Source organism: Nonomuraea sp. NPDC046570 (assembly GCF_040645915.1).
GTDB lineage: Bacteria > Actinomycetota > Actinomycetes > Streptosporangiales > Streptosporangiaceae > Nonomuraea.
The window spans coordinates 1-41,124 of record NZ_JBEYZF010000046.1 but is presented as its reverse complement, the minus strand read 5'-3'; the positions used below and the strand labels follow the sequence as shown (position 1 = coordinate 41,124).

The 41,124-nt window shown below is 67.9% G+C and carries 42 protein-coding genes and 2 pseudogenes; 21 read left to right on the top strand and 23 right to left on the bottom strand.

Annotation, left to right across the window (positions count from 1 at the left end; genetic code table 11):
• From ABZ911_RS38730 to ABZ911_RS38720, 3 genes are all read left to right on the top strand, one after another.
• Positions 1-681, top strand: a 681-nt coding sequence (locus tag ABZ911_RS38730; RefSeq protein WP_358068119.1) for a pyridoxal-dependent decarboxylase, incomplete at its 5' end; no start/stop codon positions are given.
• A 128-nt stretch (positions 682-809) separates the two neighbouring features.
• Positions 810-1,394, top strand: a complete 585-nt coding sequence (locus ABZ911_RS38725) for an RNA polymerase sigma factor (protein WP_358068116.1) — start codon at positions 810-812, stop codon at positions 1,392-1,394.
• Between the two features lie 3 nt (positions 1,395-1,397).
• The gene (locus ABZ911_RS38720; RefSeq protein ID WP_358068113.1) at positions 1,398-2,327 is read left to right on the top strand and encodes a CU044_5270 family protein; all 930 of its coding nucleotides are present in this window, start codon (positions 1,398-1,400) and stop codon (positions 2,325-2,327) included.
• 353 nt (positions 2,328-2,680) lie between these two features.
• Here the strand turns inward: ABZ911_RS38720 and ABZ911_RS38715 are convergent, their stop codons facing one another.
• From ABZ911_RS38715 to ABZ911_RS38695, 5 genes are all read right to left on the bottom strand, one after another.
• Positions 2,681-2,944 carry a hypothetical protein gene (locus ABZ911_RS38715; RefSeq protein ID WP_358068110.1) on the bottom strand — a complete coding sequence of 88 codons (264 nt, stop codon included), beginning with the start codon at positions 2,942-2,944 and terminating at the stop codon, positions 2,681-2,683.
• 228 nt (positions 2,945-3,172) lie between these two features.
• Complete coding sequence (locus ABZ911_RS38710; RefSeq protein WP_358068107.1) at positions 3,173-5,875, bottom strand: HEXXH motif-containing putative peptide modification protein; 2,703 nt, start codon at positions 5,873-5,875, stop codon at positions 3,173-3,175.
• A complete protein-coding gene (locus tag ABZ911_RS38705) occupies positions 5,872-7,023 on the bottom strand; it encodes an FxsB family cyclophane-forming radical SAM/SPASM peptide maturase (RefSeq protein WP_358068104.1) in 1,152 nt (383 codons plus the stop codon). Before ABZ911_RS38705 ends, ABZ911_RS38710 begins: the two co-directional genes overlap by 4 nt.
• A gap of 29 nt (positions 7,024-7,052) precedes the next feature.
• A complete protein-coding gene (locus ABZ911_RS38700) occupies positions 7,053-7,337 on the bottom strand; it encodes a hypothetical protein (RefSeq protein WP_358068102.1) in 285 nt (94 codons plus the stop codon).
• A 228-nt stretch (positions 7,338-7,565) separates the two neighbouring features.
• Positions 7,566-8,198 (bottom strand): transposase, encoded by a 633-nt coding sequence (locus ABZ911_RS38695; RefSeq protein WP_358068125.1) that lies wholly within the window; start codon positions 8,196-8,198, stop codon positions 7,566-7,568.
• 53 nt (positions 8,199-8,251) lie between these two features.
• Between ABZ911_RS38695 and ABZ911_RS38690 the strand changes: the two genes are divergently transcribed.
• The gene (locus tag ABZ911_RS38690; protein WP_358068099.1) at positions 8,252-8,779 is read left to right on the top strand and encodes a GNAT family N-acetyltransferase; all 528 of its coding nucleotides are present in this window, start codon (positions 8,252-8,254) and stop codon (positions 8,777-8,779) included.
• A gap of 453 nt (positions 8,780-9,232) precedes the next feature.
• Here the strand turns inward: ABZ911_RS38690 and ABZ911_RS38685 are convergent, their stop codons facing one another.
• Both ABZ911_RS38685 and ABZ911_RS38680 read right to left on the bottom strand, forming a co-directional pair.
• Positions 9,233-10,024: an alpha/beta hydrolase gene (locus ABZ911_RS38685; protein WP_358068096.1), complete on the bottom strand. Its 792-nt coding sequence runs from the start codon at positions 10,022-10,024 to the stop codon at positions 9,233-9,235.
• A 527-nt stretch (positions 10,025-10,551) separates the two neighbouring features.
• Positions 10,552-11,487, bottom strand: a complete 936-nt coding sequence (locus ABZ911_RS38680) for a LysR family transcriptional regulator (protein ID WP_358068093.1) — start codon at positions 11,485-11,487, stop codon at positions 10,552-10,554.
• Between the two features lie 132 nt (positions 11,488-11,619).
• Between ABZ911_RS38680 and ABZ911_RS38675 the strand changes: the two genes are divergently transcribed.
• The 3 genes from ABZ911_RS38675 (at position 11,620) to ABZ911_RS38665 (ending at position 14,789) form a co-directional block, all read left to right on the top strand.
• On the top strand, positions 11,620-12,876 hold the full coding sequence (locus ABZ911_RS38675; RefSeq protein WP_358068090.1) for an MFS transporter: 1,257 nt from the start codon (positions 11,620-11,622) through the stop codon (positions 12,874-12,876).
• Entirely contained in the window at positions 12,873-13,469 is a 597-nt protein-coding gene (locus tag ABZ911_RS38670; protein WP_358068087.1) for a cysteine hydrolase, read from the top strand. Before ABZ911_RS38675 ends, ABZ911_RS38670 begins: the two co-directional genes overlap by 4 nt.
• Before the next feature lie 498 nt (positions 13,470-13,967).
• A complete protein-coding gene (locus ABZ911_RS38665) occupies positions 13,968-14,789 on the top strand; it encodes a nitroreductase/quinone reductase family protein (protein ID WP_358068084.1) in 822 nt (273 codons plus the stop codon).
• Between the two features lie 40 nt (positions 14,790-14,829).
• On the opposite strand, the pseudogene ABZ911_RS38660 reads toward ABZ911_RS38665, so the two are convergent.
• Positions 14,830-15,048, bottom strand: a pseudogene (locus tag ABZ911_RS38660) (VOC family protein); the annotation flags it as partial.
• Between the two features lie 135 nt (positions 15,049-15,183).
• Between ABZ911_RS38660 and ABZ911_RS38655 the strand changes: the two are divergent.
• Genes ABZ911_RS38655 through ABZ911_RS38645 form a run of 3 tightly spaced genes read left to right on the top strand, consistent with a single transcriptional unit; the run spans position 15,184 to position 17,220 of the window.
• Positions 15,184-15,492: a Tn3 family transposase gene (locus ABZ911_RS38655; protein WP_358068081.1), complete on the top strand. Its 309-nt coding sequence runs from the start codon at positions 15,184-15,186 to the stop codon at positions 15,490-15,492.
• Between the two features lie 54 nt (positions 15,493-15,546).
• On the top strand, positions 15,547-16,209 hold the full coding sequence (locus ABZ911_RS38650) for a HEAT repeat domain-containing protein (protein WP_358068122.1): 663 nt from the start codon (positions 15,547-15,549) through the stop codon (positions 16,207-16,209).
• A 6-nt stretch (positions 16,210-16,215) separates the two neighbouring features.
• A complete protein-coding gene (locus ABZ911_RS38645; RefSeq protein WP_358068078.1) occupies positions 16,216-17,220 on the top strand; it encodes a MerR family transcriptional regulator in 1,005 nt (334 codons plus the stop codon).
• 68 nt (positions 17,221-17,288) lie between these two features.
• Here the strand turns inward: ABZ911_RS38645 and ABZ911_RS38640 are convergent, their stop codons facing one another.
• On the bottom strand, positions 17,289-18,299 hold the full coding sequence (locus tag ABZ911_RS38640; protein WP_358068075.1) for a helix-turn-helix domain-containing protein: 1,011 nt from the start codon (positions 18,297-18,299) through the stop codon (positions 17,289-17,291).
• A 190-nt stretch (positions 18,300-18,489) separates the two neighbouring features.
• Between ABZ911_RS38640 and ABZ911_RS38635 the strand changes: the two genes are divergently transcribed.
• A complete protein-coding gene (locus ABZ911_RS38635) occupies positions 18,490-20,145 on the top strand; it encodes a serine hydrolase (protein ID WP_358068072.1) in 1,656 nt (551 codons plus the stop codon).
• A gap of 88 nt (positions 20,146-20,233) precedes the next feature.
• Here the strand turns inward: ABZ911_RS38635 and ABZ911_RS38630 are convergent, their stop codons facing one another.
• Both ABZ911_RS38630 and ABZ911_RS38625 read right to left on the bottom strand, forming a co-directional pair.
• The gene (locus ABZ911_RS38630) at positions 20,234-20,806 is read right to left on the bottom strand and encodes a vitamin K epoxide reductase family protein (RefSeq protein WP_358068069.1); all 573 of its coding nucleotides are present in this window, start codon (positions 20,804-20,806) and stop codon (positions 20,234-20,236) included.
• Positions 20,807-20,876: 70 nt separating this feature from the next.
• The gene (locus ABZ911_RS38625; protein WP_358068066.1) at positions 20,877-21,611 is read right to left on the bottom strand and encodes a thioredoxin domain-containing protein; all 735 of its coding nucleotides are present in this window, start codon (positions 21,609-21,611) and stop codon (positions 20,877-20,879) included.
• Positions 21,612-21,954: 343 nt separating this feature from the next.
• Here ABZ911_RS38625 and ABZ911_RS38620 point away from each other — a divergent pair, with 343 nt between their 5' ends.
• Entirely contained in the window at positions 21,955-22,086 is a 132-nt protein-coding gene (locus ABZ911_RS38620; protein WP_358068063.1) for a hypothetical protein, read from the top strand.
• Positions 22,087-22,211: 125 nt separating this feature from the next.
• Here ABZ911_RS38620 and ABZ911_RS38615 read toward each other — a convergent pair whose 3' ends face one another.
• The 3 genes from ABZ911_RS38615 to ABZ911_RS38605 all read right to left on the bottom strand — a co-directional run bounded on the left by ABZ911_RS38615 (position 22,212) and on the right by ABZ911_RS38605 (position 24,548).
• Positions 22,212-23,156 carry a M56 family metallopeptidase gene (locus tag ABZ911_RS38615; protein WP_358068060.1) on the bottom strand — a complete coding sequence of 315 codons (945 nt, stop codon included), beginning with the start codon at positions 23,154-23,156 and terminating at the stop codon, positions 22,212-22,214.
• Positions 23,153-23,512 (bottom strand): BlaI/MecI/CopY family transcriptional regulator, encoded by a 360-nt coding sequence (locus tag ABZ911_RS38610; RefSeq protein WP_358068057.1) that lies wholly within the window; start codon positions 23,510-23,512, stop codon positions 23,153-23,155. The genes ABZ911_RS38615 and ABZ911_RS38610 overlap by 4 nt, the downstream gene beginning before the upstream one ends.
• A 385-nt stretch (positions 23,513-23,897) precedes the next feature.
• The gene (locus tag ABZ911_RS38605) at positions 23,898-24,548 is read right to left on the bottom strand and encodes a TetR/AcrR family transcriptional regulator (RefSeq protein WP_358068054.1); all 651 of its coding nucleotides are present in this window, start codon (positions 24,546-24,548) and stop codon (positions 23,898-23,900) included.
• A 172-nt stretch (positions 24,549-24,720) separates the two neighbouring features.
• On the opposite strand from ABZ911_RS38605, the gene ABZ911_RS38600 reads away from it, so the two are divergent.
• Both ABZ911_RS38600 and ABZ911_RS38595 read left to right on the top strand, forming a co-directional pair.
• On the top strand, positions 24,721-25,068 hold the full coding sequence (locus ABZ911_RS38600) for a hypothetical protein (RefSeq protein WP_358068051.1): 348 nt from the start codon (positions 24,721-24,723) through the stop codon (positions 25,066-25,068).
• Between the two features lie 258 nt (positions 25,069-25,326).
• Positions 25,327-25,968 carry an SRPBCC family protein gene (locus tag ABZ911_RS38595; RefSeq protein ID WP_358068048.1) on the top strand — a complete coding sequence of 214 codons (642 nt, stop codon included), beginning with the start codon at positions 25,327-25,329 and terminating at the stop codon, positions 25,966-25,968.
• 659 nt (positions 25,969-26,627) lie between these two features.
• Here ABZ911_RS38595 and ABZ911_RS38590 read toward each other — a convergent pair.
• The 6 genes from ABZ911_RS38590 to uppS form a co-directional block, all read right to left on the bottom strand.
• Positions 26,628-26,825, bottom strand: coding sequence for a hypothetical protein (locus ABZ911_RS38590; protein WP_358068045.1), 198 nt, complete (start codon positions 26,823-26,825; stop codon positions 26,628-26,630).
• 7 nt (positions 26,826-26,832) lie between these two features.
• Entirely contained in the window at positions 26,833-28,050 is a 1,218-nt protein-coding gene (locus ABZ911_RS38585; protein ID WP_358068042.1) for an MFS transporter, read from the bottom strand.
• Entirely contained in the window at positions 28,031-28,582 is a 552-nt protein-coding gene (locus ABZ911_RS38580; protein ID WP_358068039.1) for a helix-turn-helix domain-containing protein, read from the bottom strand. Before ABZ911_RS38580 ends, ABZ911_RS38585 begins: the two co-directional genes overlap by 20 nt.
• Before the next feature lie 256 nt (positions 28,583-28,838).
• On the bottom strand, positions 28,839-29,618 hold the full coding sequence (locus ABZ911_RS38575; RefSeq protein ID WP_358068036.1) for a phosphotransferase: 780 nt from the start codon (positions 29,616-29,618) through the stop codon (positions 28,839-28,841).
• Positions 29,619-29,843: 225 nt separating this feature from the next.
• A complete protein-coding gene (locus ABZ911_RS38570) occupies positions 29,844-31,259 on the bottom strand; it encodes an oxygenase MpaB family protein (protein WP_358068033.1) in 1,416 nt (471 codons plus the stop codon).
• Positions 31,256-31,993 (bottom strand): polyprenyl diphosphate synthase, encoded by a 738-nt coding sequence (uppS, locus tag ABZ911_RS38565; RefSeq protein ID WP_358068031.1) that lies wholly within the window; start codon positions 31,991-31,993, stop codon positions 31,256-31,258. The genes ABZ911_RS38570 and uppS overlap by 4 nt, the downstream gene beginning before the upstream one ends.
• Positions 31,994-32,084: 91 nt before the next feature.
• Between uppS and ABZ911_RS38560 the strand changes: the two genes are divergently transcribed.
• Positions 32,085-32,471, top strand: a complete 387-nt coding sequence (locus tag ABZ911_RS38560) for a hypothetical protein (RefSeq protein ID WP_358068028.1) — start codon at positions 32,085-32,087, stop codon at positions 32,469-32,471.
• A gap of 12 nt (positions 32,472-32,483) precedes the next feature.
• Here the strand turns inward: ABZ911_RS38560 and ABZ911_RS38555 are convergent.
• From ABZ911_RS38555 to ABZ911_RS38545, 3 genes and pseudogenes are all read right to left on the bottom strand, one after another.
• Positions 32,484-32,729, bottom strand: a pseudogene (locus tag ABZ911_RS38555) (class I SAM-dependent methyltransferase); the annotation flags it as partial.
• 58 nt (positions 32,730-32,787) lie between these two features.
• A complete protein-coding gene (locus ABZ911_RS38550; RefSeq protein WP_358068025.1) occupies positions 32,788-33,834 on the bottom strand; it encodes a serine hydrolase domain-containing protein in 1,047 nt (348 codons plus the stop codon).
• Positions 33,835-34,452: 618 nt separating this feature from the next.
• Positions 34,453-35,289 (bottom strand): class I SAM-dependent methyltransferase, encoded by an 837-nt coding sequence (locus ABZ911_RS38545; protein ID WP_358068022.1) that lies wholly within the window; start codon positions 35,287-35,289, stop codon positions 34,453-34,455.
• 461 nt (positions 35,290-35,750) lie between these two features.
• Between ABZ911_RS38545 and ABZ911_RS38540 the strand changes: the two genes are divergently transcribed.
• The 6 genes from ABZ911_RS38540 to ABZ911_RS38515 are packed head-to-tail and all read left to right on the top strand — an operon-like array spanning position 35,751 to position 41,032.
• Positions 35,751-36,248: a hypothetical protein gene (locus tag ABZ911_RS38540; protein ID WP_358068019.1), complete on the top strand. Its 498-nt coding sequence runs from the start codon at positions 35,751-35,753 to the stop codon at positions 36,246-36,248.
• Positions 36,248-37,108: an SAM-dependent methyltransferase gene (locus ABZ911_RS38535; protein ID WP_358068016.1), complete on the top strand. Its 861-nt coding sequence runs from the start codon at positions 36,248-36,250 to the stop codon at positions 37,106-37,108. The genes ABZ911_RS38540 and ABZ911_RS38535 overlap by 1 nt, the downstream gene beginning before the upstream one ends.
• Positions 37,109-37,112: 4 nt before the next feature.
• Complete coding sequence (locus ABZ911_RS38530) at positions 37,113-38,576, top strand: Stf0 family sulfotransferase (RefSeq protein WP_358068013.1); 1,464 nt, start codon at positions 37,113-37,115, stop codon at positions 38,574-38,576.
• 1 nt (position 38,577) lies between these two features.
• Positions 38,578-39,357 carry a 2OG-Fe(II) oxygenase gene (locus ABZ911_RS38525; protein WP_358068010.1) on the top strand — a complete coding sequence of 260 codons (780 nt, stop codon included), beginning with the start codon at positions 38,578-38,580 and terminating at the stop codon, positions 39,355-39,357.
• Positions 39,345-40,067: an SDR family oxidoreductase gene (locus ABZ911_RS38520; RefSeq protein ID WP_358068007.1), complete on the top strand. Its 723-nt coding sequence runs from the start codon at positions 39,345-39,347 to the stop codon at positions 40,065-40,067. The genes ABZ911_RS38525 and ABZ911_RS38520 overlap by 13 nt, the downstream gene beginning before the upstream one ends.
• The gene (locus tag ABZ911_RS38515) at positions 40,064-41,032 is read left to right on the top strand and encodes a RiPP maturation radical SAM C-methyltransferase (protein WP_358068004.1); all 969 of its coding nucleotides are present in this window, start codon (positions 40,064-40,066) and stop codon (positions 41,030-41,032) included. Before ABZ911_RS38520 ends, ABZ911_RS38515 begins: the two co-directional genes overlap by 4 nt.
• Positions 41,033-41,124: the final 92 nt, after the last annotated feature.

The window sequence follows — 41,124 nt, the reverse complement described above, 5'->3', positions numbered from 1 at the left end:
GCCCGCGAGCACGCTCCAGGAGCGTGGGTGCACGTGGACGGCGCGATCGGGCTGTGGGCCGCGGCCAGCCGGCGGCTGCGCCCCGCCGGGCTGGAACTGGCCGACTCCTGGTCCACGGACGCGCACAGGTGGCTGAACGTGCCCTTCGACTGCGGCATCGCGCTCTGCGCCCACCCGGCGAGTCACCGCGCCGCGATGGGGATCTCCGCCGCGGCCGCGCCGTACGTCGTGCTGTCGGAGCAGACCCGCGACCAGATCGACTGGAACCCGGAGTGGTCGCGGCGGGCCAGGTCCGTACCGGTGTACGCGGCGCTGCGCGCCCTCGGCCGGGACGGGGTGACCGAGCTGGTGGAGCGCACCTGCGAGCTCGCCCGGCGCTTCGCGGACCAGTTGTGCGAGGTTCCCGGGGTGGAGGTGCTCAATCGGGTGATGCTCAACCAGGTGCTGGTCGCCTTTCGGGCGGACGACGGCGACCACGACACGCTGACGCGGCGCGTGGTGGAGGCGGTGCAGCGCAAGGGCACCTGTTGGCTTGGCGGCACCACCTGGCGCGGCCGCTACGCCATGCGGATCTCGGTCTCCAACTGGTCGACCACCGAGGACGACGTCGACCGCTCGGTCCGGGCGATCCTGGGCGCCCTCCGATCATGCCAACGTTCGGGCGAGCACCGGCAGGGGTGAGGGCTGGCGAGGGGAGCGCTGTCCAGGATCGTCTCTGGGGCGCCCAGGATCGTCGAGAATCATGGAACCGCCGCCCGTGTTCATGGCAATTACTCGTGTCATGTCCGAGGACATCCGAGAGGCGACAGATGCGACACGAGAGCCGGGCGGCTCCCATACCTCGGCCCCACGCCGCCGAGGGCCCACCGCCCTGGCGCGAATCCGAGCGGTTCGCCACCCTGTTCACCCGTCACGCCCCCGAGCTGAAGCGCTACGTCATCCGGCGCCTGGGCCCTGAGCCTGCCGACGACATCGTGGCCGAGACATTCGCCGTGGCTCTGCAGCACCTGGCGTCGTACGACGGGAGCAGGGGCGACGAACGGTCCTGGCTGTACGGGATCGCCACCAACCTCGTCAGCAGGCACCGGCGCCGTGAGATCGGCCTGTACAAGGCGCTGAGCCGCACCGGGATCGACCCGGTGACCGAGTCGTTCACGGACGAGGTGGACCGGCGGGTGAGCGCGGGTGCGGCAGGCAGGCGGCTGGCGAAGGCGCTGGCCGGGCTCTCCCAGGCGCACCGGGACACGTTGTTGCTGGTGGTCTGGGCGGAGCTGACGTACGAGGAGGCCGCGGCGGCGCTCGGCGTGCCCGTGGGGACCGTCCGGTCCCGGGTGAACAGGGCGAGGACCAAACTGCGCCGGGTGCTGTCCGGCGTCGATCCGGAAGAGGGGTAGACCATGGTGGACGAAATTGAGCTGCTGCGCGAGATGCGCGGCGAGGTTCCTGAGCGCCCCGACGTGTCGGGGGTCCGGCTCAGGATGGCCGGGCACGTGGAGCGGGCTCCCTCGCGACGCGCGCGCCCCGCGTACCGGATGAGGTTCGGGCTCGCGCTGGCCACGGCGGGTGTGCTGGCGGCCGCGACCGCGGCGGTCCTCCTCCGGCCCAGCGGGGGCGGGCCGGAGGAGCGGCCGGCCCCGTCGAGCGCAGTGGCGCGACCGAGCGGCGCGGCGACGGTGCTGGAGCGCGCCGCGCTCATGGCGGCCCAAAGCACGGCCGCCGAGATCCGGCCCGACCAGTGGTTCTACCTCAAGGAGTCGCAGCACATGGGAGCTGACCTGCCGGCGTTCGAGACCTGGAACCGCATGGACGGATTCAGGTCGGCGCTGCGCGAGGAGGGCAGGGAGCTGAAGGTGGGCCCGGTGGAGAAGGGACCGACAAACGTGCTGCGCACCCAGCAGGAGGTGGAGGCCCTGCCCGCGGATCCCGACGCGCTGTTGCGGCACTTCCGCGGCGGCGCTCCGGAGCGTACGCCGCTGTCGATCTGCGTGCCGTCCTGCCCGCCCGAGATCGCGCAGGACGCCAAGGCGTTCGGGACGATCGGGTGGTACCTGAAGTACGGGCCCGTGATCCCGCCGGACACGGCCGCGGCCATGTTCCGGGCGCTGGCAAAGATCTCTCACGTCTCCGTCGAGGAGGGCGCCACGGACATGGACGGCCGCCCCGGCGTCGGCGTGGTCTTCGACGCGGGCGAGCACGGCAAGCTCTACTACGTGCTCAACCCGGGCGACTACCGCTACATGGGAGTGAAGGCCGTGCACGACGGCCAGAGCATGGGCATGTCGGTGCTCGGCTCGGGAATCGTGGACCGGGCGGGTGACACACCCTGAGTCGGTGCCAGTCGATCAGGGGGAGTAGGCGCTCGAACTGTGACCGGTCGGCGGTGGCCAGATCAACGCGACAGCCGGACCCGACGCCCGACGACTGACAGGTCCCGCACAGTCGCCGCGGCTCAAAGGTCCGGCCGTGGCAGGTAGTACCGCCGGGAGGAGAGCCAGCGGACGAACCGGCCTGTCCGGGGGGTGCGGGCACGGTCGAACCTCTCTCGGATGGCTATGGTGGCTGAAGGTGATCAGTGAGGCGTCGGCGAGGACGGCGAAGGTGTCGTCGAGCCGGTTCCCGGCGGCACCGATCGCGGCCGAGAACAGGTGCCGTGGGACGCCACCGGGCGAGAGCAGCGCAATCACGTCCAACAGCACCCGGGCGTCGGGATCCACCTGCTCGGCCCGAGCGACCGAGACCAGGATGGTCGCCGGGCGGACGACGCTGCCTCCTCGCCTTCCCGTGGCAGGTCGAGATGGTGGGCGAGCGCACTCAGCCCGGCCTGGATCTGGTCGGCTGACTGGGCGGACAGCCAGACCACCAGCCGCCAGCCCTCGGCCTGGCGGGCGCGCGCATATGAGGCCGCCGCCATGCTTTTGCCCGCGCCCGGGATGCCGGTGAGCACGGTGACAACAGGATCGTCGCCGGTCGCGGGCCAGGCGTCCCGCAGTGCCCGCTGGATCTGTTCGCGAGGCTGGTGATGGCCAGACCGAGCATGCCGGAGATGGCTGCGACCACGCTGGACAGCTGGTCACCCTGTTCGAGGCCCGACCACAGCGCGTACCCGCCGAGGCCCAGCGCGATGGCGGCGCAGGCGGCGATGGCGAGCAGACGACGCCGGTGGGCCTCGCGGTCAGCCGGAGAAGGAGATGACGAACGGGCACTCCGGGCCATGTCGGTCTCCTCGCGTCTGGTAGCCGCCGACGTAGGCGTTCCCACGGTGGACGCGCAGGACTTCGCCGTCGAGTACGCAGCGGTCGCCTGCGCTCAGCAGTTCGTGCAGCGGGTCCTCGGCTTCGACGCGGTAGAGAGACTCCACGCCGTTGTAGCAGATCTCGACCTGGTCGGCGTGGCGATTCACGCGCTCGCCGTGGAACCAGTACATGCGCAGTTCGGAGACGCAGAGCACGGTCTTGCTGAGGGCGTGGTCCATGGCGGCCAGGTAGCCGGGGAGCTCGGTGGCGATGCGGTCGCGCAGGCGGGAGGCGTACTCGATGGTGGCGGGACAGGAGTAGGAGCACGGCATGTACGGCACGAGCCCGAAGGCGGTGTGCCTCAGGAACGGGTTGCAGAGCGGGGAGGGCACACCCTCGGTGTTCAGCAGGGCCGCGTAGTAGGTGTTGTCGTCGTTCCAATTGTTGCGGTGGCGGAAGAAGTCCTGGCAGCAGGGGGGATAGCCGAGCGCGTCGCCGAACTTGTCGTGGTCGGCGCGGTGTTTGTTGACGACCACGCCATCGATGATCAGCGGGTACCAGCCCGCGCCGACGACCCGGTCGAGGGCGACGGGGTCGCGAGCGAGGAACACGTGCGCCTCGGTGCCGGGGAGCAGGGATGCGGAGAGGGCGGCGCGGGTGGTGGTGAGCTGGTCCGGGGGAACCTGGGCGATCTGCGGGGAGTTGCGGTCGAAGCAGGCGTCCACGTGGTACAGCAGGTCCAGGTCGTGGACGCCGCGCAGGAACACCTGCCAGCCTTCGGCCGGGATCCAGACGTCCATGGACGGCTTCAGGCCGCAGGCGACGGCGATGAGGGTGGGGAATTGGGCGCCGCCGATGGCTTCGACGAAGTCACGGTAGCGGCTCGACCACAGTTCCCGCGCGGCGGACGGGCTGACCATGGGTTCGGTGAAGTTCGGCGGCGGCTTGTCCGGAACGACCGGCCTCGGCTCGGGATCGGGCAGGGTGATGAGCGAGGTCTGGCCGGTGGGCAGGTATCCGGTCTCCATCAGGGTGGGGGTGTGGGTGAGCACATAGAGCGCCTCGTCGCGGCGGCCGAGGTGGCGCAGGGCGAAGGCGTAGCACTGCCAGAGATAGGGAGTTCGCGGACTGCGCCGGACACAGGCCTCGTATCGTTCGGCGGCAGTCGGATAGTCGTCGTGGACGTAGGCGAGATGAGCGGCGGCGAGGTCGGCGACCAGGGAGTCTCCCGGAGGCAGGACGAGGTCGGCGGGGGCCGCGCGGACCGCGTCGAGGAGGGAGTCCCCGGCGTACCAGCGGCCGAGGATGGCGTCCGCCGTCCAGTTCGGGGGGAGCCCGAGCCGAGCCAGCGTCTCCGTATCACCTTCTGCCGAAATTTCGGTCTTTATGGGGGAGTGTCGGGTGTGGCGGGCGCGGTGAGCCGCGCAGGCGGCGTCCACGCGGTCGCGGACCTCGATCGGCGGTCGCGGCAGAGCATCGCGGACCTCGTTGAGGCGCTTGACCATGGTGCTGATCAGCACCTCTCCGGCGGGCGAGAAGGTTGCCCGCCCCATCAGCACCTCCAGACCGGTCTCCACTTTGCGGCCGACCTGGTAGGCCCGCTCGATCACCGCCGTATGGTCGAGTTCGTTCGGCACGTCGAGCAGCGCCAGGTAAAAGTCGAGCACCTGCACGAACGTGTAGGTCGCCTGCAACAGCCCGCTCAGTGGACGCGGGTCCGGCCGCCAGGGCGAGTAATGCAGGGCTTCTCCCGAATCGTCCACGACCATGGGGTCAAGGATGAGGATGGCGTAGAGCTTCTGGTGACCGTACTCGTGCACGAGCGCCTCGACGGTGGCGAGGGGCTCGCCCAGAGAGAGCGCGATCAGGCCGGGAGCCTCCCGGAAGCTGCCGCTGACGTGCAGCGCCGGATCAGGCGACAGGGTCGGCACAATCGCCGCGACCCCCCGGACCAGCTCCTCGCCCAGCTCCGGCCAGGCCGTCGTGATCGTGTCCAGGTGCCCGTCCAGCACCTGCAGCCAGTGCCGGGCCTGCGCCCTGTCCAAGTCGGCGAAGTTGTACGGCGTGCGCCCACCCAGCCGCAGATCCTCATCCAGCCAGTTCAATTCGGGCCCCGCCGCCAGTCGCGGCACCCGGAGTGACTCTCCGGCCACCTCGCCACCGTGCACCCGCAAGTCCACCATGGTGTACGGCTGGCCGAACCCGATGCTCACCCCGGAACCCGGCAGACTCACCCGCCCGGCGCGATCGGCCCGGACCGCCCCGGAAACCGTGCCCTTACCCGCCAGCAGCGCCGCGCTGGCCGCGAACCTGACGAACTCTCGGAGATGTGGGACCACATGCACGCGGGGAAATCGTTCCGGAGCCCGACGGGTAAGCAGATTCCACCCCACGTCCGCCCAGAACCCCGCGCTCGGATGCCCGAGCACCCGCCGCTGTACCTCCGTCGGCGCGTCCGCGACCGCCTCGAAGCTCGCCTCGAACCCCGACTCCGCCAGGCAGCGGGGCGCGAGCTCGCCCAGCCGCCGCCGCAGCTCCCGGATGCCGACGAGGGTGTGGTAGTACCGCGCCGTGAACACCGCCTGATTGGCCGGGGTCCACCCGGCCGCGGTCACGAACGAGGCGGTCGTCTCCGCGTTCATCTCGCTCCCTGGGCAGAGATCCTGAGCAGATCCCCCTGCACCCGACCGGTCACCACGCGGATGAGTTTCATCAGGTCGGCGCAGTAGACCGATGGATTCCGGAATCCGTTCGCCCGCGAATACCGCTGCGGGAAATAGCCGCCGCCACAGACCCGGACAAGGTCACAGGCGCGGCAGACGTCGCTGAGCGTGTGCCAGTTCTGCTGGCGCGCGTGCACCATCGGTGAGGTGAGCGCGGTGTCGAAACTGTGAGTGAAGATGTTCATGCCGAGATCGCAGGCCCCAGAGTAGGTGACCTTCAGCGTGTCCACGGCCTGGATCTCGCCGTTGGTCTCGACCACCACGAAGTCCACGGGTTGCAGGCCCCATTCCTCGGAGCTGCGGGTGGCCCCCAAGTAGAGGGCAATGATGTCGCGGAAGCGCCGGATACGGATGGGCTGCGGGCGCTCGCCGTACCAGACGTCGAAAATCTCCAAAAGCCAGTCCGCGTACGGCGTGGCCGACAGGTCGCCCTCCTTTCCGGGCGGCCGGTGGTCGTGATGACCGAGCGGCAGCAGAAAATCAATCGAGGGTGGATTGAATGACCGGAAATAGGAGTACGTCTCCAGTGGGTCGTTCTCCAGATCGATGACCGCGAGAATCCCACCCCACAGCCGACGCCCGTCAGCACTGCTCAGCAACTCAAGCGCGCGCTCCAGCCGGTCGAACATCGAACGTCCGGCGTGGTCCAACCGGTGCCGGTCGTTGGCCACGCGCGGCCCGTCCATACTCAGGCCGAAAGACATATCCCATTCCCGGCAGAACTCCTGAACCTCCGGCGTGTACGTTGTGCCGTTGGTCTGGCCGTTCCAGCGGATTCTTACGTCCGGCGCGTTTCTGGTCACCGTCGTGCACAGCTCGCGCAGGTAGCCCAGGCCGAGCATGAGAGGCTCGCCGCCGTGCAGGATGAAATCGACCTGCGGCATCCCGTGGGCCAGCGCGTGCTCGTTGATGCGCGCCCCGAGTCGGGCGGCTGTGGTCATCGACATTCGCCGCGGCTGGCGGCGCCAGGACTGATCTTCGTGCCGGTACACATAGCAGTAGTCGCAGTCCAGATTGCAGCGGGAGTCCACTTTGCAGATGAACGACTTGAACGGCTCGGCGGCCACCGGGGGCAAACTCGTACCGGGCACGCCGACTACCGTCCGGACCAGGAACTGTGCGAGCTGAAGGAGCTGAACGAACTGAACGAACTGAAGGAACTAAATGAGCTGAACGAACTGAAACGGCTGTGTGAGGAGTGGGAGCTGAAGATCTGGCCGAGGCGTCCGCTCTCTGCGGTGACGTCCACGTCCGCGCCGTACAGATCGTTGAGAATCTGACCCAGCGCGGTCCCCTCCAGGGCGTCCATCGACCGCAGATCAAGATCTGGAATTTCCAGAGGTTTGGGATCCTCGGTATTGTTGATTTCGTCCATGGCCATTCGTTCACCTCGAATGCGAGCCTGGCATCACCATCAATCGTACGGAAGAAGAAGACCGCTATCCAGCCACGTGAACTCATCTTGATATCCGCCGGCGGGGCGTTGCGGATGGACCATGCCCGGATCGAACGGCGGCGCCGTACCTTTCGACAAATCAGAGCTGGTCAAGCGTCGCATCAGGCTGGAGAACGCGCAGGTTGCCGGCGGCTGGCTTCGCCAACGTGCAGTTCAACGGCGGCGAGTTGCTGCTGGCCTCGACCTTTCGTGATCTTGGCGTGGTCGGTTGAACGCGAGGATGTCGCGGGCCCAGGGCCATCGGGCGGCGATGCGCAGGCGCTGACGGCGGCCCCCGCGCACCAGTTGTCCGGCCACGGCGAACAGCCGCAGGCGCAGGCGTTTGGGCTCATAGGTTCGGGCGGTGGTGCCGGGCAGGGCCAGCATTTGCAGCCAGGTGAGGAGTGCGCAGGCCAGTGCGACGAGTCCAGATCTGGTTGCGGGCGAAGTCGTGCAGCGGCAGGTTGGCCAGGCCGGTGTCCTTGGCGCAGCGGATGCGGTCTTCGGCGCGGGCTCGGCGGGGTGGCGTAGTTCCAGATCGGCGAGTTGGCCGTGCTTGGCATCGGTGACGAAACAGGTGACGCGGTTGCCGTTGACCTCGGTGAAGCGCAGTTGGGCGCCGGGGTGCGGGCGTTCTTTGCGGGCGATGACGCGCATGCCCTTGGGCCAGCCGGTCAGTTCGGCCACCCAGGCGCCGGGCCGTACCTGCCGGTCGGCGTCGTGGGCGGGCGTCCAGGCAGTCTTCGGCAGGCGCAGGACGGCCAGCTGCACCTCCTCGGTGAGGGTGAGCCCGATCGAGTAGGACAGCGAATGATCAACCTGCGCGAAAGCCGGAGGTTAGGGTCTTGTACGCTTCGCTCGTGATCCGAGCTGCCGCAGTGAGCGACGCCTCCGCCATCGGCCATCTCAAGGTCCGTGCCTGGCGTTCGGCATACGTCGGCTTCATGCCGGAAGCGCTCCTCGACGCCCTGGATTCGGCCGAGGATGCAGCGGACTGGACAGAGTACCTGGCGGCCATTCCGCAGGAACACCGGTTGTGGGTGGCCGAGCACGACGGAACGGTCATCGGTTTCTGCCGCACCGGACCGGCGGATGGCGACACTGACCTCGGAGCCGATGCCGCGGAGGTCTACGGCCTGTACATCGAACCAGACCGCATCGGCACAGGCGTCGGCCGCGAACTGTTCACCTATGCCCTCACCGACCTCGAAACCCGTGGCCACGACCCGATCTGCGTCTACGCCTATGCCCCCAACACCACCACGCTGAGCTTCTACGAGAAGGCCGGATTCACCAAGGACGGCGTCACCCGCCTCGACGAAGGGGACGGCACGGGCGTACCGGAGGCGCGCCTGGTCAAACGCGCGCGAGTGCAGTCCGGAGCGTGATCGGCACATTCGGGGTAGGGCAAGAGGTCAGGCATTATTCGATCCATCGGGCACGGCGATGGACGTTCTTCGGCATTGCGCCGCGGCTCACCGTCCGGTGTCGACTCACCCGCCTACTCGGCCGGCGACCAACTGGTCTTACGCTCCGCGCGAAGTCGTCCACGCCGAGCACCGTGACCTCGCCGATCTCGGGGTCGGGCATCGTGCGGAGCCGGCGCAGGAGGGTGTTGCTGTTGATCAAGTCGGGTGATCGTCTCGGAGCTACTCGGGATCTGCTTTCCTCATCTGGCCCGCGTTTGTGTCGACCGCTTCTTTCCAGAACGGGCGGCAAGTTGAGGTCCTTCAGGCTCACTCGCGGTCACTCGACCCGCCCCAACCTGCACCCCTGTCTCCCAGGTCAGAGCACCAAGATCAGTAGCCGGTTCCCAAGCTGACAGCGCGGGTTCGGTTCCGTCACCCGCTCCAAGATCCCTCATTACTCCGAGCGAGGTCTCCGACCAGGAGACGCATCAGCCCTTCCGGGTCTTCAAGATGTGGATCATGTCCAGTGGGCAAGGACACTGCTCGCACCGACGATGCCTCACGCGCGACCGCCTTCAGTTCGTGCTCTAGCCACGCGCAGTACGCATTCCAGGCAGGGGCGAGATGTTCGGGGAACACACCTGCGAGGGCCCTCAGATCACCACTGACGATAAGTAGCGGACAACGCGCAGAGCGATAAGTAGAGAAAAGGTCGAGAGCGTCTATCTCTCTCGCGATTTGGAGAAATGACTCGGGGAGCCCTTGCCCCATCTCACCCAGAAACGAGGTCATCTCCTGACACGCACGCGCCGCCGACACTTCGTCCAGACCGAGGAACTGCCCAGGTTGTGTTGGATTGCCGTGACCGTCAAGGTTGACTGCGAGGGGACACTCCGGATGCTCCCCAGCCCACAGCGCGGCGACCATACCTCCCAAAGAATGCCCGACGATCACAGGCCGGCGAAGTCCAAACTCCTCCACGACGGCAGCGACATCCCCCAGGACTTCCCGCCACGACCACGGCGCCGCACCCGACTCGCCATGGCCGCGTAGATCCATGGACACCGGCCGGAACCCAGCGCTCATGAGAAGCTTCGCGAAGACGTCCCAATCCCTGCGTGTCCGCCCACCACCATGCAGGAGCAGCACGTCCCTGCCGTTCCCACCATGGTCTTCCGCCACGATCAGCACATCGCCGATCACGAGTTTCCTGATCGCGCCCACGTTGTCCGCCACCTTTCGCCCACGGGCTTGTACGCCGCCCTTCGTAACAGTTTGGTGCAGCAGTCGCTACAGCTTTTCCTGCTGGATGGCGGTATCTTCGCTGCATACCGAGGACATCACACCATGGCCCGCGTGCAGATGCGTGCCAGAACAGGCGGGGAACCTGACCTGCACTCCTGTCCTCCCAGCTCAGAGCAGCAAGGTCAGTAGATAATCCCCAAGCTGACAGCGCGGGCTCGATTCCCGTCATGAAACGGCGGGCTTCGACCCACTCATCGGTCCGTTCGGCTCGCGGCGTGGTCGGGGAAGATACCGACCGCATCGGTGCGGCGACGGATCTGCGGGACCCGCTCTCCGGCCTCGCCAGGCACCTGGGCGGCCAGAGGAAGTACGGCCCACCGGCCGCCAAGCATGGCGCGTGGGCCTGTGGTCCGACGCGGCGGCCCGCGCTCGGCGTGGACCGGGACGCCGGCAGCCGACAGCGCCCCCACATCGCGCATTACCGTGATCGCAGACGCGGCGGCGTTTCAGCGCGGAATCACCCAGCGCGGCGCCCAGGTCCCGGCGGCGTCGTGGCTGGTCGCTGTGGCGGCGAGGTGGGCGCGGAGGGTGGCCAGCCCTGGGTGGGGGTTGTCGCGGTGCCACAGGAGCGAGTGCGGGTAGACGGGCGTCGGGTCGGTCACCGGGATGCGGCGCAGGCCGTGGTCGGCGGGCCAGACCAGGCGGGTCTGCTCGCTCATGAAAGTGGCCAAGGCCGGGGTGTCGGCGATGGTGTCGAGGAGCGCGTCGGAGCCGAAGTTGGGGCCCGTCGCCTCGATGGTGAGGCCGAACTCGGCGACGAGATCGTCGTAGTAGGCGGCCCACTCGGTACCGGGGACGATGCCGGGCATCCAGATCCGGTGCCCGGCGAGCTGAGCAACGGTCACCGACCGGGCGCCCGCCAGCGCGTGGGCGGGCCCGGTGAGGAGCTGGAGCGGCTCGTCGAGCACCCGGACGGACTCGATGTCCTCGGGAAGGGGCCGGCCGGGCACGGCGACGGCGCGGAAGGACGCGTCGACCGCACCGGACCGAATGGCGGCGACGGCCGTCTCGACATCGAACAGCATCACCACGTCGAGCTCGATCTCGGGGTACGCGCGGTGGAAGCCGCGCATCAGGCCCGAGGCCGCGCTGCGTGAGGCGATCACGTCGACGCGCAGCGGACGGCTGCCGGGGAGCACGGACGCGACCGCGCGCTCGGCGACGCGCAGCAGTTCGCGCGCGTGGGGCAGGAACGCCTGCCCGTCGATGGTGAGCCGGGCCCCGCGCGCAGTACGGGTGAACAGCCGCACGGCGAGGTCCTTCTCCAGCCCGGCGATGCGCTTGGAGACGGCCTGCTGGGTGATCGACAGGTCTGCGGCGGCGTGCTGGAACTGGCCGGTGTCTACGACGGCGACGAACGTGCGCACAGCATCGAGATCCACACCGACCGACCTTAGTGCACAACTCGCAGTTGTGTGACTTCGGTCGGCTGGTTGTTTGACCTGCCTACTAGCTGCCCGTTTTGATCTCTCAAATCAATGGGTGGTTGTTTCCTGGAGATGGCGGGGTGCGCGTTGGGAAGGTCGCTGGGGCGGCAGTTCAGGTGGTTCTGGGCCGCGTATGCGGTCAGCACGTTCGGCACACGGTTCGCGTTCGACGCGTTCGCCCTGATCGCGATTCTCGCTCTGGACGCAGGGCCTACCGAGGTGTCGGTTTTGGCCGCCGCGGGGCTCGCGGTCGGGGCGGTGGTCGCGGTGCCGCTCGGGCCGTGGGTGGAGTTCCGGCGCAAACGGCCGGTGATGATCGCAATGGACCTGATCCGGTTCGCGGCGCTGTTGAGCGTTCCCGCCGCCTACGTGCTCGGCTGGCTGAGCTTCGCTCAACTCCTGGTTGTGGCGGTCGTTGTCGGCGCGGCCGACATCGCCTTCACCGCTGCGAGCGGAGCATGTCTGAAGGCGCTCGTCCGGTCCGAGGACCTGCTCGTCGCGAACGGGCGGTTCGAGGCCACGACCTGGACCGCCACCGCGCTCGGGCCGCCGCTCGGTACCGCCGCGATCGGGCTGGTGGGCCCGGTGACGAGCGTGGCGGCCAACGCGGTCAGCTTCCTCCTCTCGGCCGCGGGGATCCGCGCCATCGGCAGGCGGGAGCCACGTCCCGCGCGAACCGCCGCACCGCCCCGGCCTGGAGCCGGCGACCGGTTGGAGGGATGGCGGTACATCCTCGCCAGCCCGGCGCTGCGCCCGTTGTTCTTCAACACTGTCCTGGTCAGCGGCCTGATCATGGCAGCCTCGCCGTTGCTCGCCGTCCTCATGCTCGGCGACCTCGGGTTCGCACCCTGGCAGTACGGCCTCGCCTTCGGCGTCCCCTGCGTCGGCGGCCTCATCGGCTCGCGACTGGCCCGCCCGCTCCTCGCACGGTTCGGACAGCACAAGGTCATGCTCACCGCCGGGACGCTGCGCGCGTGCTGGTCACTCGGATTGGCCTTCATCAGCCCCGGCCCCACCGGGCTCTTCCTCGTCATCGCCGTCGAACTCGGGCTGATCACCTGCATGGGCGTGTTCAACCCGGTATTCGCTACCTACCGGCTCGAACAGCTCCCGTCGGACCGGATCGCCCGCACGCTGTCTGCCTGGTCGATCACCAGTAAAGCCACCATCGCGGCCATGACCGGCGTGTGGGGCCTGCTGGCCGGCCTCACCAGTCCCCGCACCGCGATCGCGATCGCCGGTCTCCTCCTCCTGGCGACCCCGCTCCTCCTCCCACGACACGACCGCACGCCCCAACTCAAGAACGCCGACCAGGCGCCACCGGAAAGGCAAACACTCGCATGAGCACCGCCCCCGCGCTCGACCCCGCACACACCGCCCTGCTTCTCCTGGACTATCAGCCCGCGATCCTCGCGCTGCTACCCGAAAGCGACAGTGAAGCCCTGCTGGGACGCATGGAAAAAGTAATCGCCGACGTTCGCGCCAGAGGCGGCACCGTCGCCTATGTCCGGGTCGGCTTCACCGAGGCCGACTGGGCTGCGATCCCGCCCACCAACAGGTCTTTCGCACCGATCGCCCAGCACCGTCTCATGCACCACGCAGACCTTGACACCGCTATCCACGAACGTCTCGCTCCCCAGGACGGAGACATCATCGTGCGCAAGATCCGCTACGGAGGCCTATCCACCACCGACCTCGATCAGCGGTTGCGCGAACACGGCATCACCACTTTGATCATCGCGGGCATCAGTACCAGCGGCGTCGTCCTGTCCACCGTCCTCGACGCGGCCGACCGCGACTACCAGCTCTACGTCCTGGCCGACGGCGTCGCCGACCCTGACCCCGAAGCGCACGACGTCCTGCTCCATCAGGTCCTTCCCTCACGGGCCCACATCCTCGAAACCGCCGAGTTGCACACCCTCCTGCGGGCTGACTGACCCCAGCCGCGCCCGCCCGGCGTGGCACGCGACTCCCGAGGAGGTCCCCAGCCCAAAGTAGCGGGGCCGTGCGCGCTGACCTGCTGTGATTCAGCGCGCGCACCCGCGGAGATCAGAGCGTGAACGCTCGCTCCATCGCCTGGACCTTCGCCTCACGGGAGAGCTCGGTGATCACATTGCCCAATGTTGGCCGCTTGGCCCCTGCGCGGGAACGACGACGGGAATCGTGATCGCCAGCTCAGCACCCTGATCGACAAAGCCACGCCTCTTGGCCCCGGGACCGGCGGGCGGCCACCTCCTGGAGATCGCCAGCACTCAGATGTGCCACTTTTGCGGAGAATATCTTGATGAAGTAGCGTGACCTTCGTGACTGCCGGGTCGGCCTTGGGCCACGCACCAGAGAGCAGCCCGGCTGACGCTTGATCGCCGGGCGGGCCCGCGGCCCGCCGTCCTCTTCTCCATTCAGTACGGCACAGCAGGAACCACCAATGGAGAAGAATGGATTTCAACGAGCAGGTCATCGACGAGTGCCGTGCCAACAACGGCCAAGTCGGTGGCTATTTCGAGGGAGCGAGGCTGCTCCTGCTCACCACTACCGGCGCCCGCTCGGGCAAGCCGTACACGACCCCGCTCGCCTACCTGCCCGACGGCGTCGAGCGCATGCTGGTCATCGCCTCCGCCGGGGGAGCGCCGAACAACCCGGCCTGGTACCACAATCTGAAGGCCAACCCGCGCGCCACCGTCGAGACTGGCGTCCTCATTTTCGATGTCGAGGCGGAGGTCCTGGAGGGCACCGAGCGTGACGCGGCGTTCGCCCGCGCGGTGGAAGGCGACCCTGGCTGGGCCGACTACCAGGCCAAGACGACGCGCACCATCCCGGTCGTCGCACTTCGCGTGACTGGTCCGCCCCGGGATAGCGCACCGTCGGGCGGCGCGTACCTCAAGCTGGTGCACGATGGCTTCCGCCGCGAACTCGCGCTGATCCGCAAGGAACTGTCCGATTCAGGACGGCCAGGCCTGGGCGTGCAGCTAAGGATCAACTGCCTGACCGTCTGCCAGGGGCTGCACCATCACCACACGGGTGAGGACACCATGATGTTCCCCGGCCTGGCCGAGCAGCATCCCTCGCTCGCTCCGACCTTGGAGCGGCTGGCCAAGGAGCACGAGCGCATCACCGTACTCCTGGAAGAGCTGAAGCAGGCCCTTTCCGGTGAGGATCCGCTGAAAGTACGGGCCGAGATCGAACGGCTCATCGATGAGCTCGAAGTGCACCTGACGTATGAGGAGGAGCAACTGATCCCGATTCTCGACCTCGCCTGAAGTCCGAGGAATTGGGAAACGATCTCGGACCAGCCGGGGAGCTGCCTTCGGGGTCGGCCAGGCAGTGCCAGGGCTCCTCGCCGGTCTGGCCGATGTCGGCCGGGCGCGCCCCGAGCTGCAGGAGGCGTTCGAGTTCGGCGTCCTGATCGCGGTCGGTCGCGTTGACGTCGAAGTGCAGCCGTAGCTTGCCCGACCTGGGCTCGGTAGTGGGGCTGAAGACCAGAGTCGGCTGCAATCCGCCGAACCCTTCCCGTGGTCCGCGTGGCGGTCGGCCGGCAGTTGGTGGCTCTCCCGGGTCTGGGGGAGCGCAATGTGGTCATACCCCAGAGCTGGTCGGCGCAGGCTCGTCGCGCCACCGGGGCCTGGTCATGCGGGTGGGCTCTGCGGCGGGCTGGTGGGCGCGGAGATCGAAGATCCGCTGGGCCGGTACTCGCTGGCGGTGTTCACCGGTGACATCAACGTCGGCCCGTACGAGGCGGTCAAGCACCTGTCGGGGATCTCGGCGTGGGAGCTGTCGATGGTGCGTAACCGGCACATCGACCTCGCCAAGCTGAACGCCGCGATCGCCTGTGTGGTCAACGCCTTTGCCGAACTGGATGTGGTCAAGGCGTGGGGGGACGGCAGCGCGGAGGCCGCCGACGGCACCCAGGTGGAGACCTGGGGGCCAGGGTGCCTGGTGATCTCGCGGCGTGACCCCGCTTGACCTTGACACAGTGACAAGGTTTTCACTGTGGCCAAGGAGGTGGTCCCGATGACCATGCAGAAACAGGACATGGAGACGATTCGAGCTTTCCAGGAGCTGGAGGACAGCCGCTCGTCAGTGCGGCTGCGGGCGGCGATGGCGATCGGTACGACCCCTGGACCGCGGTTCATCGACAAGCTCATCGAACGATGCGCGATCGAACCCGAATTCTATGTGCGCGATATGCTGACGTGGGCACTCACCCGCCACTCAGCATCCATGACGGTTCCAGAGCTTCTCAAGGAACTCCGCTCGGAGTGTGCGCAGGCACGAAGCCAGGCGCTGCACACGCTGTCCAAGATCGGGGATCGGCAAGCGTGGCCGGCGATCACATGGGCGCTTCTGTCCGACGCCGACGATGAGGTGGCGCGGAGCGCTTGGCGGGCAGCGGTCGTGCTCGTGCCCGAAGGTGAAGAGCCCGAGTTGGCCGCGGTGTTGTCGAGACAGCTCGGGCGCGGCGAACGTGAGATGCAGCTGAGCCTCAGCCGGGCGCTGGTCGCGCTCGGTGAGGTGATTGTGCCCACGCTGCGCGCTGCGATGAAGGATCTCGACCCGCGCGTGCGCGCGCACGCGATCGCCACGGAACGGCTGTTGCGCGACCCGGATGCCGGATTCGAGTACGCGATCGAGGAGGCCAAGCGCGTCGTAGCCCTCGGCAGCACCAGCAAGGAGGAGTGACAGGCAGTGTTGATCGGTGATGTGGCACGACGGTCCGGGGTCAGCGCCCGCATGCTCAGGCATTACGACTCACTTGGCCTGGTGCGGCCAACGGGTCGTAGCGGCGCAGGCTATCGGGAATACTCCAGCGAGGACGTTCGACGGATCTTCCATATCGAGAGCCTGCGGTCCTTGGGGTTGTCGCTGCGTGACGTCAGGCGCGCGCTCGATGATCCCGACTTCACGCCCTCGGAGCTCGTCGACAACCTCATCCGCCAGACGCGAGAACGCATTGCGGCTGAGACGGAGTTGCTCACGCGACTGCGTCGGATCGACGCCGTAGAACCCGCCGGCTGGGAGGATGTCCTCCAGGTCGTCGCACTCCTGCAGGCGTTGGGGTCAAAGAGCGCCGGCAAGCGCCAGCGCGCGGCCTTGTCCTCAGTCGAAGAGGTTTCGGTGCCAGTGGAAGCACTGGTCGAGGCAGCGCTGAGCGAAACGGATCCGCACGTCGCCGGAGCCCTTCGCTGGGCTTTGGCGCAATCGGGCGATGACGGCTTGGCGCTGCTGGCGGAGGGCCTCGCCTCACCAGTAGCCGAGGTGCGCAAACGTGCCGTCCAGTCCATCGCCGAGATTCCGAACGGTGAGGCGGCCAGCAGGCTGCAGGACGCCCTCGCGAACCCTGACATCGTGGTCCGCAGGTATGCAGCTCTGGCACTCGGGGCACGTGGAGTGGCCGACACGATCCCGACGCTCATCGATATCGTCGTCGAGGGGACGAATGACGTCGATGCAGCCGATGCCCTGAGCACGCTGGCGAGTCGTCCCGCGTTGGCGGATCAGATCGCTACCAGGCTTGTTGATCGCCTCGCCCACGGCAGCGTTGAATCGTCTGCACGTCGACGGCTGACACAGGCGCTCGCGGATATCCCGGGAACCACTGCGTCACGAGCCCTCGCAGATCTGTCACATGACGAGGACCGTGCCGTTGCGCTTACCGCGACATACATTCTCGGGATACGCGACGCACGATGACGGATCTTTCCTGGCGTGCTGTGTGCGGCGCCGGACCACGAGGGCACTGCCCAACAACCGATCACACATCAGGCATCGATAGAGCCTCTGACCTGCGGCGTGCCCCTTTCTGGCTTACTTGGTCCGCCCCCCACGATCAGTGCGTCGCGTTGTGCGGAGCTCAGGCGGTCCGGCCTCGGGGTGATGGCGTACGCGCCGCGCTCGAACTGCTCCACGGTGAGCGGGTCGGAGAGGATCGGACGACGGCTGATCGCGTCCAGGGCGTCGGCCGCCCGCTGGATGGGCCAGTCCAGTGCCGTGGCGAGGTCGTCCACGGTGAGTGGCCGAGCGGCGTACACCAGCGCGGCCAGCACCGTCAGCGCGTCGTGCACGACGGCGTCGGTGAGGCCGCTGCCGTTCATCTGCTCGCTGATCCAGGTGAAGAACTGAGCCATCTGGCCCAGCCGGGTGCCGGCGGGCGTGCCGGCGCCGAAGATCTCGATCCCGTGCCGCGCGGCCGCCGCGACCTCGGCGTGTGCCCCGGTGTCGGCTTTGAACGCCTGGAGCCAGACGTCGTCGTCGATGATGTACCGCTCGCGGCGGCCGGAATTCTGTGTGCGTCTGACCAGCTCGATCGCCTCGAGGTAGCCGATGGCCTTGGACACCGACGCCGGGCTGACCTGCAGCCGGCGTACGAGCTCGGCGGACGTCAGGCCCCCGGAGTCGGAGGTGAGCAGGCAGACGAACACGCGAGCGGGCATCCGGGGAAGGCCGGTCCCGACCAGCAGCGTCGCGAACTCCTCCACGAAACCGCGCACGGACTCGGCCGGCCGCCCGTCGGCTGGTGGCTCCGTTGCCTGAACCGGTCTGCGGCGGCGGGCGCGCTGCCCGGCGGCCTGCTGGGCGCGGTCGGCCAGGTAGCCGCCGGGCGCGTTGTTGCGTGCCACTTCGCGGCTGATCGTGGATGTGGGTCTGCCCAGCCGCCTGGCGATCTCGGCGTATCCCAGCCCTTCGGCCAGCCAGATCGCGATCTGCCGGCGATCCTCGTGGGTCAGCCTGCCTCCGGGCATCGGCTCGCCCTCCTGTCGGTTCGGGTTCACGGGTGCGTTCACCAACATTACATTGCAACGGCTGGTTGGCGTGGATTGCATTTATCAACAATGCTGTTGCAACGATCGGCTGAAAGCCCAGCATGTCAAGGGCTTCATTGAGGGGCTCTCGTTGACGAGACTTAAAATGCAACGTAGCCTTTTCCTGCCTGGAAAGAATCGGACAGACGAGGAACCCCTTATGGCAAGAGCGTTGGATGTGACCCGGATGCGAGCTCGCGTCTCCGAGCTGCTCGCGGAGTACCGGATTCCGAGTGCTGCGATCGGCGTCCTCAGCAATGGGGAGATCACCGACTTCGCGGTCGGCGTCAAGAACATCTCCACGCGGGAGCCCGCGACGACCGACACCATCTACCAGTGCGGCTCCGTATCCAAGACATGGACCGCCCTCGCCTTCATGCAGCTCGTCGACGAGGGGAAAGTCGCCCTGGACGAGCCGGTGCGGACCTACCTTCCTGATTTCCGGGTCGCCGACCCCGGCGTCAGCGCCAAGGTCACACCCCGCCATCTCCTCAACCACACCAACGGCATCGAGGAGAACTATGGAGATCCGGGCGAGGACGACGACGTGTACGAGCGCATGGTGGAGAACATCGCCGGCGCATGCCAGGTCCACCCCTTGGGCCACACTCACGGCTACAGCGCGGCCCTCGGCTACGCGATCCTCGCCCGCATCATGGAGGTGATCGACGGCAAGCGGTGGGACGACATCATGAAGGATCGCCTGTTCGACCCCTTGGGACTGATCTCGACGAGCAGCCGGCGTGAGCACGCGGACCAGAACCGGGCCGCGACCGGATACCTGATCCGATCCCTCGAAGAGGGACCCATCCTCTCACCGCTGGATCACCTGCCGCGCTCCTTCGGCCCCGGAGGCAACGTCAACACGACAGCCCGGGAATTGCTCACGATGGCGTACGTCTTCCTCAACGAAGGAAAGGCGCCGAACGGAACCAGAATCGTCTCACCCGGCATCATCCGCGAGATGACGGAGTCGCGGGTCCCCATACCTGACCCGTACATGTTCGGGCCGGAATGGGCACTCGGCCTCATCGTGTGCGACTGGCACGGCCAAACCGTCTACGCCCACGACGGCAGCGCAGTCAGCCAGAGCGCCCGCCTGCGGATCCTGCCGGAATCGAACATCGCCGTCTCGATGCTGGCGAACGCCGGGCCGCGCGACAGCTTCTACCGGAAGGTGTTCAACGAAATCCTGGCCGACCTCGGCGCGGTCACGATCCCCGACCTGCCGGAGCCCGACCCGACCCTGGCCCTCGATCTGTCCAGGTACGAAGGCTCCTACGAGCGCCCCGGCACCCGCTACGAAGTGGCGGCCGACCGCGGAAAGCTCCACCTCAAATTCACCCTGAACCCCATGGAGGCGCAACTCCTCAATAAACCAGAACAGCTCGACTACGAGCTGTCCCCGATCAGCGAGACCCACTTCTTGATGCCTTCGGACGATCCGCTCGAGGACCCTCAGACCGTCGCGATCTACGACTTCAAGAATGGCGCCGCACAGTATCTTCACATCAATTGCCGAGTAAACCCGAGAGTAAATGAGGAGGATGCCACGATGCACGTCATGGCTGTTTCCACGATTTCCGACAACGACGGTTTCTGGGATTCCCTGAAGAAGGCGTACGGCCAGCTCCCCAAGGGTGCCAAGTGGACGCTGGCGGTGGCGAGCACCGACGGGACCAAGGCGGTGAACGTCATCGTCCATGACTCGATCGACGGCGTCAGGAGCTTCTTCGAGGATCACGCCGGCCCCTTCGCTACGACGGAATACTTCGAGGCCGACGCCTCCAACGCGGTCGGCCTCCCGACGACGTAGCAGCGGCGGCCCCGGCACGGTGTCTGGGAGGCCACCGCCTTCGCGCGGCAGTTCGCCGTCAACGCCGCCCAGCATGGCGGTTGAGGCGTCACACCAGGGTGCTCCAGTAGGACCAGAACCGGACGCCGATCAAGGTGATGACGCCGAGGAACCAGACAGTGAGGGCGACTGCGTGGTATCCGGCCATCACCGTGATCGCGCGACGCGCCCCAGCGGGGACGGGCAGGTGGCGCTGGGTGAGGTTGTGCAGGGTGATGTACCAGAAGATCGGGATGGTGACTGCCCAGACGAGCATGCAGTACGGGCACAGCGCGCCGATCCGGTAGAGGCTCTGGAAGATCAACCAGTGCACGAACACGGCGCCGAGCGTGACGCCGGCTTGCAGGCCGAGCCAGAACCAGCGGTGCAACCGTGCACCAGCCACGAGGGCCGCCCCGACGGCGGTGACGACGGCGAAGGCGGCGATGCCCAGCAAGGGATTGGGAAAGCCGAGCACCTCGGCCTGCGCGGTGTTCATCACCGAACCACAGGACAACACCGGGTTGATGCTGCAACTGGGCACGTATGTCGGGTCCTTCAGCAGCGCGATCTTCTCAACGGCGAGGGTGAACGCCGCGCCCAGCCCGATCAGCCCGCCCGCCACGAGCAGCCAGTGCAGCAACCGCGGAAATGGCCCGCTCGCAGAGTCGGCTGTGCCGGGAAGATCGCGTGCTGTGGGTTCTGCGGTGGCCTCAGCCGGCGAGTGCTGCATCGATGGCCGCCTTGAAGTCGTCGGAGGTCCGGGGCTCGAACTTCTTGCCGTTGAGGAAGAACGTCGGTGTCCCCTGCACGCCCAGGGCCTGGCCGTCGGCGAGGTCCTTCTTGATCCGGGCCAGGGTGGCCGGGTCGTTGTACGCCTTGTCCCAGGCGGCCATGTCCAGGCCCAGATCCTGGGCGGACTTGCGGAACAGCCCGTCGGCGGGGACCTGCTTCTCACCCCACTGAGCCTGAGTCTCATACATCCGCTGATACATCGCCTCGAACTTGCCCTGCTTGGCGGCGGCTTCGACAGCGCGTGCCGAGCGTTCGGCGTTGAAGTGGCTGGCGATGGGGAAGTAGCGCACCACGAAGGTCACCTTCCCGGCGTACTGCTTGCGTAGTTCTTCGACGACAGGGAAGGCCGCCCGGCAGGCCTCGCATTCGAAGTCGAGGAACTCCACCAGTGTCACCTTGCCGTCTCCGGCGGTCTGCACACGGTGGCTGTCGGCACGGACGAGCTGGGATTCTCCTGCCGCGACGTTGGCGGTGTCGCCTCCCGAAGTGAACCGGGCGATGGCGAAGAAGGCGGCCACCACCAGCGCGAACACACCGATCACCGTTAAGGAGATCTTGACGTTCTTGCTGCGTGCGGCCGTGCGCCGGTTATCGGCGCGCATGGCCTCGATCTTGGCGCGCCGGGCCTCGGCCCGGTCTTGTCCCTGTGACACGTACAGCTCCTCGTGATCGGTGCCCGCAGCACCACGTCGTGAACGTAACGGGCTCGCCGTGGCGTTCGTGTTGGCTGTCCGAGCGCTCCTGCCGTTCAGGCGCCCGACCCGTCGATGCGATGGTTCTTCTACTGACTGTAGAAGATAGAGATCCTTCTTCTGTGCGCGCAACCTCCCTGGCGGCGCAATCCCTGTTCGTCACCGTGATGCGCGGACGTTGAAGAAGCCCGGCCGCAGCCTGGACCAGGAAGCGCTCATCCGGCGGGGCAACCGGTCATCGTCTTCGACATAATGTAGAAATTCGGCCGTCCGAGGTTTGCGGGGTCCCTTCATGTTCGAGATCGTGTCCGCGCTTGTCCCTCCGCTCGTGGTGGGGGGCGCTTTCGTCACCGGTGTCGTCTGGCTGGTACGCAGCGAGGCTCGTGCCAAGGCGGCCGAGCGCGCCGCGCCCAAGACCGGCCCAGAGCTCGAATGACACAACGGAGCGAAGGCGAGATCTCTCCGTCAAAGGACGCCAAGGTCGATCAGGTCGCCCTGGCGTTCAACAAGGCGCTGCCTGCAAGCACCTCACGATCGGCCGGACGGCCACCAGGTCGGGTTTCAGATCTGCCAGATGGTGGTGCACAAGAGCGGCGCCACCAGCACTGCGAGTGGTCCGCAAAGCAGGAGGCCGGCGGTGGAGTATGCCGTCGCGGGCATCCAGCGCGAGCCGTTGCGGGTGCCGTGCAGGAGCCTGTCCACCCGCTGCAGCACCGCGGAGTCGGCCAAGGCCGGCGTCACTCCCAGGGATTGGGGCGCAGGGGCCGCCATCTGCACGATGGCCTGAACCAGCACCACATGGTCGTGGGTACGGCGGGCCTGGTCGTCGGCGAGCATCTCCAGCAATACCGGGACGGCCGCTCGTGCGGTACGTACGACGGGCACCCATGGGAAGGCCAGGGCGAGCGCGATGAACGGCAGCAGAAGCAGGTCATGGCGGCCTCGCGCGTGTGCGCGTTCGTGGGCGAGTACGGCCTGCACCTGCTCCGCGTTGAGCAGGTCCAGTGTTCCCCGGCTCAGGACAATCCGCGCGCGCCGTCCGGGCACGCAGTAGGCGACGGGTTTCGCGCTCGGCAGGAGGTAGGCGTCATGCGGGAGCCAGGGGTCACCGACCACGTCGACCAGAAGCCGTTGGCGTCGTTGCTCGGCGGTCGTCCGCATGATGGTGCGGGCGATGTTGAAGAGCAGCCAGGCGATCAGCCCCGCCGACCACACGAGAGCCGCGATGTGGGCCGGTCCGAGCCCGCTCAGCCCTTGGCCGTTGAGGATCTGCAGGCCGAAGGTGTGCATGCCGTGCGGGAAGGCCGCAGCCAACGGCGCCACCGCGGCGACCAGACCGATCGCGACGGCGCTGAGGCCGCCGGCCAGCCCGATGGCCTGCCACATGGCCAAAGCGGCACGAGGGCAGGTGCGAGCCCACTCGGCTCGGGCGAGCCGCTCGGCCGCCGGGCCACTCAAAAGGAGTGGAAGCAGAGCGACGGCCGCGGCGACCAGCCATACCGTCACGTCCGCGTGCCCTTGTCACGACTGTTGAGCGCCTCACGCAGCGCGCTCGCCACTTCGGGGGAGACGCTGCCGACGAAGCGGCTGACGGCGGCCTCCACATCGCCGGCATCATCCAGCACTGCGCGCATGGCCTCGGCGACGAAGACGTCCTTACCTCCGCTGGCGCGGTAGAGGTGGGCGCGACCGCTGCGCTCGCGGGTGACCAGTCCTTTGCGCGACAGCCGTACCAGCACCGTGAGCACCGTCGTGACCGCGGGCGCCGACGGAAGTTCGGCGGCCAGATCCTGCGCAAGCACTCCCTCAGGGTGAGCCCACAACGCTTCCATGATCGAACGTTCCAGGTTGCCGAGCCGCACCCGTCCACTTTCCTCTCTAACCCTTTGGTGGCCCTCCACCAAAAGAGGTTACTCGCCTCAGTACCACCGCCTTCATCGCCGAGACCTTCAGGCGCAAGACCTAACCCCAGACCGGCCCTCCTGGCATTCGCCCGTCACAACGACGAGCGTGGTGTTCGCGGTTCGAGCCCGCCTGCGGGATCGACCTCCCAAACGCGGCCGAGTCGGTGACCATCGAGACCGACATGGGGTCGCACGCAAGACATCCGACGAGCAGGACACGCTGACCTTGGCCGCATCCAGCTCGGCCAGCGGATCCGATCGCTGCTGCACGACTACTTCGCCGCCGCACTGAAGACCTTCGCGCACCTGCGCAACGGCGGAACCACCAAGGCCGAAGCCCGCGTCATCCCCGCGCCAGCAGGTCGTCCAGTTCGGCTGTGAAGAGCAAGGCAGGGTCGAATCCCATTCCGGTGAAGTGGCCGGCGAGTTCCAGGGACAGGACACCGTGCAGCCGGGTCCAGAAGCTCAGGGCCTGGTGCAGGACCGCGGGCGGGGCGGGGTGGCTGCCCGCCCAATCCCGGTGGTGTTCCAGATGACTGTCGAACGGCGTGGTGGGGCATTCCCGGGCTGACGCCGTACCGGCGTCGAGCAGGATTGCCATGATCTCGGATGAGATGAGCGTGATGTCGTCGGGCGCGTGGTAGCCGGGGACGGGGGTGCCGTAGATGAGGAGGTACCGCTGGGGGTCCTCCAAGGCCCAGCCGCGCACGGCGTATGCCAGCACGGCCAGGTCGGTACCTGTGACGGGGGCCGAGCGGAGGGTGTCGGCGAGGCTTCGGTAGGCGTCCCTGATGAGCTCGGTAATCAGTTCGTCGCGGCTGGCGTAGTAGCGGTAGAGCGCGGGTCCGCTCATGCCCATCTGCTTGGCGATCGCGTTGAGAGAAAGCGCAGAGGCCCCTGTCGTGGCGATCTGCTTCCACGCATGTTCCTTGATCTCCGCGCGCACCTGAGTGCGGTAACGCTCACGGGGGGTCTTCGCGTCCGTCTGCGCCATGATCTGCCACCTTCCCCACCGCGAAGCTACATCTTGAAGATTCAGTTAGAAGGTATCACGAAGCTTATTGACATCCCCCTCTTCGTCTCGTTATAACTTCTAACGTAAGCATGATGATCTAACGGATGCGGCATGGACTCGCCACCGCACCTTGCAGACGAAGGAAACGCCAATGACGACCGCGTCCACCTCACTCGCCCGCACCAGCCAGCGCACTCCCCTGGCGGTGACCGTCTCCTCTTACGCGGTCCCTGTCATGGTGCTCGGCCAGTTCGCCCTGCTGGCGATCGTCCCGGTCGCGATCGCGCTGGTCGGCGCCCTCCGCCATGCCCGCGACCGGGACGTTCGCTGGGCGGCCGCGCTTCTCGCCGTCACGTACGCGATCCCGCTCGTTGTCTGGCTGACGCGGCCCGACGGCGCGCCGAGCCTGTCCAAAGACATTCACCCGGCGTTCGTCGGGTTGATCGTCGCCGCGTCCGCCGCACTCATCGTGGCCACCCTTCGAGCCCGCCGGCCCTGAAGGAGCGCGCGCCCCCGCACCGCCCCTGCCTCGTCCGGATCCGGCTGTGGCACGCCCCGCCCAAGCGGGGACATCACCCTGCCCAAGCGGGGACATCACCCTGCCCCTCACCGCGTCGCCGACGCTCTGCGGCTGGCCGAATCCGGGCACCGTCGCTGGAAAGGTCGTGCTGACCTCGTACCGCACGGCCTCATACCACAGCACCCCATCCCGAGCACCGAGCGTTTCGCTTCCGGTTCCCCACAACGAAGGAACACCATGTCCAGCAACGCCCCATCGAACACACGGACGGTCCACCCCAGGCCCCGCACGCGCATCGCCGCGCTCACGATCTCACTCGCCGTCGCCGGCGTCCTCGCCGGCAACCTCCCGGCCGCCCAGGCCGCCACCGCGCAGCCCCGCCCCACTCACCATGGGGGTGGACTCCAGTGTCGCGGCGAAGGCGTCGACCCCACTGCCAAGGTCCGGTACCGGACCAAGACCTTGATCAAGGCGCCACTGAGCACCATCTGGAAACTGCAGACCGACGTGGAAGGCTGGCCCTCGTGGCAGAAGCCCGTGACCAGCATGAAGCGCCTGGACCCGGGCCCGCTCCGTAAACACTCGCAGTTCCGGTGGACCACCCCGGTGCCCGCCACTCCCGTCAGTCCGCCCACCACGCTGGTCATTACCTCCACCGTTCGGCAACTTCAGCACCACACGTGCATCCGTTGGACCGGGCCCGCGATCGGCAAAGGACTGCGCATCGACCGAGGCGTCCACGTCTGGACCTTCACCCCGATCAGGGGCGGCGTCCTCGTACGCACCGAGGAGACCCATACCGGCGACCAGATCGAAACTGACGTGCCCCTCGCCACCGACTTCCTCGGAAAAGGTCTCGAGCCTGGCTGCACGACCTGAAGACCACCGCCGAGGCCCGCACCGGCGACCAACTGCGCGGCCACCGCTGACACAGGACAACCACGGCCCGGGGATGTGCTGCAGCCAGTTCTGCAGGCATATCTGAGCTATCTTCGACCGGGCTCTGGAGCACATGGGACTCCGGCAATCCCAGAGCCCACGAGACGTATCACCAAGAAGGGCCCTGCCGATCACCTCGCGAGTCTGCGGCAGGGCCCTCTCCATGCCGTCACCCTTTGCGCGCCGCCTCGGCTCGTCTTGGCAATGAGCAGCGGTTGTGATCACCGTGATCTCCGTCTGCGCTACTCACCGCTTCGGCTCCTGCTGGCGGAAGTCCCGCGCCCACCCTCAAGCTGCTCCCTCACATGGGCACCGCGGTTCGGGCCAACCGCGCCGACGATCATGCCGAACAGTCCACGGCGTCACCTGGACTGGCAGGCCCCGTACGCCAAGCATCACCGAGCCCCGCAGGGTATGTCGCCGGTGGGTATCGTGCCGCACCTGCTGTGGCCGATCGGCGGGTGGCGCCTGCCCCGCCTCCTGCACGCCACCACCTTGCTCTGCCACTGACCGCCTTGAGCATCACGGTCCCACCCCTCGATCGCCTCCGCCGAACTGCGGTCGGACACGGCCGGCCCCGTGGGCGGTCTTGAGGGGGCTCACGGTCGGGGCTCGCTCACAGTCGGGCTCATGGCCGGGATCGCGATCAGGGTGATCGCCAAGCGATCGTGCTCGATCACACCGCTGGAGACTCGATCACACTGCTGGAGAGAAGTCAGCCGCGCGAGCACCGGCTTCGCAGGCGGCTCGCCGGACTGCGGGTGTTCGCCGCCGTCCGGCGCGGGGCCGAGCACCATCCGCTGCTCACGCGGCTGCTTGAGGCTCTGGCGAGTCAGCTACCGACGAGACGATCTCCGGTACGGCAGGCGGCCGGACCAGGACGCCCACACAGCCGGTCAGCATGGCCAGGGCAATGATCCCGAATGTGACGCGGAAGTCGACGAAGCCGACGATCGCCGCGCCGACCGCGTTGGAGACGGTCTGGGCGCCGTTGGTCAGCATCCCGATGGCCGCACCGAGTCGGCCCTGGAGGCGGGCGGGGGCGTACAGCTGCTGTGCCGTACCCAGAGCAACGAAGATCAGGGGCATGCCCGCGCCGAAGAGAACGGTGCCGAGCGTGTAGCCCGGCCAGTACGGCACCTGGAAGAGCAGCACCCCGGCACCGCACACCAGGTAGCCGAGCGCGCTGGCCCGGGCCTCGCCCAGCCCCGTCACCAGCCGGCCGGACAGGAGACCGCCGAGGATCGAGCCGCCGCCCTGGAGCATCATGATCACGCTGAAGTAGGCGGCCTCGAAGCCCAGCCCCTGTTCGATGGCGGCGAAGGTGCTCGACTCCAGCAGCCCGGCCCCGGCCATGAAGATCACGCACATCAGGGTGAGCCTGCCGAGCAGCGGCAACTGGCGCAGGTGGCGGGCCCCGGCGGTGAGCGACTGACGCAAGGGCGCGGCGGGCTCCGGCTCCGACTCGACGATCTTCACCGAGGCCAGGCAGGCGATGGCGATCAGGAAGGTCGCCGCATCCACGACGGCCAGCACCCAGCCACCGAAGGCGAGGTAAATGCCGACGCCGACGGCCGGGGAGACAATGCGCAGCCCCTGCTGCACGGTGACCAGCAGGCTGCGCGCGGGGGCCGCGTCGCGGGCGGGCAGCAGGTCCTTGAGCAGCGCGTCGAAGACCGGGGTGGAAAAGAGCACCCCGTAGCAGAAAGCGACCAGGTAGATGATCCACACGTCCTGCGCTGTGCGCACCACCAGCAGCGCGAGCACGATCACCGCCATCGCCGCCATCATGCCCATGAGCAGCTTCTTGCGGCTCACCCGGTCCACCACGTGCCCGAGGAGGGGCGCCAGCAGGCCGGGTGCGTTGAGGCAGAGGAAGACCAGTCCCGCCGCCGCGTCCGAACCGGTCAGGTTCTTGGTCCAGACGGCCAGGGAGAGGAATAGCATGCTGTCGCCCAAGCTGGAGACGGCGTCGCCGAGGAGGATCCGGCGGAAGCGGGCGTCACGGAGTAAGCGGTTCATGGGGCGCTCCATGCATGAAGACTCGGACGACCTTCGCGCCCTCGGGGATCTGGGAGTGGTCCTTGATGCGAGCGAAGTACGGCTCCAGAAGCTCCATGAACTGCTTGCCCACCTGATCGAGCTCCTCGGGGGTCATCGGCGCGCTCACTCCGGAGATGAACGCCGCCTGCTGCCACTCCTCAGAAATGGTCGTCCTGAGGTCGGTCCAGGCGGCCATGCGGGTGGCTTCGCGCTCGATGAAGACCTTTTCCAGCTCAAGGGCCGCCGGGTTGCCGTCGGCGCTCGACCAGTGCTGCTCGTGGTCGATGATCCGCCACAGACGCTCGCGTTTGTCCCCCGACGGCTCGGCCTCCTCGACGTAGCCGTACTTGGCCAGCTGCCGCAGATGGAAGGAGCAGGAGGCTTGGGAGGTGTCCAGGTGTCTGGCGCAGGTGGCCGCGGTGGCCGGGCCGATACGGCCCAGCAGATCGAGCAGGTCGATCCGCGTTGGATGCGCCATGGCACGCAACGCCTTGGGGTCGGTGATCCGCATATGCCAAAGCTATCTTTGACACTTGATAATGTCAAAGACTTCTTTGGCTTCTCGGGGGCAGGCGGTCTTGAGCGCCTCCGCGTACCTGTCCAACTCGGCGCCCACCGGGTTGAGGATGTGCTTCCTGCCGACCTGGGCGACCGGTCGAGCACCAACACCTGACCGCGCAGCGACCAGGGAATCCAGGTGGGCTGAGAGCCCGAGGAGATGGCCTGCCAGCGGGAATCGCCCGTACTTGCCCCGGAGAGGAGGCGGCTCAGTGAAGCTCTTGGCGATGCCGCGTCACCCACGCGTAGGCGGCCTTGACTTGCTCGACCGCACCCGAGGCGCGCAGCCGTGCCATCGCCGGATCCCCGGCCTCGGCTGCCCGATCGATGCCCCGCCAGCAGCGGTCCTGCCACCACAACACCGTCTCGACCAGATCGGACTGGTCAGCCAGGCCGTACCCGTTGCAGATCACCCTAGAGCGCCGGCTCACCTCGGCCGGGTCACTCCCTTCCCACCACCCGGCGTACTGCCAGCACAACCGGGCCACATCGTGGATCCGCTCACCGGGCAAGGCAAGATCCCAATCGATGAACGCCACCGGCCGCAACCCCTGCCCGAGGTCGCGGTAGACGATGTTGCCCGGCCACAGATCGTTGTGGCAGACCACCTCGCTCTCCCCGGCGAGAGCTGTACCTGCGGTCAGGTCGTGCAGTTCCCGGGCCAGCTCACCGGCCCGGGCAAGACTGGCATCGCTGCTGACCGCCTCAGGCTGGCCATCCTCCCAGTCCCAGGCGACGTGCCCGTCCAGGAAGCTCAGAATTTGCCGCCCCTGCTCGTCCACCCCCAGGAACCGGGGTGCGCCTGCCCATCCGCTCTGCTCCAAGAGGATCAGCAGATCGCGGACGAACTCGGGGTCGCCGTAGAAACCCCGGCTGACCGGGCGTCGGACCGTGTTCCCGACTCGGACCGCGCCGGTGACCCGGCCCCCCGGCAACACCTGCTCCTGCAAGCCCAGCATGCGCCAGCCTGGCCGTGCCTGTTCGCCCATAGCTGTCAGTCTGCTGCCCTCGCCAACCCGAATTCGAAGCGGGCCACCCTGGACCACGAACCCGACTTTGACGCCGGAGTCTGCTACGCGTCTACCAATTCCGCAGGCACACAAAACCCTCTCGCCGGGAAGAATCGAAAAGAGCGAGAAACCCTTATTGCCTGACTCGTGACGCACCTCGGCCGGGCCCGTATCAGCCCCCGGCCTATTTGGTCTGCCCCATAGCTAGGACAGGAGGGAGTTGTAGGCGACCGAGTGCTGCTGCCCGGACATAAAGGACAGGAACTGCCTGACGAAAGCACTGCGCGAGTAGCTGTCGCCTCTGCCGGTCAGATCGCGGTGGAAGGCCGTGCGGAACAACGCCTGATACTCCCGGGCGTCGATCGTCTGGTCGCCGTTGCCGTCGGTGACATCGAACAGCACATCAGCGATCTTTACCAGTCCGGAGCTGGGCAGAGAGGCAGCTGAGGAGGCGTATTCCTGGCGCGTGACCCGTCCGTCGCCGTCGGCGTCGAGATTGGTTTGCAATTCCCGCCACCAGGCGGCGTAGGCGTTGAAAAGCCGCTCCTCGTCCTGTACATCCAGGTCGAGCCGAGTGGCGATCTCTCTGGCCATGGCAGCCAGGTCCGGCCAGGCGAGGAAGCCGTCGCCGGTCTGGTCCAGGACCTCGGCGAAGAACTGGTCAGCCGAGCGTGTGGCTTGATTGACCTCGTCGGGAGCCGGGGTGATGAGTCTGAGCATGGCCGCGGCCTGGCCAGCCTTGCGGCGTACCTTCTCCCACGGTCCAGAGCCACCGGCGTGGTCGGGGTCCAGCAGGCTCATCAGTGAGCCGACATGCACCCAGCTTTCTGGAAGCAGGCGGGCGGCGATTCCGGTGGTCAGGTACGCCCCGTGCATGAGCGCCCGCGCCCCTGGGAGGTCAGGCAGGGCGACACGTCGGCAGAAGGATTCCGGCAGCGACGCGATGGTGACCGCAGCGGCCACAGGGCCTGCCACGGCCCGGCCCGCGGCCCACACCGCGGGATGGCTGCGCAGCAGGGGCGGCGCGGGCACATTGGCGAAGAGCCGGTAGAGGATGACGCGCACCGCCTCGGTGCTCTCCAGGCGATGGTCGATCATGTCGTCGTAGTAGGGCCAGAACTCCTGCAACTTCGCAGGGAGCTGGTCGCTGTTGCCCTCGAGCAGGGCCAGGACCGTCCGGAACTCGGTGTAGAGCTGTTCCATCGCGGGCCGGTCGAGCGACTCACCGCTCAGCCGATACATCGTCACCGCCGACTCGAACAGGGTCGCCACCACCCAGGCGCGTGCTTCGGCGTCCATCGCGTCGTAGCGGCGGCCTTGCGGGTCGGTGCCCGAGATGCGGGCGTGCATGCGGTTGAGGCGAGCCGCCTCCCGGCTGCGTACGTGCCGGTCCGGGTCGAGCATCCGTTGCGTGCTTACCAGGGTGTTGCGCAGACGCCGCCACGGATGCGTCACGAACGTCGAGTTTCCGATCAACGCCGCGCCGACCTGCGGGTGCGCGGCTTCCAGAACCGTCGCGCGGGTCACCGCAAGGCCCCAGCGTGCCTCGTTGACGAGGCGGCGAAGCATCGAGTTCGGCCCGAAGACGTCGGCGGCCTCCTCTGCGGTGTTCTGGTTCATCGAAGTCCCTCTCCCATCCTGGCGGTCGGCTGGCGGACATCGCCGAATCGGCGCTGGCGCCGCCGGTAGGCGTCAAGGCATTCCCCGAGGTGGGTCGCGCGAAAGTCGGGCCATAGCACCTGCGGGAAGACCCATTCGGCGTAGGCCACCTGCCAGAGCATGAAGTTGGAGATCCGTTGCTCTCCGGAGGTACGAATGACCAGGTCCACATCCGGCGTGTCGGAGTATGGGAGATGCCGGGCGAAGGTGGCCTCGGTGACCTGCTCGGCGGGTACGGCAGCGCGGATCAGCGAACGGGCAGCTTCCACGATGTCGCGACGTCCCCCGTGATCGAAGGCGATCGTCAGCGTCATCTGCCTGTTGTCACTGGTGAGCGTCATCAGATCGGTGATGTCGCGAGCCAGCAGTGGTGGGATCCGCGGATCGGTCATGCCCAGGAACCTGCACCGGACACCTCGCGCGTGCAACGCCGGCGCATGCTTGCGGATGGTCCGGCGCACGAGCCGCATGAGGATGTCGACCTCGCCCGCCGGCCGCTGCCAGTTCTCGGTGGAGAAGGCGTACAGACTCAGCCACTTGATGCCAGCCGAGTGTGCCGCCTCGATGATGTCGATGACAGCGGCCTCTGCCGCCTCGTGGCCTGCGGTACGCGGCAGCGATCGCTGCGCGGCCCACCGCCCGTTCCCATCCATCACACAAGCCACGTGACACGGCAATCCGCTGATAATTTCCATAGCGAAGCGTGACTATATCATTACCCATAGTATTGTCGAGTGCCGCAGTCCGCGTCTGCCAGGAGTCGGACTGCGTGTTGTACGTCCCACCGTGGCCCACCTTCTCGCCCAGCAGTCTCCGGTACGGCTCCCGCTCCACGACCGCCGCCACCGGAAAGCCGGCGGCCAACGCCTTGCCCAGCACGGCGAGGTCGGGCAGCGCGCCCACTTCGGCCTGGGCGCCCGCCAGGCGAGACGCAGAACCCGGTGGTTCTTCGGCAACGGCACCTTCGGCACATGCCCCTCCCCTCGGGACGGACGACCAGGCCACTGGAACATCGGAGCGACAGGAGGATCGGCGCTCTACGTCCTGGAGGACATCACCAACAGAGACCGCCCCGGCGGCTTCTCCGGCTGGCGGTGGTGCTTCAAATGCACCTGGTGGTGTACGCACCGGCCCCGCGTCCGCGTCGGGGCCGCGGGCACGCCCACATCTTGAGCGCAATGCCGATCACGCCGAACAGCGCAGAGACGCCGATCGCCATCCAGGTGGAAACCGCTTGGCCAGGCCGCGGGTGTCGGCGCGTACGTGCTCCAGGAACTGGATCTGCCCGCCGGCTTTCAGCACCCGCCGGGCCTGGGCCGGCGCCACCCCGACGTCGGGCAGCGAGCGAAGCACCATGCGGAGCACCGCCGCGTCCACGCTGTCATCGGTCGCTGGCAGCCGCTCGGCCACCCCCGGCACCAGCTCGACGGCGAGCGGTGCCGCCGGGGCAAACCGTGATCATCGCTGCCGGTCCTGCCGCACGGGATGATCAGTCGGTCGGTGAGGTGCCGCAGAGTGCGTTGTCGATCAGGCGGGCAGTGGCTTGGCCCTGCTCTCGTGTGCCGGGGTAGGTGGTGCGTGAGACGATCACGCTGGTGCGGCCGTCCTGGGTGATGGCGTTGTCGGTGATGAACCCGGGTGTGCCGCCGGGGTGCGACCAGGCCGTGACCCCGCAGCTCAGTTGCTGCTTGGCCATGCCCAGGCCGAACTCCCTGCCGGGCGCGCCGACGGGAACCGTGGTCGTCATCTTCTTCAGCTGTTGCGGCGGCAGTAGCTTCCCGCCCAGCAGCGCACGCCAGAACCTGCTCAGGTCGCCGGTGGTGGTGACGGCCTCGCCCGCCGCGCCGGCCCAGCCGAGACTGAGCAGGGTGGCGCGGAACGGCCGGGAGGTCTTGGCGTCCTGGGTGTAGCTCTGTGCGTGCGGCTTGGGCAGGAGCGGGGAGTCGCCGGGCAGGGTCGTGTTCCGCAGCCGCAGCGGCGTGATGATCCGGCGCTTCACCTCCTTGCGCCAGGAGTTCCCGGTGGCCCGCTCGATGACCAGCCCGGCCACGAGGTAGTTGATGTTCGAATAGCTCCAGCGGGAGCCGGGGGCGAAGAGCGGGCGCTGGCGGACGCTGAGCGCCACCAGCTGTCGCGGGTTCATGCGCAGGAACCGGTAGGTGCGGTAGCCCCGCTCGGTGCGCATCTTCTGCTCGATGTCGCCCACGGAGTCATACAGGCCGCTGGTGTGCTGGAGCAGCTGTCTGATGGTGATCGCGCGCCCGTCGTTGCCGTTGCCGCGCACCAGTCCGGGAAGCCACCGTTCGACGCTGTCGTCAAGGGACAGGCGGCCCTCCGCCTCCAACTGCAAGATCACAGCAGCGACGAAGGTCTTGGTGTTGCTGCCCATCCGGAAGTGCCCGTCGAGCGGGATCGGGACGTTACGGCCCCGCACCGCCGTACCGCTCGCCGCGGCCAGGTCACCGCCGGGTGAGACTACCCGCGCCTGCACTCCCAGCGTGCCGGCGTCGCGGATCGCATCCAGATCCGCCTGCAAGGCCGCCCGATCGTATCCGGGCGACGACGCGTGAGCCGGACCCACCGCCAGCGCACCGACGGACGCGGCCACGGCCGCTGACGCCACGACCGCATGGAAACGACGCAAGCCCACACTCTTCATCATCATTCTTTGCCTCCCGGCGTGTCTGGTGGGCGCGGATCACGATGTCTCCGGCGGACGGACGTGCATACGAACGTCTGCCGGAGGCTCCCGCCCGATATCCAGTCCATCACCGCGAGAGGCGGCAAACCTCCTGGTAGCGGATGATTCGGACCGGGGCCCTGGATCCTTCCCCCGGCCCACGACCAGGACCCTGGTCCTGGTCCTGTCCCCGATCCGGATGGCTGCAGGGGTGGAGCAGGCATCTGCGTGGTCAGCGCTTGGCTTGGGAGAGGGCGCGGAACTCCACGAGCCAGCGCTGTTCCTCGCTCGGCTCATCTGGCGTGATGGCGGGTTTGTGGTCGAGGTGCAGCCCTCGCGGCACTGGGCCATGCGAAACTGCCGGTTGTGCTTGGCGCACGGCGGGCACTTGCTGTCCATCGTCGCGCCTGCTTCGGCCCGAATCAGGGGTGCATATCCGTTGAATTCTCGGCGATTACTACCGGGACCCCGGAATCACTGAGCTCTAGTTTGAGGCGATACCGCCCGTAGGGAGTACAAGATCGGAAGATGGGTGTCGCTGAAGGGGAATCGATAGAGGCCATCGGGTCCCTGTGGCAGGATCCGCCGTCCGTCGAATTGGGCCTCGGTGTGTTCGCTGAGCCGATCCACGACCAGCCCGGCCCTGGCGGTCGCCGTCACGATTTCACCGACCGAATGCGGATACTGAACCACCTCCTGTTTCTCCATCGGCAGGTTCGGATCTGCGTACGTTCCTGTCACGGCTTCCCGCTGGGGCTCGCCGCCGCCGTACGGCCAGTCGGCCACGAGCGGTTCGTAGCTGGCCAGCGTCTGGAACATCGGATGCAGGTCGACCAGCACGAGCCTGCCCCCGGGGCGAAGCGCCATGGCAGCACCCCGCATCCACGCGTCCAGGTCCGCGATCCAGCACAGCACCCCGTAGGTGGCGATGACGAGATCGAATCTGCCCGCCAGATCGGCCGGCAGATTCTGGGTGTCCGCCTCGATGAACTCCGCGGTCAGTTCGGCGCGCTTGGCTAGCTCGCGCGCCCTTGCGATCGCCGCCGGCGAAAAGTCCACCCCGGTGACCCGGGCACCCAGACGCGCCCAGTTCAGCGTGTCCATGCCGAAGTGGCACTGCAGGTGCAGCACATCCCGACCGGCCACTTCACCGGCCAACTCCAGCTCGATCGGGTAGAGCGTCTGTCGGCCTGCCAGGAACGAGTCAACGTCGTAGAACAGGTCGTTGGGACCCGTCCCGTGAGCCCGCGCGCGGGCATCCCACAGGATCCGGTTCGCGACGAGCCCGTCATCAAATGACTTCCGGTTCATGCCCCGCAGCATGACAGGGCCAGCCGCAGACGTTCATCTGGTTATGCAGCAATGAAACGAAATGTCATGCCAAGAGCGCGGATGGCGCTACTCGGCGTAATCGCTGCCAGTGATCGAGGTCGTCGGACCTGAGTCGGGCGGCGCGCATGACGAGCTCGACCCCGAGGTTCCTCGTACGCCTGGAGCGCCTGCTCCCGCATCTCCGCGGGCGGCGACTCCGGGCACAGCAGCAGGGCCAGGCGTAAGCGTGAGCCCGAACGACCGACGCTTGATCGTCATGCATTCATCTTGCCCGGTCCGCAGGGACCCTGGAATTTCGTATGAAGACCCGAGTTTGGGCTTGGCGCAACATTTGCACGATGGATCTTTTACAGGTGGCCGGTGGGGAGAAGATCCCTAGGGGTGTTCGCTGCTGGGTAGGGGCGCGGGCGCAGCGGGAATTCATCGGAAAAGGGGACGCCGTGAGCGATCTTCGCCGTGTACTTGATCGTGCCCAAACGGATTACGACTTCTATCTCTCGGTGCTCACCAGCCCCGGTGACGTGCTCACCTCGTATCAGTTGACGGATGCCGAGCGGGCCGCGCTCACCACCGACCGGGACAAGCTGTGGACTCGGCTCAGCGGGCACCGCGTGGACGAGGACGCGCCGCCACCACCCCCGCCCCCGCCTCCGCCGCCACCCCCGCCGCCACCACCACCGGGACCGCCGTCAGAGATTCCCATCAACATCGGCATCGGCCCGGTTCCGCCTCCGCCTCCACCGCCGCCACCCCCCGGGGTCGGGGTGGTCATCAGCGGCCATCACGACTGGTTCGCCGCCTTCAGCCCACGGGACGAGATGAGGATCGAGGACCTCGTCGCGGACCCCGAGATCGTGGCCTCGGTGCGTGACATCCGCGCGGCCACCGCTCCGGCCGACCGGGCGGAGGCCGTCAGCAGGCTCATGGGGAGGCTCTGATGTCCGGCGACCACCGCTACCCGTGGGACATCGCCGTCGTCGGCCTGGGCATCCGCGGGGTCCACCAGATCACCAGGGAGGTCGAGGAGGCGATCCGCCGGTGCACGGTGGCGTTCGTCACCGACATGGCGGTGGGTGTCGTGGACCACCTGCGCACCCTGTGTCCCGAGGTGATCGATCTGTCCGCGGAGTTCCGGCCGGGCAGCCACCGGATCCTGATCTACCAGAAGATGGCCGGTGAGGTGGTCACCGCGGCCTTGGAGAAGCCACCTGTCTGCTTCGCCTCGTACGGTCACCCCAAGGTGTACTGCTACCCGACGACGCTGATCCAGCGGGCTGCGAAGGTGCTCGATCTGCGGGTGACCGTACTGCCCGGGGTCTCGTCCTTGGACGCGCTGCTGGTCGACCTCAACGTGGATCCGGCCCTGGACGGTCTGCAGGTGTACGACGCGACCGACCTCCTGGTGCGGGAGCGCCCGATCCAGACGGACACGCCCTGCGTGCTCTTCCAGGCGCCGATCGCGCTGGACGCGTTGAACAGCGGCGGGCGGCCGCGTCCCGACAACGTCGGCCAGGTGCAGGAGTATCTCCTGCGGTTCTACCCGCCCGATCATCGGGTCACGTTGCTGGTCTCAGCCATCCATCCGCTGTTTCCGCCGATCAAGACGGGCGTGCGCGTCGCCGACCTGGCCGGTGCGCTGCGCCGGGTGCCCACGGTGGCGACGGTGTATCTCCCGCCGGTCGGCGCCCGGCCGGTGGCCGCCAAGGGCCTGGCCGAGCGGATGCGGATACCGGCCGAGGAGAGTGTGGCCGACCCGCCGCACCGGCCGGGGCGCCCGCCCATCGGGCCGCGGGAGTAGTTCCATGACCACCGTCGAACCGGCGGTCCGCTACATCGTCGCGGCCACTCCGCGAACGGGCAGCAGCCTGCTCTGCGAGGGCCTGATCACGACGGGTGTGGCGGGCAGGCCGGGCGAGGTTTTCGCGCCCGCGTTCCGATCGATGTGGCGCGAGCATCTGGCACTGATCGGGGACATCTCGTTCGACGACTACCTCCAGGCGGCCGTACGTCATGGCACCACGGACAACGGGGTGTACGGGCTGAAGCTGCAGTGGATGCACGTCTCCACGCTGGCGCGGGAAGCAGGCCAGAGCGGGCCGCCGGTGCGGGTGCTGGCGCGGCTGTTCCCCGGTTCCCGGTTCGTCAACATCGTGCGGCGGGACCGCCGGGCCCAGGCGCTGTCCTGGTACCGGGCGGAGCAGACCCAGGAGTGGTGGCGGTGGGCGGGAGACCCGCCGCCGCCCGTGCGGGAACCCCGGCTGGACGTGGCGGCGGTGCGCGCCATCGAGCGCGCCGTCGACGAGCAGCAGGCGGCCTGGGAGCGCTACTTCGCGGCCCACGGCATCGAGCCGCTGGTGGTCGAGTACGAGTCGCTGGTGAAGGACTACCGTGGCGAGATCGGGCGGGTGATGGAGTTCCTCGGCCTGGACGCGGCCACGGCCGGAGCGATCCCACCGCCCCGCCTGGCTCGCCAGGCCGACGAGCTCACCGCCCGCTGGCGCGAGACGATGCGCGACAGCGAACGGGCGCGTCCCGGGAGGGCGAGATCGCGGCCCGCCGTCATCGTGCTCGACAACTTCTACCGGCACCCGGAGGCGGTGCGGGAGTACGCGCTCCGGCAGCGCTACTACACACCGTACGAGGATGCGGCGGCGCTCGCGGCGGGCCGGCAGCGGGCGACCTGGTGGGCCAGCGCGTTCCGGCCGGCGGACAGCTGCCCGTTCAAATCCTCCCGGGCACTGCTCGCCGTGCTGCGGCGGGCGGTCGGTGAGCCCATCGACCTGGCTCACTGGCGTGGCGACTTCCCGGTGGACGCCTCGTCCAAGCCGCTGCCGGAGCCGGGCCGGGAGCGTGCGACCTGCCTGTGGAACGCCTGCTTCCACGTCAAACCGGCCAATGAGCAGCGCCTGGGCGACGGGGTGCACAATCACGTCACCGACGGGTGGAACGCGGTGGGCGCCGAGGGCTGGAGCGGAATCGTGTACCTGGACCCCACGGCCCCGCTCGACGGCGGCCTGTATCTGTGGCGCAACGTCAACCCCGCCCGGGAGTTCGACTGGATGACCCCCGCCGACAACTGGGAGCTCGTCGACTCCTTCGGCAACGTCTTCAACCGCCTGATCCTGGTACGCGGAGACGTGCCGCACAGCGGTGCCGGAGGGTGGGGCGACCGGCTGGAGAACGGCCGCCTCTGCCAGACTTTCTTCTTCCGCACCGTTCCCCAGAACGCCGACTGGTCCGTCTCGATCCCCGGCGTCGGAGCCTGACATGGCCACACTGGAATCCGTGGTGAGCAACCGGGCCTGGCTGCGCCGGAGCCGGCCTTTCCCGCACGTGGCGGCGCGGAACGTTTTCACCGGCGACTTCTACGGCGCCCTGGACGCCCAGCTGCGCGACCTGCTGGGTCAGGGACTCGGCGAGACCCCGGAGCCGGACCGGTTCTCCCGGAGCATTCCCGGATACGACTCGTACGGCATCGGCTTCGGCGCCGACTATCCCGGTCCCGTCGGCCTGTTCCTGTCGGCCGGGTGGCGGAACCTGATCTGCGACCTGTTCGGTATCAAGGCGACGCCCTACGTGTTCGCCGGCGCCCACCATCACACCGTCGCCAGCGCGAACGGCTTCGTCCACAACGACTTCAACCCGGTCTGGTTCCCCCGCACGGACGAGCCGGACCGGATCCAGACCCCCGATCCGCGGCGGTGCGACTACAAGACCGGCGCCGGGCCGCTCTCCGACGCGGAGAAGATCCAGGTGGTCCGCGGCGCGGTGGTGCTGTTCTTCGCCGGGAACGACGGGTGGCGCCCGGGCGACGGCGGCGAGACCGGCCTCTACGCCACACCAGACGACCCGGTCGACGCGCCCGCGCTGCGCTGCCCGCCGATCAACAACAGCCTCGTCGCGTTCGAGTGCACACCGCGGTCCTTCCACACCTACCTCAGCAACACCCGGCTGCCGCGCACCTCCATCATCATGTGGGTGCACCGCACCCTGGACGAGGCCGGGCGGACTTTCGGCACGGAGGGCCTCGAGCGATGGAAGAACTGACCCGCACCTGCCTGCTCACCGGCGCCAGCGGCCTGCTGGGCACGGCGTTCATCCGCAGGTACGCAGCCCGCTACCAGATCCTCGCGGTCCACCACCGCTCCGCGATCGACGGCCCGACCCAGGACCAGTCCTACGTGGATCCCCTCGCCCCCACCCGGCACCTGCCCGAGAACGACCATCCGGTACGGGCGCTCCGCGCCGATCTCGGCGACCCTGACGACATCGCCCGGCTGGCCGACGCCGTGGAATCCCACACCGACGGGGTGGACCTGGTGGTGCACGCCGCCGCCGTACGGGGCTGGACGCCTCTGCTGGCCGCCGGTGCCGCCGACCGGGCACGGTGGGTCTACCAGGTCAACGTGCTGGCGCCGCTGCAGCTCACCGCCGCGCTGGCGCGCCGCTTCTGGTTCACCGACCCGACGGCCAACCTGCGGGCCAACCGCAACGTGGTCACCATCTCCAGCACCTCGGGCCTGTTCGTCTACCCGGACCTGCAGCAGGGTCTGTACGGCTCGTCCAAGGCCGCGCTCAATCACCTGACCTACCATCTCGCCAGCGAGCTGTGGGACCTGGGGATCCGCGTCAACGCCGTGGCGCCTGACACCTTTCCCGGCCGGATCGCCACCGAGGACGTACTGGACGCGATCGTCGACTTCGACCGGTCCGACCGGACCGGCGTCGTCCACAGGCTCGATGGGCGGCCGGCATGAGAGTCCTGTTCGTGGTCATGCCGTTCGGCGGTCTGCGGCCCGCCATCGGGATCAGCCTGCTCACCGCCCACCTGGCGCGCGCCGGCGTGACCGCCGAGAGCCTGTACCTCAATCTGCGCTTCGCCGAGCTGGTCCGCGAGAGCGACTACGACTACGTGGCCGAACGCGCCCCGACCCAGGCCCTGGCCGGGGACTGGGTGTTCGCCCGCGCGGCCTTCGGCCCACGCGACGACGCGGACGCGGCCTACCTGGCCATGCTCAGGGAACGCTTTCCGGCCCTGCGCGACGAGGGTACGGCCGGCGCGCTGCTCCGCTGCCGGGCCGCGGCCGACCGCTTCCTGGACGAGGCGCTCGGCGCGGCCGACTGGGGGGCGTACGACATCGTCGGCTTCACCTCCACCTTCACCCAGCACGTCGCCTCTATCGCGCTGGCCCGCAGGATCAAGGAGCGGCACCCCGGGGTCGTCGTCGCGTTCGGCGGGGCCAACTGCGAAGCGGAGATGGGCCTGCAACTGCACCGGTCCTTCCCGTTCGTCGACATCGTGTGCGGCGGGGAGGCGGATCTCAGCTTCCCCCGCGTGGTCGAGGCCCTGCGCGCGGGCGGGAGCGCGTACGAGATACCAGGGGTCATCGCCCGTCACGGCGGGGAGAGCCGCTACACCGACCTCACACCCGAGCGGGTCAAAGACCTGAACACGCTGCCCCACCCCAGCTACGACGACTTCTTCGCGCAGGCCGGCGCGTCCGCGGCGGCTCGCCGCAGGCAGCGCGCGATCCTGCTGGAGTCGTCCCGGGGATGCTGGTGGGGGCAGAAGCACCACTGCACCTTCTGCGGGCTCAACGGCACGTCGATGGCGTTCAGGAGCAAGAGCGCCACCCGGGTCCTGGACGAGATCACCGCCCTGTCCGAGCGGTACTCGCCCCACTACGTCGAGATGGTGGACAACATCCTCGACATGCACTGAACGTTTTTCATCTCGATTCGCGGAGTTGGAGGACGAGGATCGCTTTGACGAGTTGCCCGGCGAGGTGAGGGCAGCAGCGGAGTTTGCGCAGG

What these genes read in the sequence shown, in the direction of transcription:
- ABZ911_RS38725 (WP_358068116.1), top strand. Translation starts at nt 810, where the DNA reads ATGCGACACGAGAGCCGGGCGGCTCCCATACCTCGGCCCCACGCCGCC.
- ABZ911_RS38720 (WP_358068113.1), top strand. Translation starts at nt 1,398, where the DNA reads ATGGTGGACGAAATTGAGCTGCTGCGCGAGATGCGCGGCGAGGTTCCT.
- ABZ911_RS38710 (WP_358068107.1), bottom strand. Translation starts at nt 5,875, where the DNA reads ATGAACGCGGAGACGACCGCCTCGTTCGTGACCGCGGCCGGGTGGACC.
- ABZ911_RS38700 (WP_358068102.1), bottom strand. Translation starts at nt 7,337, where the DNA reads ATGGCCATGGACGAAATCAACAATACCGAGGATCCCAAACCTCTGGAA.
- ABZ911_RS38670 (WP_358068087.1), top strand. Translation starts at nt 12,873, where the DNA reads ATGAGCACCGCCCCCGCGCTCGACCCCGCACACACCGCCCTGCTTCTC.
- ABZ911_RS38665 (WP_358068084.1), top strand. Translation starts at nt 13,968, where the DNA reads ATGGATTTCAACGAGCAGGTCATCGACGAGTGCCGTGCCAACAACGGC.
- ABZ911_RS38650 (WP_358068122.1), top strand. Translation starts at nt 15,547, where the DNA reads ATGCAGAAACAGGACATGGAGACGATTCGAGCTTTCCAGGAGCTGGAG.
- ABZ911_RS38635 (WP_358068072.1), top strand. Translation starts at nt 18,490, where the DNA reads ATGGCAAGAGCGTTGGATGTGACCCGGATGCGAGCTCGCGTCTCCGAG.
- ABZ911_RS38605 (WP_358068054.1), bottom strand. Translation starts at nt 24,548, where the DNA reads ATGGCGCAGACGGACGCGAAGACCCCCCGTGAGCGTTACCGCACTCAG.
- ABZ911_RS38600 (WP_358068051.1), top strand. Translation starts at nt 24,721, where the DNA reads ATGACGACCGCGTCCACCTCACTCGCCCGCACCAGCCAGCGCACTCCC.
- ABZ911_RS38595 (WP_358068048.1), top strand. Translation starts at nt 25,327, where the DNA reads ATGTCCAGCAACGCCCCATCGAACACACGGACGGTCCACCCCAGGCCC.
- ABZ911_RS38590 (WP_358068045.1), bottom strand. Translation starts at nt 26,825, where the DNA reads ATGGTGCTCGGCCCCGCGCCGGACGGCGGCGAACACCCGCAGTCCGGC.
- ABZ911_RS38585 (WP_358068042.1), bottom strand. Translation starts at nt 28,050, where the DNA reads ATGAACCGCTTACTCCGTGACGCCCGCTTCCGCCGGATCCTCCTCGGC.
- ABZ911_RS38580 (WP_358068039.1), bottom strand. Translation starts at nt 28,582, where the DNA reads ATGCGGATCACCGACCCCAAGGCGTTGCGTGCCATGGCGCATCCAACG.
- ABZ911_RS38575 (WP_358068036.1), bottom strand. Translation starts at nt 29,618, where the DNA reads ATGGGCGAACAGGCACGGCCAGGCTGGCGCATGCTGGGCTTGCAGGAG.
- ABZ911_RS38570 (WP_358068033.1), bottom strand. Translation starts at nt 31,259, where the DNA reads ATGAACCAGAACACCGCAGAGGAGGCCGCCGACGTCTTCGGGCCGAAC.
- uppS (WP_358068031.1), bottom strand. Translation starts at nt 31,993, where the DNA reads ATGGAAATTATCAGCGGATTGCCGTGTCACGTGGCTTGTGTGATGGAT.
- ABZ911_RS38545 (WP_358068022.1), bottom strand. Translation starts at nt 35,289, where the DNA reads ATGAACCGGAAGTCATTTGATGACGGGCTCGTCGCGAACCGGATCCTG.
- ABZ911_RS38535 (WP_358068016.1), top strand. Translation starts at nt 36,248, where the DNA reads ATGTCCGGCGACCACCGCTACCCGTGGGACATCGCCGTCGTCGGCCTG.
- ABZ911_RS38530 (WP_358068013.1), top strand. Translation starts at nt 37,113, where the DNA reads ATGACCACCGTCGAACCGGCGGTCCGCTACATCGTCGCGGCCACTCCG.
- ABZ911_RS38525 (WP_358068010.1), top strand. Translation starts at nt 38,578, where the DNA reads ATGGCCACACTGGAATCCGTGGTGAGCAACCGGGCCTGGCTGCGCCGG.
- ABZ911_RS38520 (WP_358068007.1), top strand. Translation starts at nt 39,345, where the DNA reads ATGGAAGAACTGACCCGCACCTGCCTGCTCACCGGCGCCAGCGGCCTG.
- ABZ911_RS38515 (WP_358068004.1), top strand. Translation starts at nt 40,064, where the DNA reads ATGAGAGTCCTGTTCGTGGTCATGCCGTTCGGCGGTCTGCGGCCCGCC.